The 57,671-nt window shown below is 29.3% G+C and carries 44 protein-coding genes and 1 tRNA gene (2 of these 45 running past the window's edge); 7 read left to right on the forward strand and 38 right to left on the reverse strand.

All coding sequences use genetic code 11. The features are described 5' to 3' along the window. From QMG30_RS13745 to QMG30_RS13755, 3 genes are all read right to left on the reverse strand, one after another. Positions 1 to 1,139 carry the 5' portion of an ABC transporter substrate-binding protein gene (locus tag QMG30_RS13745; RefSeq protein WP_281816269.1) on the reverse strand. The gene continues 169 nt to the left of window position 1, outside the view, so 1,139 of the gene's 1,308 nt are visible here — the first part of the coding sequence; the start codon lies at positions 1,137 to 1,139; its stop codon lies beyond the left edge, outside the window. A gap of 103 nt (positions 1,140 to 1,242) precedes the next feature. Continuing rightward, complete coding sequence (locus tag QMG30_RS13750; protein WP_281816271.1) at positions 1,243 to 2,406, reverse strand: ROK family transcriptional regulator; 1,164 nt, start codon at positions 2,404 to 2,406, stop codon at positions 1,243 to 1,245. A 318-nt stretch (positions 2,407 to 2,724) separates the two neighbouring features. After that, positions 2,725 to 3,228 (reverse strand): DUF2726 domain-containing protein, encoded by a 504-nt coding sequence (locus QMG30_RS13755; RefSeq protein ID WP_281816274.1) that lies wholly within the window; start codon positions 3,226 to 3,228, stop codon positions 2,725 to 2,727. Between the two features lie 290 nt (positions 3,229 to 3,518). On the opposite strand from QMG30_RS13755, the gene QMG30_RS13760 reads away from it, so the two are divergent. Both QMG30_RS13760 and QMG30_RS13765 read left to right on the forward strand, forming a co-directional pair. After that, a complete protein-coding gene (locus QMG30_RS13760) occupies positions 3,519 to 4,916 on the forward strand; it encodes an RHS repeat-associated core domain-containing protein (RefSeq protein ID WP_281816275.1) in 1,398 nt (465 codons plus the stop codon). Positions 4,917 to 4,940: 24 nt separating this feature from the next. Then, the gene (locus tag QMG30_RS13765; RefSeq protein WP_281816277.1) at positions 4,941 to 5,222 is read left to right on the forward strand and encodes a hypothetical protein; all 282 of its coding nucleotides are present in this window, start codon (positions 4,941 to 4,943) and stop codon (positions 5,220 to 5,222) included. Positions 5,223 to 5,336: 114 nt separating this feature from the next. Here the strand turns inward: QMG30_RS13765 and QMG30_RS13770 are convergent, their stop codons facing one another. The 21 genes from QMG30_RS13770 to QMG30_RS13870 all read right to left on the reverse strand — a co-directional run bounded on the left by QMG30_RS13770 (position 5,337) and on the right by QMG30_RS13870 (position 28,083). Continuing rightward, the gene (locus tag QMG30_RS13770; RefSeq protein WP_281816278.1) at positions 5,337 to 5,951 is read right to left on the reverse strand and encodes a TM7S3/TM198-like domain-containing protein; all 615 of its coding nucleotides are present in this window, start codon (positions 5,949 to 5,951) and stop codon (positions 5,337 to 5,339) included. Positions 5,952 to 5,953: 2 nt separating this feature from the next. Next, the gene (locus QMG30_RS13775) at positions 5,954 to 6,694 is read right to left on the reverse strand and encodes a Bax inhibitor-1/YccA family membrane protein (RefSeq protein ID WP_281816279.1); all 741 of its coding nucleotides are present in this window, start codon (positions 6,692 to 6,694) and stop codon (positions 5,954 to 5,956) included. A 127-nt stretch (positions 6,695 to 6,821) separates the two neighbouring features. After that, positions 6,822 to 7,760 carry an SGNH/GDSL hydrolase family protein gene (locus QMG30_RS13780; RefSeq protein ID WP_281816281.1) on the reverse strand — a complete coding sequence of 313 codons (939 nt, stop codon included), beginning with the start codon at positions 7,758 to 7,760 and terminating at the stop codon, positions 6,822 to 6,824. Next, on the reverse strand, positions 7,760 to 9,313 hold the full coding sequence (locus QMG30_RS13785; protein WP_281816283.1) for an MBOAT family O-acyltransferase: 1,554 nt from the start codon (positions 9,311 to 9,313) through the stop codon (positions 7,760 to 7,762). Before QMG30_RS13785 ends, QMG30_RS13780 begins: the two co-directional genes overlap by 1 nt. A gap of 5 nt (positions 9,314 to 9,318) precedes the next feature. Next, positions 9,319 to 9,546 carry an acyl carrier protein gene (locus tag QMG30_RS13790; RefSeq protein WP_281816286.1) on the reverse strand — a complete coding sequence of 76 codons (228 nt, stop codon included), beginning with the start codon at positions 9,544 to 9,546 and terminating at the stop codon, positions 9,319 to 9,321. Between the two features lie 14 nt (positions 9,547 to 9,560). Then, on the reverse strand, positions 9,561 to 11,072 hold the full coding sequence (locus tag QMG30_RS13795; RefSeq protein WP_281816289.1) for an amino acid adenylation domain-containing protein: 1,512 nt from the start codon (positions 11,070 to 11,072) through the stop codon (positions 9,561 to 9,563). Beyond that, positions 11,069 to 11,737 (reverse strand): 4'-phosphopantetheinyl transferase family protein, encoded by a 669-nt coding sequence (locus tag QMG30_RS13800; protein WP_281816292.1) that lies wholly within the window; start codon positions 11,735 to 11,737, stop codon positions 11,069 to 11,071. The genes QMG30_RS13795 and QMG30_RS13800 overlap by 4 nt, the downstream gene beginning before the upstream one ends. Positions 11,738 to 11,881: 144 nt before the next feature. Beyond that, on the reverse strand, positions 11,882 to 12,541 hold the full coding sequence (locus tag QMG30_RS13805; protein WP_281816293.1) for an alpha/beta fold hydrolase: 660 nt from the start codon (positions 12,539 to 12,541) through the stop codon (positions 11,882 to 11,884). A gap of 4 nt (positions 12,542 to 12,545) precedes the next feature. Continuing rightward, positions 12,546 to 14,150: a HAMP domain-containing sensor histidine kinase gene (locus tag QMG30_RS13810; protein ID WP_281816296.1), complete on the reverse strand. Its 1,605-nt coding sequence runs from the start codon at positions 14,148 to 14,150 to the stop codon at positions 12,546 to 12,548. Next, on the reverse strand, positions 14,137 to 14,826 hold the full coding sequence (locus tag QMG30_RS13815; protein WP_281816297.1) for a response regulator transcription factor: 690 nt from the start codon (positions 14,824 to 14,826) through the stop codon (positions 14,137 to 14,139). The genes QMG30_RS13810 and QMG30_RS13815 overlap by 14 nt, the downstream gene beginning before the upstream one ends. A gap of 131 nt (positions 14,827 to 14,957) precedes the next feature. Beyond that, on the reverse strand, positions 14,958 to 17,408 hold the full coding sequence (locus QMG30_RS13820; RefSeq protein ID WP_281816299.1) for a WG repeat-containing protein: 2,451 nt from the start codon (positions 17,406 to 17,408) through the stop codon (positions 14,958 to 14,960). A gap of 453 nt (positions 17,409 to 17,861) precedes the next feature. Beyond that, entirely contained in the window at positions 17,862 to 18,278 is a 417-nt protein-coding gene (locus QMG30_RS13825) for a PaaI family thioesterase (protein WP_281816301.1), read from the reverse strand. Between the two features lie 264 nt (positions 18,279 to 18,542). Next, positions 18,543 to 18,616 (reverse strand) — tRNA-Arg (locus QMG30_RS13830). 232 nt (positions 18,617 to 18,848) lie between these two features. Next, a complete protein-coding gene (locus tag QMG30_RS13835; RefSeq protein WP_281816302.1) occupies positions 18,849 to 19,391 on the reverse strand; it encodes a hypothetical protein in 543 nt (180 codons plus the stop codon). 62 nt (positions 19,392 to 19,453) lie between these two features. Continuing rightward, the gene (locus QMG30_RS13840) at positions 19,454 to 20,350 is read right to left on the reverse strand and encodes a hypothetical protein (protein ID WP_281816303.1); all 897 of its coding nucleotides are present in this window, start codon (positions 20,348 to 20,350) and stop codon (positions 19,454 to 19,456) included. Positions 20,351 to 20,823: 473 nt separating this feature from the next. After that, entirely contained in the window at positions 20,824 to 21,477 is a 654-nt protein-coding gene (gene pgmB, locus QMG30_RS13845) for a beta-phosphoglucomutase (RefSeq protein ID WP_281816304.1), read from the reverse strand. A gap of 84 nt (positions 21,478 to 21,561) precedes the next feature. Beyond that, the gene (locus QMG30_RS13850; protein WP_281816305.1) at positions 21,562 to 22,395 is read right to left on the reverse strand and encodes a carbohydrate ABC transporter permease; all 834 of its coding nucleotides are present in this window, start codon (positions 22,393 to 22,395) and stop codon (positions 21,562 to 21,564) included. A gap of 12 nt (positions 22,396 to 22,407) precedes the next feature. After that, positions 22,408 to 23,301: a carbohydrate ABC transporter permease gene (locus QMG30_RS13855; protein WP_281816306.1), complete on the reverse strand. Its 894-nt coding sequence runs from the start codon at positions 23,299 to 23,301 to the stop codon at positions 22,408 to 22,410. A gap of 32 nt (positions 23,302 to 23,333) precedes the next feature. Beyond that, positions 23,334 to 24,602 (reverse strand): extracellular solute-binding protein, encoded by a 1,269-nt coding sequence (locus QMG30_RS13860; protein WP_281816307.1) that lies wholly within the window; start codon positions 24,600 to 24,602, stop codon positions 23,334 to 23,336. A 12-nt stretch (positions 24,603 to 24,614) separates the two neighbouring features. Beyond that, entirely contained in the window at positions 24,615 to 26,948 is a 2,334-nt protein-coding gene (locus QMG30_RS13865) for a glycoside hydrolase family 65 protein (RefSeq protein WP_281816309.1), read from the reverse strand. A gap of 124 nt (positions 26,949 to 27,072) precedes the next feature. Next, on the reverse strand, positions 27,073 to 28,083 hold the full coding sequence (locus QMG30_RS13870; protein WP_281816311.1) for a LacI family DNA-binding transcriptional regulator: 1,011 nt from the start codon (positions 28,081 to 28,083) through the stop codon (positions 27,073 to 27,075). A gap of 568 nt (positions 28,084 to 28,651) precedes the next feature. Here QMG30_RS13870 and QMG30_RS13875 point away from each other — a divergent pair. Beyond that, positions 28,652 to 31,168, forward strand: coding sequence for a M28 family metallopeptidase (locus tag QMG30_RS13875; RefSeq protein WP_281816313.1), 2,517 nt, complete (start codon positions 28,652 to 28,654; stop codon positions 31,166 to 31,168). A gap of 257 nt (positions 31,169 to 31,425) precedes the next feature. Further along, positions 31,426 to 34,650 (forward strand): DEAD/DEAH box helicase, encoded by a 3,225-nt coding sequence (locus QMG30_RS13880; protein WP_281816314.1) that lies wholly within the window; start codon positions 31,426 to 31,428, stop codon positions 34,648 to 34,650. 279 nt (positions 34,651 to 34,929) lie between these two features. Here the strand turns inward: QMG30_RS13880 and splB are convergent, their stop codons facing one another. From splB to QMG30_RS13905, 5 genes are all read right to left on the reverse strand, one after another. Next, positions 34,930 to 35,940, reverse strand: coding sequence for a spore photoproduct lyase (gene splB / locus QMG30_RS13885; protein ID WP_330680748.1), 1,011 nt, complete (start codon positions 35,938 to 35,940; stop codon positions 34,930 to 34,932). Between the two features lie 10 nt (positions 35,941 to 35,950). Continuing rightward, a complete protein-coding gene (gene uvsE, locus QMG30_RS13890) occupies positions 35,951 to 36,916 on the reverse strand; it encodes a UV DNA damage repair endonuclease UvsE (RefSeq protein WP_281816317.1) in 966 nt (321 codons plus the stop codon). Between the two features lie 267 nt (positions 36,917 to 37,183). Continuing rightward, entirely contained in the window at positions 37,184 to 38,056 is an 873-nt protein-coding gene (locus QMG30_RS13895; RefSeq protein WP_281816318.1) for a DUF3881 family protein, read from the reverse strand. Between the two features lie 102 nt (positions 38,057 to 38,158). Further along, complete coding sequence (locus QMG30_RS13900) at positions 38,159 to 39,436, reverse strand: O-acetylhomoserine aminocarboxypropyltransferase/cysteine synthase family protein (protein ID WP_281816320.1); 1,278 nt, start codon at positions 39,434 to 39,436, stop codon at positions 38,159 to 38,161. A gap of 264 nt (positions 39,437 to 39,700) precedes the next feature. Further along, positions 39,701 to 40,612 (reverse strand): PhzF family isomerase, encoded by a 912-nt coding sequence (locus QMG30_RS13905; protein WP_281816323.1) that lies wholly within the window; start codon positions 40,610 to 40,612, stop codon positions 39,701 to 39,703. Positions 40,613 to 40,760: 148 nt separating this feature from the next. Between QMG30_RS13905 and QMG30_RS13910 the strand changes: the two genes are divergently transcribed. After that, complete coding sequence (locus QMG30_RS13910; RefSeq protein WP_281816326.1) at positions 40,761 to 41,114, forward strand: winged helix-turn-helix transcriptional regulator; 354 nt, start codon at positions 40,761 to 40,763, stop codon at positions 41,112 to 41,114. A gap of 179 nt (positions 41,115 to 41,293) precedes the next feature. Here the strand turns inward: QMG30_RS13910 and QMG30_RS13915 are convergent, their stop codons facing one another. From QMG30_RS13915 to QMG30_RS13945, 7 genes are all read right to left on the reverse strand, one after another. Then, complete coding sequence (locus QMG30_RS13915; protein WP_281816328.1) at positions 41,294 to 42,487, reverse strand: sugar ABC transporter permease; 1,194 nt, start codon at positions 42,485 to 42,487, stop codon at positions 41,294 to 41,296. Positions 42,488 to 42,489: 2 nt separating this feature from the next. Next, positions 42,490 to 44,010, reverse strand: coding sequence for a xylose ABC transporter ATP-binding protein (locus tag QMG30_RS13920; RefSeq protein WP_281816332.1), 1,521 nt, complete (start codon positions 44,008 to 44,010; stop codon positions 42,490 to 42,492). Between the two features lie 113 nt (positions 44,011 to 44,123). Then, positions 44,124 to 45,149: a sugar ABC transporter substrate-binding protein gene (locus QMG30_RS13925; protein WP_281816333.1), complete on the reverse strand. Its 1,026-nt coding sequence runs from the start codon at positions 45,147 to 45,149 to the stop codon at positions 44,124 to 44,126. A 188-nt stretch (positions 45,150 to 45,337) separates the two neighbouring features. Next, complete coding sequence (locus tag QMG30_RS13930) at positions 45,338 to 46,408, reverse strand: D-xylose ABC transporter substrate-binding protein (RefSeq protein ID WP_281816334.1); 1,071 nt, start codon at positions 46,406 to 46,408, stop codon at positions 45,338 to 45,340. Positions 46,409 to 46,430: 22 nt separating this feature from the next. After that, a complete protein-coding gene (locus QMG30_RS13935; RefSeq protein WP_281816335.1) occupies positions 46,431 to 48,014 on the reverse strand; it encodes a response regulator in 1,584 nt (527 codons plus the stop codon). 1 nt (position 48,015) lies between these two features. Further along, on the reverse strand, positions 48,016 to 49,551 hold the full coding sequence (locus tag QMG30_RS13940) for a sensor histidine kinase (RefSeq protein ID WP_281816337.1): 1,536 nt from the start codon (positions 49,549 to 49,551) through the stop codon (positions 48,016 to 48,018). Beyond that, a complete protein-coding gene (locus QMG30_RS13945) occupies positions 49,548 to 50,576 on the reverse strand; it encodes a substrate-binding domain-containing protein (RefSeq protein WP_281816339.1) in 1,029 nt (342 codons plus the stop codon). Before QMG30_RS13945 ends, QMG30_RS13940 begins: the two co-directional genes overlap by 4 nt. A gap of 539 nt (positions 50,577 to 51,115) precedes the next feature. Between QMG30_RS13945 and QMG30_RS13950 the strand changes: the two genes are divergently transcribed. Next, positions 51,116 to 51,394, forward strand: a complete 279-nt coding sequence (locus QMG30_RS13950) for an ArsR/SmtB family transcription factor (protein ID WP_281816341.1) — start codon at positions 51,116 to 51,118, stop codon at positions 51,392 to 51,394. A gap of 123 nt (positions 51,395 to 51,517) precedes the next feature. On the opposite strand, the gene serS is transcribed toward QMG30_RS13950, so the two are convergent. Beyond that, the gene (gene serS / locus QMG30_RS13955) at positions 51,518 to 52,789 is read right to left on the reverse strand and encodes a serine--tRNA ligase (protein ID WP_281816342.1); all 1,272 of its coding nucleotides are present in this window, start codon (positions 52,787 to 52,789) and stop codon (positions 51,518 to 51,520) included. Between the two features lie 350 nt (positions 52,790 to 53,139). After that, positions 53,140 to 54,201: an HD-GYP domain-containing protein gene (locus QMG30_RS13960; RefSeq protein ID WP_281816344.1), complete on the reverse strand. Its 1,062-nt coding sequence runs from the start codon at positions 54,199 to 54,201 to the stop codon at positions 53,140 to 53,142. 975 nt (positions 54,202 to 55,176) lie between these two features. On the opposite strand from QMG30_RS13960, the gene adhE reads away from it, so the two are divergent. Further along, positions 55,177 to 57,671: the 5' portion of a bifunctional acetaldehyde-CoA/alcohol dehydrogenase gene (adhE, locus tag QMG30_RS13965; RefSeq protein WP_281816347.1), read on the forward strand. It continues 121 nt past the right edge of the window; the window shows 2,495 of its 2,616 coding nt (coding positions 1-2,495); it begins with the start codon at positions 55,177 to 55,179; its stop codon lies off the right edge, out of view.

Raw genomic sequence — 57,671 nt, forward strand, 5'->3', positions numbered from 1 at the left:
TTTTTTGCTATTTCAACAAAAGGTTCAAGAGCTGGTGCCAATTCTAGGAATTTAGGATTATCCAATGCTGAGTATGTAGTTGGAATACTTCCTTTTCCAGCACAGAATTTCATATATGGTTCATCAGATACTAGATAATCTATGAATTTAAAAGCTGCTTCCTGTTTTTTACTGCCTTTTGGAACATACAACATTCCCCCTTGTAGCTGTCCTCCATTAGCTAACTCTGGTCTACCATCTGGATAAGGCATTGGAGCAATACCATAATTGATATCAGGAGCATATTTATCAATAAATGTTGTGAACCATTGACCCTCTACATCCAAAGCTAACTGATTTTGGAAGAAAGGATTATTAGGAGACATATATTTACCAAATCCACTCTTGAATTTTCTTACTTTTTCTGCTTCATAAGGTTCTTGATAACTTCTTAGCTTGAAATTAAGAGCATCAATATTACTCTGACTATCACAAGTTAATTTATCATTTTCACTATCATAAAAATCTGCACCATATACAAAAGCCCAATTCAATATATCTATCCAAGGTATATCAGAAATAAAACCTAGTTGCGTATATTCACCATTCTTATCTAACTTAGTTAATTTCTCAGCATATTCAAATAACTCGCTTGTAGTTTTTGGTGGCTCAGTAAGTCCCACTTCTTCTAATAGGTCTTTGTTATAATAAAGCATATATGAATCCATAGTATAAGGAATACCATATTGTTTTCCCCCATAATTTCCTAAGTTCCATAATTCGGGTACACAATTAGCAGAATCCATTTTGTTTTCTTCTATCATTGAATCTAACTCTGTTAATGCTCCTATACTAGCCAACTTAGATATTCTGTAATCAACCAAGTAACCTACATCTGGAGGATTACCGCCAGTTATTGCTGTTAATTGCTTCTCTGTAGTTGCATTTTCAAGAACTTCTACTTTTATTTCAGATTGTGAATTATTGAAATCATCTACTATTTCTTGTAACATTTCACCTTCACTTCCATTCCAGACATGCCAGAATGATATTGTTGTTACATTACCTGATGACGTTTTTGATGTACTTTTACATCCCCCAATAGAAAATATCATACTGATAACTAATAAAACCCCAATACATTTTTTTAAATTTCTCATTTAAATCCTCCTTCTTCTTTTGAACAGATTTTAGATAAAAAATAAAATTTACTTTTATAATAGATTCTCCACATCTTTTATTAGATAGTGGGAAATTTACTATTTAGTCAAAATCACAAAATGTGTTTAGTGCTAAAGTTGCACCTCCAACAATATGAGCTTTACTACCTAATTGTGATTGTAAGATTTGAAAACTGCCTTTTAACTGATCCCATGTAAGATTTTCTAACTTTTCTTCAACTAATCTAGGCATATCAGGAAATGCTTTTATTAGGCTTCCTTTGATAACGACTGTATCAGGATTATACATACATATAACTGTGTTGATAGTTATACACATATATGTAAGACACCTGTCAATTATACTTACAGCCCATTGTTCACCATTATGTGCATATTCAAAAACTTCTAATAAACTATTAGTTTTCTTTACTTTATTCGCTTCAGCTATTATGTTATCCTCAATAATAAACGTTTGTAAGCAACCTCTTCTACCGCAAGGACAAAGGGCTCCATTAGGGTCAATTGTCGTATGTCCTATTTCACCAGCTATATTTGTTGTTCCTCTAAATATATTTCCACCTACTATAAGTGCCGAGCCTACACCTCTCCCGAAAGAAATAAGGGCTAACTTTTCTATATTCTTTCCAACTCCATAAATACTTTCCGCTAACGCTTCCACTTTAACATCATTATCAACTATGGTCTTTATTCCAAGTTTTTCCTCAACACATCTGCCTAGTTGTATATCTTTCCATTTAAGCTGAGTTGACATAAGAACATTTCCAGTACTATAATCAATAATTCCTGGTAGACTTATTCCCAGTCCTACAATCTTTGATTCATCCACACCAGAATTATTAATAACTTTTTTAATAAGTTCACAAACAATATTAATTATTTTATCGTAAGAAAGTTTATCTATTTCGGATTCTATCTTTTCTTCATAAAGAATTCCTCCTCCAAAATCAACTATTCCTGCTTTTACTATATGTTTGTTTATATACGCTCCTACTGTAAGAATTGATTTCAAGTTAATCTCCAGCAAAATTGCTTTCCGTCCAACACCTTTAGAATATGTTTCTGTTTCTCTAACTAGACCTAAATCAATTAAGTTCCCGACGATTCTACTGACAGACGTAGGACTCATATTAGTCATCTTAACAATATCCGCTCTTGAAATAGACTTATTAGTTTTAATGAGTTTTAGTACCAAGTGTAAATTTTTTTTCTTAATATAACCTTGATCTAGCTTATTATTTTCCATATCACATTCTCCATATTTCATTATGATAATTATTTTTGTAATATTTCAACAATATTACTTAATAATATTTACTTTTTTATACATATATTATATTAATTTCTCCACTGGTGTTATTAATATAATAATATAACGTATTTATCTCAATGTCAATAAAAATATCTATTATCAAATGTTTTTATATATTACTATTTACTAAATATTAAATTAATATATCCTGCAATTAGATACTTATAAGCTATTTCTTAGAAAATTTTACGGCAAACGCAAAGAATCCCCTAATAATTTAGGAGATATCTTATTAATGCTTACTTATTAATTTTAGTGATTATTTAATGCTTCCTCTAATTTTGATTCGATCGCTTCTTTATCATATTTATATTTACATGGTATATGTATCACTCCATAACCTATGCTTGTCAATACTTCATTAATGAATTTATCTCTTTCTATCCTATCTTTTCTGTTATGTGAACTATCGTCTAATTCTAAGCATATTATTGGTTTTAATGTTCTGTTATCACATATAACGAAATCAATATGTTTAGAGCAGATCTTATTAAAATATGACATGTAATCATCTTTACTTTTGACTTTCACTATATCTGCTACTCTAACTTTAGTAAAAAGAGTAACATCAAGGTCAATACACACATCGTATAATGTATTATAGAATTTCAATTCTGCTTTAGTTAATATGCTGTCAACGTCTTTGTAAACTGTTGAATAATCATTTTTTTTGTTTTGCGAAACTTTACTTGTAAATATTTTTATTAATATAGCTGCGATAACTATTACTATTAGTGCGTATATTATTGTATCCATTTTGTCTTCCTTATGTTGATTTACTAGATTTTCTTAATTATTTCATGTAGATAAAATCTTATTTAGTATTAATGTTTTATCTTTTGATTATACCATATTTATTAGTCTTAATCTATTAGTACTATAAATTAACCATTATAGAATATTCTAAAATAGGATTTCAAGATACACATAGTGAATAATATATACTAAAAAATGCATTTTATCCTATATATCATGTCGTTCGTCAGGATTTATTGAAAATTAATTAATAAAGATATAAAATTAAAAGAGGAAGGGAGTAGATTACAATGTATAAATATGACTTAACTAATTTATCTGATAAAGAAAATGATATAATAGAAATAGCCAAAAGAATAGACTGTATATTTAATAGTTTTAAAACAATTAAGAATTCTATTGACACCCATATTACAAGAAGAGATAATATAAACGAACAACTCAATACTATACTAAGTGATTTCCAAAATACTATTGAACATACTTATAACACAAGCAAATTTATTAATGAAGCAATAACTGAATATAGTAATAGCCAACATCAAATAGATAATCTTCTTAATGGTGTATCAGCTACAACCATTAATTCAATAAGTATGGATACGGATAAAACAAAATCTAATATAAAAAATATTAACACTAACAGTATTATCAAACAATATTTTGGGGAATTTTTTGATAAATTTCCTAGTAAAATACCACATTTAAAGAATTTCATCGATAACAATGAAATTCATATAAATAATAAAAATTACTCGGAAACATCTGGGAAAAAGACTCAATATTACGATGATAGAATTAAGCAACTACAAAGGTTTACTCGTATGATTGGAAGAAATGAATTAAAAGATAATATGTTTATTCAAGAAGCTAGTTACAGAAGTGATGACCCCATTTATACATACGTAAAAAATAACCCTGTAAATTATATAGACCCTAGTGAACAATGTAAAAAAGATGCTGACTTACAGGATACAGATATATTATCTTCTTCAGACTTGAATAATGTTATTGGATTAAAAGGAGTTTATGCTTATTATACAACACAAGAGAATAAAGAAGATGAAATGCTTGCTGTTTTAAGAACTATAGATATTATACGACAAAAAGACGAATATACTGGATTGTATTATTCACAAGATGAAGATGGAAAATATGTTAGTCAATATGATTATGAAAGCAGTAAAATAAAGACTAAAATATCAATAACACAAAAAGATTTACATAAATCAAGAACTGGTACTAATGTATTGTTTACAGTAACAGGATTTTTGCCTCCACCATACAATGTTTTAGCAGCCTTAGGTAATATAGCACCAGAAAGTGGTAAAAGTATATTGAATAATGACAATACAGGTTTACCTGATATTTTAAATACTGGAATAACAGCAGCTAGTTTCATAGAAAAGCCACAAAAAATAGGAGCATTTTTTAATATTCTAGGTGGATATAAAACCCAAAAAGAGTTAAAAGAAATTAAAGGATTTAGTGAAACATCAGTATCAATTGACAATAATGGGTATATAGAAAATTTCGAATTTAAAATCAATAGTAATAATACTCTAGTTGATGCTCGAAAAGAAGACCCTATAAAAAAATCAATACCAGCACAATGGAGATATTGGAATGAAAATCATCCATCACCAGATATACGGATTACAAATGATAATATAAGAATTTGGTTTTAAAAAATAATATAGGAGTGAAATAATATGAAAAAAGATATTTGCCCCTACTGTGGTAAAGAACTATCTTTTAAGATAAAAATTTCAATAGACCCTAGATACTCAAAAAAATGTCCTTTCTGTGATAAAAAAGTAGGAATGCCCTATTGGACTAATTTTCCATATTTAATTATAGTAATCATTATGTTTTTATCATTTAAATCATGGTTTTATGAACATGAGATTATAGGAATAATACTATTAGCTATAGTTACGATTATAAATGGAATATTAACAACTCTATTTATACCAATTGTTGAAAGAGATTAATATATTAATATGACAAACAAAATAACATATGGATGAACGGATAAGTACTACTATAACTATTCCATAAATCATACAAACCATTCATCCATATGTATCAATATCTCATAACATTCCTTATTTTTTCTCTTTACTATTCTGTGCAATAAATCCCATTATAAAAACAATTACTGTTACTATGCTAATCACTATAGAATTATCTTTACTGAAACTACCCATCAGATATTCATTTAAATGTGTGGCAGTAGCTATAAAACCATCTGCATATACATAATTAGATAAATTGTTGTAATTCTGGAATAAGAACACTCCAATTGTTCCAAGCAAAGATGCTCCAGTACACGATGTACTTATAATAATAAACAGATCACTTTTTACAACAAACAGAATTGCAAAAACAAGTCCAACTGATATACATATAATATAATTTAAAGGTTCTTCTATCGTCACATAATGGTTAACAACCATAAATGAAATCAAAAATCCTAATACAGCACCTGATAATGCAAGAGAAGTCTTATACAAGAATTTAGTTAACAAAGCGAATATAATCCCAAGTACTACACCACTAATTACAGCTCCTAAAGTAGTATCAAATAGAGAAAAGCCAATAGCTATTCCGCCAAAGAAGCATCCTATATTCAATAATGGATAGAATAATTTTCTTCCCATAAAACAAAATAATAAACCTAAACAAGCCAAATATATTAAAGTTACAATTACTGATAACATGTTTAATCATTTCCTTTACTCATAATTTTTGATAACAATCTAAGCACACGGATAAAAATCAAGATAATAGTCATCACAAGACCAAAGGCTAATGACCATTCATATCTATTGGAATATTTGTTTTTAACACATTGTGCTATATTATCATAATCAACAACAAGATTAAGAGCAGCAAGTAATAGAGCACCTGCTGAAATAGCAATACCAAATCCACTGTTTCCCCATACAAGAGAAGTTATTGCATTTGTGAAAAAAGAACTTACAAATACAAGACCATAAAGTATGAATGAAGTTAAAAATAATGTACTTACGACTGCTCTAAAGCGCTGTCCCACTTTAATGATCCTAGTCGCATATAGAAAAAGCATTACTAAAATTACAACAAATGTTACTCCAATTGCTATAGGAACTACTCCATAATAGAAAACAGAATACACTTGGCATAACCAACCAACTAAAAAACCTTCTGCTATGCAGAATAAAGAACCAAAAATGGGTGTACCTTTTGGATTAAAAAAATTGATTAACGATGTTATCATTGTTATAACACCTGCACCTATCAATGCATAATTTATATATTCTTCTGGAACAACATTAAAAACATAGGCACATACCCCTGCTCCAGTAAGTAATAAGAAAAATAAAACCTTTATTGCAATACTACCATAACTCGCTGGTTTTCCACTAATATTATGTTCATCCGATATCTTTTTAAAATATGGATTCAATAATTTTGTTCTCATGATGTCTGTCTCCTTTTTATATTATTTGTAGCATAACTACTTTAATTTCTTGTATTATATCAAGGAGAGTTTAATTTAACTTAAATTCAATCTTAAATTTTCTTAACACGGCACCATGAAAACAATATTAGCTTTTATTTTTAATATAATTATCAACAACATCCTTCCAATATGCATAATCACTATGATTACGTTTATCAGTCAAAAACATATTATAATTTTTACTTAGATATTCTCCAATAAGCAATGTAGCTTTTTCAGCACCATTAACATTTAGATGATCTCCATTATCACGAAAATCCCTTGAATAATTAATATTAAAATTGCTATCTTTTACATTCATATCTATAAATGGAATATCTCTATCCCTTGAATACTTCTCAATAAAATTATGTTTTGCAAAATTCCATGAAGTTGCACTTGGTAATTCTATTAATATAATCTCTATGTCGTTGTTTTTGCAAGTATCAATAAAATATTCAAGTTGTTTTAAATTACGTCTAGGTACAGGTAATGGTCTTGCATTTTCATTTCCCATGTAATTTATATTCTCGAATTTATAAACTTTATCTGAATACACATAACCTTTGGATATATCATACTTTTTTGTTCTATCTGGCATGGTATAAAAATCACGAGAATTTATTTCCTTCCACCTTGCATGGAAAGTAAATGGAGCTAATAATAAATTAGTATTATCAACAAACTTCAATTTCTCATATAGACAGTCTACATCAAGAACAACAACTTTCGGTGTCTGAGTTTTTATAGTTCGCTTAAGTAAATGATTTATCACACCTATTGTTTGCAATGCTGTCCCAGAAGTATAGGATGTATATCCATACTCATCAAACAATTTTGCAGGGGAAAAACCTGAATATACATCGGAGTTTCCATACACCATAACATCAATTGAATTTTTTGGTTCTGCAAGAAAACCCATTCCTCTATAATAACTAGTACCACCAGAATCTTCAATTGACTTTGGTGAAACAACAACACATATATATATATACAGAACGACTGTAATCATAAAACAACAAATTATACCAATAAATTTTTTCATCAGAAACCTCCGTATATAGGGTCAGGTGGAACATAACCTAATCCATAAGCACCAAAAATTAATACTAAACAAAGAGCAGTAAAACAAATCCAATATTTTTTATAAGTAGAAACTCTTTCAAATCTACTTTCAATATTAATATCTTTTAATTTAATAATTACAGAAATTAATATTATGATAAATGAAATAACTAAAGCAATAAAATCTTTAGGTTCTATAATACTATAAAATTGAAATTCTGAACCTCTCCTAAAAACAGATCTAAATATTTGAGAAAATATAGTTAAATTCTCTGCTCTAAACATAAGCATACCTATTCCTACCAGTACAAGTGTTTTAATAATTCTAAACAGATTAATGACCTTATTATCAGTGTTTACATTATATTTAGTTAATATTTTTTCAAATACAGGAGAAAGCAGATTAAATATTATCATAAGTACAAAATAATAGAGCCCATAAGCAATATATTTTGAACTTGCGCCATGCCATAATCCTGTCAAAAACCAAACACAGAAAAGTGGGATGATTAATATCACTGTATTCGCTAAAGAAGGTTTCATATTCTTAATAAGTTTAGTCAATAATTTGGAAGTTGATACAGGATAAAATATATAATCACGAAACCAGCTGCCAAGCGAAATATGCCATCTTCTCCAGAAATCACCTACATTCCTTGCTAAGAAAGGCATATCGAAATTTTTAGCTAATTTAATACCAAATATATTAGCTATACCAGTCGCAATATCTATATATCCTGAGAACTCCGCATAAAGCTGTATTGTATAAGCAATTATACCAATAATAATAGTGAAACCACCGTAATTAGTATAATTCTTAAATACTTCGTCTGAAATAATCGCAGCACGATTTGCAACCATAAATATTTTAAACAGTCCCCAAATCATACGTCCAATCCCATTAAAAAGATTATCGGCATTTATCTGTTTCCCACTTGTCAATTGAGGCATTAGATCATCATATCTACCGAATGGTCCTTCATGCAACTGTGGAAAAAAACTTATGAACAAAGCTGTCTTGAGGATATTTTTTTCTGCTACATACTTACCTCTTAATACATCAACTACATAACTTATTGCATTTAATGAGTAATAGGATATCCCAAGAGGAAGAGCAATATTTATTACTGGAGTTGATACTGTTATACCTAATAATTTTAGAAATACTGCACTTGACGATGCAAAGAAATTAAAATACTTTAATGTCAATAAAATCCCGATATTAACAATCACATATATAATTAAAACTAATCTTTTTTCCTTTTTGATTTTAGCCTTTAACGCTTTCCTTTCTTTTTTGGGAAGCCCTGCAAGACTATATTTGTCAGAAATCTTATTTATCTTTATTGCTGCCAAATAAGATGCAACAACAGTTGTTATAAGAAATATTGTTCCAAATCCGCAATAAAATCCATAAAAAGCAAGACTTGATATAAGCAGTGCGATGTAACGCTGTTTGCTTGGACAAACAGCGTAAACAACAGTAGTAACAATTGTAAAAACCCCAAGGAAAATAAGTATTTGATATGGCATACCTATTATTCTCCATCAAGTGATACTACTAATTTATAGATACTCTCTACTGAATTGAAATTATCTGGAATAAGATGGATAGGTGTAATTTCAATATCAAATTCATCATTTAGCATCGCTACAAGTCTTGCAATATTTAGTGAAGTTAATATCTTCCCGTCTACGAGATTTGTTGCATTTTTATAATCTTTTCCTGGAATTATCTTAGATAATATTTCATATATTTTTTCCATTTTTTTAAACTCCTTTATTCTAAAATTATATTTTTTATTAGTTTTCTATCAATTTTCCCATTAGCATTTTTTGGAAAAATATCGAAGGCTTTATACTCATGGGGACGCATGTATTCTGGTAGTGACTTCTCTGCCGTAACTCTAAGAATCTTTACAAGCTGTTCATTACCTTCGTAAGCTAAAATGATTTTGTCATTTTCTAAGTCATAGATACAAACAACAAGGTCTATTTCTGCAACTGCTCCAAAAGCTGACTCTATCTCTCCCATTTCAATACGATATCCCATATGTTTTATCTGGAAATCTTTACGACCTAAATATTCAAACTCACCGTATATGTTTTGTCTGACTAAGTCACCTGTTTTGTAAACTATTTCGGGGTACTCATTGTGTAAAGGATTTTGTACGAATGCTTCTTTAGTTTTTTCTCTATTTCCATAATATCCCCTCGCGATAAATGGTCCTGACACATAGAGTTCCCCCTCTGCTACACCTGATACTTGGTTTCCTTTTTCATCAACAACAAACAAATTGCAGTTACTGCAAGCATTACCAATTGGCAATGTCTCGGTTTCTTTAAACTCACGATTAACAATAAAGTATGCACATATATCTGTAGTTTCTGTAGGTCCAAAGAGGTTAGCATACATTAGATTCGGAAAATATTTTTTCCAATAATTAAGATACTTTATAGGCATGACTTCCCCTGCAAACAACACTTTTTTTAGATAATCAGGTTTACAGTATTTAAATAAATCCAATTTTGCTATAATACCTAAAGCTGTTGGAACCCAGTAGATTACATTGATCTTACGATTATTCATATATTCTATAAGCTTTACAGGAAATGCAAAATATTCTTTTGGAATCATTTGATACGCACTTCCTGTAAATAAAGAAGCAAACATATCAGTTACTGACATACTGAAATATAGCGGTGTTTGAGAACCAAATATTGTTTGCTCATCTATATTAAAACAGGTTATAAACCAATCAATATAGCTTATTACATTAAGATGTGTCAGTAATGCACCTTTCGGATTACCTGTTGAACCCGATGTAAATATGGAATAAGCTGGATCAGTGGATAGCATTTGTGAACGTATATTTGTTAGTAATCCATTATTAATTTGCATATTTATAGAATCTTCAAAATTTATCTTAACAACTTTATCATCAAAATTACTAACGACTCCATTGAATTGTTTTTCATATATTATTGCTACTGGTGAAAGAACATCTATTATTTTTTCAATTCTTTCAAAGGGTGAATCTGAATCTAAAACTACATAGAAATTGCCACTATACAAAACCCCTAGCATTGCCATAGGAACATTTCTGTTACGCTCCATCAATATTGCTACTGGCTTTCTCAAAAAACCATTATTTGCAATTGAAGTAGCTATTCCTTGTGCTTTTTCTTGTAGAGTTTTATAGGTAATTTCTGCATCTTTATCACCAACAGCAGTATTTTGTGGATAAGAGCTTACCGTCTTTTCAAAAAAATCAATTATTGTTTTATTCATATCATTACTCCCTCATATGATTTTATTGTAGGAAAAGCATCATCGCACTCACTACAGACTGATATAACAAGATCTTCAACTATATAACTATTAATATAACAACTATCTATTTCATCATTATCTATGAAAACAGGTCTAATATTGTTTATTTTACCTGTATTTTTTGTTGGTGTTACATCTATGGTGTTGATAGGATAGTCAATTCCTCTTCCAATACATTTTATATAACTTTCTTTTCTCGTCCATAACAAAGCAAATGCAGTATTCATGGACTCTGATGATTCAATATACTTTCTTTCATTCTGTGTAAAAAAATATTTAATCATATTTTTATCAAAGTCTTTTATTTTTTCACAGTCAACTCCAATATTGTAATCCTGTTCAGCAACAACAACTAAGTTATCACCTGCATATGAACGGCTTACTGAAATACTAGGATATTCCTTAAGATATGGTTTTTCTCCTACTCTTCCACTAAAATGAGTAACCGGAATATCAAAGTTCATGGCGGTAAATTTGGAAGCTAAATCTTCTGCTATAAGAAACCTTTTTTGACTTTCCTTATCAGTAAAAAGTTTTGCTCTTTCTAATCTTTCCTTAGGAAACATATTTGATTCCTTGGCATAATTCAATGTAAAATTTTTTATTACTGCTAATGCTTTCATTAAATTACCTCCATACTTTGAAACCTAGTTTAACATCTCTAAATTAATTTACCTTAAATTTTACATTAAAATTTCTTAATATTAGAATTAATGTATTATGAGTAACCAAAAAAAGACCTCAATTTAATGGGTCTTATAATATATTTATTTATTGCATACCTCAATAATATATTTTCCTATGATTTCACTGTTGACGATATAACTGCTATGGGTATGGTATTTAAAAATTTTTAATACACTATTTCTTATGCTACTTTGAATTAATTTAAGATGTTTTCTTGAAATAACATCAATGCTACCTCCTGTTATATTAGTGGGTATATCTATTTTTGAAAGATTAAAAAGGGGTATATCCGGTTCCTTTAACATCATTTCTACCTTTTGAGACTTTGTTAATGCATATTTTAATTTCATAAAATTTTTTGCATATGCTCTTAATCCTTTTGGATTAATGTTAGGACCACTTACAATAAGTCTTGAGAATAAATCTGTGTATTGTGACGCAAGAATAAGTCCTACAATACCCCCATCGCTGAATCCATAATAAACAGGTTTTTTGATATTAAACTTATTAATGAATTCATATATATCTGCAGCATGGTCATCGTAATGCAATTCACTTACTTTTGAACTATTTCCATGGTCCCTAAAATCAATTGCATACACTGTAAAATATTTATTCAGCAGTGAAATAGACCTATTGAAGATTTCATGTGTTTCACCATTTCCATGAAGCATAATTAACGGCTTACCATGACCGCTTTTTTTATAAAATATAGTAATTCCATTTATTTTTATAAACATGATTCTATTCCTCTTCTATAAGTGGCAATGTGATTTCATATACAACGTTGAGCCCGTGGACAGGATTCTCTAAAAGCTTAATTGTTCCTTTGTGTACAATAATTATTTTCTCTACTATAGCCATTCCTAGTCCTGAGCTTTTACCTTCACTACGTGATGAATCACCCATGGAAAATGGGTTGAAAATACTCTTCTTCAAATCATCAGGTATACCGACTCCATTATCCCCAATATGAATAATACAGTTACCCTCCGTTTTCTTAAGGGTAAAAGCTATCAATTTTCCTTTTTCGTTATATTTAACTGTATTTGAGATAATATTTTCAAATACACGCTTCATTTCGAATACATCCACCATACAATAAATACTTTCATCTGATATTTGTATATCAAGTTCAAATCCAAGAAATTCAAGTTCATTGTATTTATCAATAAAATAATTTCTTGCAAATTCACAAATGTTTGTTTTTGTAGGCTTTATTTTGAAATCCGGTCTTTCGAGTTTACTGTATTCACTAAAAGTATTTATAAGCTCTGCAAGGGAATTTGACTTTTTGTATATGGTATTAAGATACTCACTAAGTTCTTTTTCATTAACTTTTTTATCAGTAATTGCTTTTGCATAGCCTTTGATTACCGTTATAGGTGTTTTTAAGTCATGAGAAATGTCTGCTAGCATCTTTTGCTTTTGTTCCTCCGCCGCAACACGCTTTTTGTCTGTTTCATTTAATTTGATTGCCATATCATTAAAACTATGACAAATCTCTTCAAATTCTCTTGGACCTGTATATTTTATCAGTTGATCGGTTTTATTCTCTGCCAAACCATCTATTGCATCATTTAAAAGTATAAGAGGTTCTTTTACTTTTTTATAGAGACTTCTAACAAAAAATAATACAGCAAAGATAAAAAATATTATATATCCATATACAATATATCTAATGATTTGCCTTGAAGATTTAAAATCATCATTAACTTCTTTACATAAAACCACACAGTAATCATTACCATCATTACCTGTATAACTCAACTTGGAAATACTTAACTTATCTTGATACTGACCAATTAATAGATTAAATTCAGATTCAGTATAGTGATTCTTTATATTTGGATTATCTGAAAACATAATATTAAAATTACTATCAGCTATTATTTTTGATGATGATGTTATTAAATTGTTGTCATTATCTACTGTTTCGTTCGAATATAAAACACTGATATACTTTTTATTATCCTTGCCTATATATTCAGTTCGAGAAATCTCAACTTCATCTTCTGCATCTGGTATCAATATTACTTGATCTTTACTCAAATTAAAATCTTTTGCACTCTTGCTTTTATATATTACATCGTAATATTCATCATACACAACAAAGTAACCCTTTTCCCCTAGTATTCTTTCTATGGGAAAAGTATCATAATCACCTTCTACAAAGTATTTTTTATTGTTGTCAATAGGAACATTATAATTATTAGAGAGATCAAAAAATATTACTAGAATACCTAGGAAACATGCAAATAGAAGAACCGCTAACACAGCTATTGCGAACACTATAAAATTACGGACAATTATTCCAAAAAAACCTAGTCTTTTTTTATTTGTCTTCAATTTTATATCCCAACCCTTTCACAGTTTTAATATACTGATTTCCCTTTTTGTTATTTCCTATTTTTTCACGTAAGTGAGATATATGAACAGTCACAGAATTATCATCTGTTTCAAAATATTCTCCTTTTATATGTTCAGTTATTTGTACTTTAGAGAAAATCCTTTCAGGTACATTCATCAAAAGTGCAAGAATCTTGAATTCTGTAGCAGTTAACAATACTTCTTCTTCATTTTTCATTAACCTACAATTATTCGTATCAAGAGTCAATTCACCTAAACGTAAAATACCTCTATCTTCATTTTTACTTAATTTATAATGTCGTCTCAGTAAAGCATTTACTCTTGCAACTATCTCAAGAGGATTGAATGGTTTGGTAATATAATCATCAGCACCCATATTAAGCCCTAGAATCTTATCAATATCCTCATTTTTAGCAGATAATATTAGAATTGGTATGTTACTGATTTTTCGTATTTCTCGTGTAAGCTCATAACCATCCATTTTTGGCATCATAATATCAAGAATTGCTAAGTCAACATGATTTTCTTCTATACATTTTAGCCCATCAACACCATTATCAGCAACTAATACCTTATATCCCTCCACCTCAAGATATAGCTTTATCAATTTTGATATTTCATAATTGTCCTCCGCAACAAGAATACTGTTATTCATCTTTTTTCCTTCTTCCTGTACAAGAATAAATATTTTATTAATTATAGCATAAACAAACACTACTTAGAATATTAATTATTTTAAGATTTTTCAAGTGTATCCTAATTTTGATTTTATCCCTTACTTATTAATCATAATTTTATTATTCCTTTTTCTCTAAGAATATCATACAATGTTTTTTCGGTATTTTTAATTTTAGTAAAAAGAGTATTATATGATGCTTTCACAATTTCAGCTCTTTTAAACTCTTTTTGATAAAAATCGTAATCTTCATTCGAAATTATATCAATATATACAGCGTATTCTATAGAGTTGTTCCATTTAAAGTCTCCATCTTTATCACTATAATTCAATGCTCGTAGTAAAAAAGTAAAATAACTCTTAGCATCAATAATTGAATTACTTCCAAAAGTTGTTTCACTGACCCCATTGGTATATCCTTTTGAATAAGCATAAGCCACATACCTGTCAGCCCATTTTGGAACATCTGTAAATGGATGTTCTTCTAGAGATTCTAATGCTTCTTTTTCTTCTCCAATTAATCTTAGAAACATAACAAGTCCCTCAACCCTTGTTCCACTTTTATCCAACTCATAACCTTTTGCAGTCCCATTAAACAAACCAAAATTATTAAGTAAGTCTGCATACATATTATAAGGGACTTTATTATAAAATGGTTTTTCATCTGTAGGTAAAATATTATGTATGATTTCGTAATTACTAGTAACACTTTTACTTTCCTTCATACCTTTTTTAACAGCATAAGCAGTAATATTAGCCTTTTGATTAAGAACAATAGGACCAAGATATGGCCTATATTTCCACCCATATACATCATCAAAAGATATATAATTCTTATTGTATTTTATAGAATAATAAATCTGCGCTCCTTCTGTATCACATGATAAAGTTATAGTCTTGGTACCATCATATTTACCTTCTTTTAGACTCATATGAACATCTTTAACCTGTTCTGATGGATTATCAACATAACCAAATTTTGAACCATCAGTAGATACTCTAGCATAACCTTCTTTATAAGGACGTAATATTGCAAAATCTTCTGGGAAAATTTCATTCCCATTAATATCTATTATTTCACCTCGTCCATCATACACAACCATAGCTAAACCACCTTGAAAATCACGTGCTTGACTATATATACATGGAATAACTTCGTCCCCATTTATATCTACAAATCCATATTTACCATCCTTGAGAACCTTTCCATAACCTTCATGAAAATCATAAACCTCATCATAAATTAATTCTGTAATCTTGTTTCCTTTCTCATCAACATATCCCCATCTACCTCCTTTATAACTATAAACACTACCATATCCTCCTATTGAAACAGGAACTGTACCTTTTATTTTTCCCTTGTATAAATAAGAAGAAAATTCACCTACATGATCATATATCAGTGGTACAACCTCTTTTCCAGATAAGTCTATAAATCCAAACTTACCACAACAATAATTAGTTTTTCCGCTACCACCATTTCCACCTATAGCAACTTTTGCAAATCCATTATAAAATAATTCAGCATAATCATACGTAATAGGTGTGACATTTTTTCCTTCAGTATTAATAAATCCAAATTTCTTGTTACTAGTATTAATCCTATCATTTAAATAAGGATCGTCAATAAAATAAGACTCTTGTCCTCCTTTTCCAACTAATACAATATTTTCATATGAACCTCCTAAATAATCTAGAGAGTCATACTCACAAGGTATCACTTCATTACCTTTTTTATCTATTAATCCATACTTCTTATTTTTTTTAACATAGGTAAAACCATCATTAAATAGCCACATATAATCATAAATAAAAGGAACAATTATTTCACCTTTAGAATTAATAAATCCTCGTTTCCCATTTTTCTTTGCCGAAGCTAATCCTTCATAAAAGGTACCAATACTGCTATATTCGCCAAAGGGTATAACAACATTCCCTTCTGTATCTATAACTGCATACTGATTGTCTTTTGTCACACTTGTTAGTCCTTCGTTATAATCGTTTATGTAATCATAGAGCCCTTCAGGCACTATTATATTACCATGCTTATCATAAACAGTATATTGAGTATTTTCATCTTCATCTGTATCATATGCTACTACTAATCCATCATGAAAGCTTTGAAAATCTTCATATATAGATGGTATTATTTTCTTTCCGTATTTATCCATCAAACCTTTTTTATTATCTCTATCAAAACCAAAATAAGCATCTTCTAAACCATAAATAAATCCAGATAAAATTTGATAACATGTATCAATATCAGAAGGAGTATACTCCACCCCATTTTTATCAATAATAATACGTTTTCCATCTTTTACTACTAGAGCTCTTCCTTTTCTAAAGGGGGTTGTTATATCATAACAAAAGGGTATTTTTAAATTACCTTCTGTATCAATATATCCCCATTTTGAATTGTTTGATACTTCAGCCAAACCTTCAGAAAAACTACCAGTACCACTATAATCTGCATCAATAGCTAGATATGAACTACTTGCATTAACATTAATACTTGTACTTACCAACAATACTGTAAAAAGTAAAATTTTTAATCTTCTCATTTTTAATACCTCTCTTGTCACTTTATTATTTACAATATAATAAAACAATTAGTTGCTTTTAAAAATCAATACTTCTATAAAAGTGTACCATAATTTCCCTAAAAAACAACCTATTATATTGTCTTTACTTGGAACTTGAATTATTTTATTTAATGCTTACAAAATAAGCACCTATAGGTACTTGACTAATCGTAACAAATAATATTTTATGATTTTAAGGTATTTTTTTAATGAAATTTAGTTTTTAATAATCCTAATTTTAAGAACTTCAACACTACCTTTGATTCTTATTGAATCGTTAGTGTTTTTTTGTTGTGTAAGATTTGATTTTGAAAAGCATATTCTCTCTCAAGCAGGAGTTAAAGATTAAAACCGTACCGATTCATCTCCCTCCTACTAACTAAAACAATCAAAAATAAATAATTTAGAATCTCTAAATTTATCCTTATTTTTTTACATCATTTTCTTTAATTTTTTACCTAAATTGAAATATGAAAAACTTCCTTTTGCCAATACTTCATTTGCATCATTCATTATCTCAACATCATAAACACATATTTTCTTACCCTGTTTGACTTCTCTTGCTTCAGCAATTAACTTGCTAGTTTTCAATGCAGGTGATAGATAATTGATCGAACCAGTTATAGTCGTCATATAATCTCCATGAGATGAAGCTGCCGCTCCAGCAACAGTATCTGCAAGCGTAAAAATACAGCCACCATGTACTGATCCTATATAGTTTCTATGTTTATCAACTAATTCGATCTCCGCTTTCGCATAACCTTCAGATATTTCAGTTGTATAAATACCATTTTCTTTCGCAAAATTATTTTCTTCATTTCTAACATTAATTAATTCTTCATAATTCATATGTCAATCTCCTTGTCTACAAAGCACGCTATCATTTTATAGGTTGATACTATCTAAATCATTAGGAATGTAAAGATTACCTTCTTAATACAAATTCCCCTTTCTCGTCTTAATTGAGAATAGCCAAATGTCACTTTATTTATTCATACAAAAAACAAGCCCTTGAGAAACTAGAGTTCTAATTCTTCATATACTTATACACCATCTTGTGCATATTATAAATTATAACTCATTTTACTATTTCTCAAACCCTTGTATATTCAGCGTTCCCGGCGGGATTCGAACCCACGGCCTACCGCTTAGGAGGCGGTCGCTCTATCCTACTGAGCTACGGAAACATTTAAGATAATATTATAACCTATTAAACATTATCTTATGTACATAATAGTCTGCAACATATATTTTATCATGTTTTAACTGTAAGTCAAGAAAAATTCTTATATTTATATTATATTAAATCAAAATATATAAAGATCACCTTATGGTAATAAATACCACTTAGTTTACATAGCTAAATTAGATTTCACACAATTTATGTTAATTACAGGAAATAAAGGGTATGAAATAAATTCAAAATTTTTTAACGTAATTATGCAGATAAACATATTTGTAATCAACATAAAACCCTTCTTCTATATCTTTATAATTTTCTGGCTTAATATCAAATGCAAAATTCGAATTACCAATACCATACGATACATCTATTTTCTTTTTATTTTTATTAGTAAGTATGAGCATAGGAGATGTGACAGTTGCATTGTTATCTTCATGTAAAATTGCACTATAAATAAACTGTCCTCCATTATAATTCATATTCTGCTTAATTTTAAATTCAAAAAATAATTTATTACTTTTAGTAACATTTAATACTATTGTTGATTCGTATAATTCTAATAATACCTTACCTTTTATTTCTTCATCAGAATTGAGTGGAATCCACTCAGGTTTAATGAATAATTCAATAGGTATTTCTTGTACTTGTGTTATTTTATATCTTTTTCCTTTTTTGACATTGTTAAGAATACCATCATTAGAATAATTATTGCATATATACCCATATAAAATAATTATAAATAATAAAAACAAAACCACTAATAATATTTTTTTTTTCAATAAAATCACCTTGTTTAGAAAAAATTCCAACTTCATCTAGTTGGAATTTTTTAAATTTATTTTTAATTATGTGCTCTTGTTTGAGAAAATTCTTTTATGCAATGATCCTCATCGGATATATTAAAATTAACACCAAAATTTTTTCCACTAACTCCAAAAGAAATACCATTTATTTTAGAACTTTTGAATGTATGTGCATAAAATCCTTTTATATTACATGAAATATTCCCAAATTCCTTTGAATATTCTGCTTGCATTGCCCATCTATAACCAATACAACTATCTCTATAATCGTCATATGCGTCTTGAAAAGCTATTGCTATACCACCTAAATCATCACTTGACACTATATTGTTTATCTTATTATCATGGCTTAGTCCATCTTGATCTCCTCTAATCAAATAGGAATCTTGGATATATACACCTGTTGTATCTCCTTTTACATTTGATAATGCTATTCCTGCAACGTCTAAATTACCAATTTCATACTTATATCTACCTGAAGAAATACTCCACGTTCTATCTTTTTTAAAAGCATATTCACTATTCCAATATCCTCCTGCATTCACATACCATATATCATCATATGAGTTGTAACTAATCATTGGTTTACTTACTTCTATATCATTAAGAGTACTATTTAATATAAGCTTTTCAGGCTTTTCATCAACAAGTACATAGATTCCATATTCCTTAACTTTACTAGCTATATATTCCTGACTATATCCTCTCATATAAAGTTCAGTTAATAGCTTTTTACCTTCATCTAATAGATCGTGAGACATATTTAAGTTTTTAGTTTCTTGTTTAGCGAATTTAATCAATTCTTGTTTAGCTATTATTTCATCTTTACCCCTTAATTCAGTATTTTCATTTGTTTTAGCAAAAACTCCCGTTGATGTAACTCCAATCATTAGTATTAGAGCTAGTACTATAAATTTAGTGAATACTTTTTTCATAAAAATCCCTCCAAAGTAATATTTAATGTTGTACAACATTAAATATTATAACTCTTTAAAACATAAAATGCAACTATGTATTATATTTTTGTTATTCTTTTTCTATCTTTATATATTTTTTTAACATTACCTCTCAATTTCTATCACATGTTATATTTAATCTCAATATTAAATTATATTTTTTTTAGTTACAATAAGTTCTTTATTTTCAACAAAATTAACATTATATATTATAGATTTCTATCAATTTTTGCTATTTAATGATAGAAAGGTTTTAAATATAGATAACGTTCAACTAGTACTTACCTACAGATACCAAAAATATTTAGATATATGAGCTCTAAAGTAAAAAGATTATTTAAAAAATAAGAAATATCTCCAACCACTTTATAAAATGGCTGGAGATATGTAGGATTTTTATTGTACTATCTTAAAAAAGTAATACAATAATAGAGTATACTTAATTAAGATTATTAATTCATAAGTTCTTCTAAATCAATATCTTTTGTATGCTTATAAACAATATCCGCTTGATTAAGAACGGTACTATCACCTATCCCAACAGCAAACATCCCTGCTGACTTAATTGCTTCAATCCCTGCTTCAGCATCTTCAATACCAACACATTCTGATATATCAACACCTAATTTTTCAGCGGCATTGAGGAAAATATCTGGTGCTGGTTTTCCTCTCTTAACTTCAGCTGGATTGACTATATAATCTATATAATCTTTAATGCCTAATAAATCTACTAAAGTAGGTGCATTTTTAGAAGCACTACCTATAGCGATTTTAATATCTCTTTTCTTAAGCTCTATAAATAGATCTTTAACTCCTTCGAACAAATCATCTTCAGTACACTTAAGAATCATCTCTCTATAGTTATCATTTTTTCTAGTTGCGAATTCTAGTTTTTCCTCATCTGTAAAATCATTCTCTCTATGAGCATTTTTAAGTATTCTTTCAAGAGATTCCATTCTTGAAACACCTTTTAGTTTTTCGTTGAATTTTCTATCTATCTCTATATTTATTTCTTTAGCAAGCTTTTTCCATGCTTGATAATGTTGTTCACTTGTTTCAGTTATTACACCATCCATGTCAAATATAAACAATTTGTATTTATTCATTGTACCGACCACCTTTACGTAAATTATCTAATGTATAAAAAGTATACACTATATATTATTAACATTCAATATTTAATATATATATTATTTTTCTCCATCCATTCTTATACCTTGCATAAAATACTTATTCAGAAAAATGTATATTATAAGAATCGGTAATAAGGAAATAAGGCTTGCAGCCATAACTTCATCCCATTGTGTTATTCCTGAATATCTACTCATCATTGATTGTATCCCTACCGTTAGAGTATACTTTGATGGATCTGATAAATATAATTTAGGCTTAAGGAATTCATTCCAGAATCCCAAATAAATAAATACGGCCTGTGTTGCAATAGCAGGCTTAGCAAGAGGCATGGACACCCTTAAGAATGTGCCCAATCTGCCTAAGCCATCAATATTTGCTGCTTCCTCTATATCCTTTGGGAAATTGATATAGAACTGTCTCATCATTATTATGTATGTAGCATTAACCGCTGCTGGTAATATAATAGCATTATACGAATTAAGAAGTCCTAATGACTTTACTATAAGATAATTAGGTATAAGGAGAACCTGTCCAGGAACCATAATTGATATTAATACTCCATAATATATAACATTTTTCCCTTTAAAGTCCAACCTTGCCAAGGAATATCCTGCCATAGAATTTAAAAATACATTAATAAATGTTCCTAATGTACATATGTAAAATGAATTAAATATCCAACGTAAAAAATTAGGATCAATCATAAAAAGTTTCTTGAAAGCATGTACTGTCGGTTGTTTTGGTATAAGGTTAAGTCCACCACCTGTTATTTCTTTATAAGATTTAAAGGATGCTGAGACAGTCCATGAAAATGGAAACAGTGTAACTAATCCATAAATAATTAAAATTGCATACAGCAACCATTTTAATTTCTTGCTTTTCTTGTTCATATTTCTCAGCTCCTAATATAAGCTATCTGACTTATTTAATTTTTGTGCTATGAATGAAACTATAAATACTACTATTGATAACATAATCGACATAGCAGTAGCAAATCCCATTGTATTATTCTGTCCGAATGCATTCCTATAAATTAGTAATGCAACTGTTAATGTTGAATTCTCTGGCCCTCCTGAACCTCCTGAGAATATGTAAGCTTGGTCAAACATCTGAAAAGTACCTATGATACCCATAAGGAGTACAAAAGTAGTTATAGGCTTAAGCTGGGGCACTGTAACATGAATGAATTTCTGAAATCCATTAGCTCCATCAACACTTGAAGCCTCATATATACTTTTTGGTACTTCCTGTAAACCAGCTAAATAGATTGTCATATAAAACGGTACTGTTGACCATATATTCATAGACATAATTACTTTTAATGCAAATTTAGGATTATTTAAAAAATTAATAGATTCACTTAACAAATTCATGTTAACAGCTAATTTGTTAACTGGACCGTCCAAGCTAAATAAAAACATGAATATCATAGTAAGTGCAGCACTTGATGTAAGGGTTGGTAAAAAATAAATTGTCCTAAAACCAATTTTACCCCTTATATTAGTATTTAATACAGCTGCCATTATAAGAGCAATAATTGTCTGAATAGGAACAACAACTACTACAAATGATAAAATATTTATGAAAGCTATCCTTGTCTTAGTATCAGTAAAAATTCTTTTATAATTATCAAGCCCAATAAATTCATAATATCCTGTAAAAAGATTAACTTTATGAAATGAAATATATAATGCAAATATAATAGATGACATTATAAATATACCAATAACAATAATTGCAGGTGATAAAAATGCTATCCCTTGAATAGCTTCATGTTTCTTTCTTTTATTTTTCATATAATCACCCATCCTTTACATCGTTTTATTATCTAATTTGCTTCTATTGTTCTATTGGCTTCTTCTTCTGATTTTTTTAGAGCATCTTCTAATGTACGTTCACCACTTACAACAGAAGGTATATAATTCTTGTATTCGTTATTGATTGTATCCATAGTTGTTCCTTTTTGCCATACAGTAGCATAAACAGCTCCTTTTATATGAGGCATTTTAAGTAGATCTTCAGCCACTTTCGTAGATTCAGTCACATCTGTACGAGATGGTAATACTCCTGCACCAGCGCTCCAAGTTGCCATTCCTTCTACACCAGTTGCATAATGAATAAATTCTTTTGCTGCATCTACTTGTTTTGTTGACACATTAATAGCATAACCTACTGTAAATGTCATAGTTCCTCTATTCCCTTTGAAAGTAGGAATTTCAATTACTCCAAAATCAACATCTGGGAAATTCTGTTGTAAATGACCTAAAACCCAATTCCCTTCAATCATTATTGCTGTCTTTTCATTACCGAAAGCGTCTCCATTCCATCCTTGTCCTATATCAGCTGGAGTTTTAATCTTACCTTCTTTGGCAGATGTATAAAGGGGTTCCAAATTCTCTACTACCTTGCTATCACCTAAATTAGAATAAATGTCATCTTTTATCACAGATGCTCCATCTGTTTCAGCATAAAATAAATTTCTAGCGAGATCTTGATTATAAGTCATAGCTATAACATCTTCTGGTAATTTATCATTTAAATTTGTTAAGAAATCGCCATTCCATAACTCTTCCAATGTATCTGGTATATCATCTTCATTGACCCATTTTTTATTATAATATAAAGCAAGTGTTGAATAATCTTTACTGATAGCATAATATTTACCATCACTCAAAAACGCATTCTTTAATGGTTCATAAAATTTGTCTAATTCAAATTCTTGCTCATCAAGTGGCATTAAAACGCCCTGAGAAATATAGAATGGTGCCATATATGCATCTATGTAAACTACATCAGGTGCTGTTTTACCAATAAGTTCAGCCTGAAACTCAGTATTATAGTCTGTATAGATTCTTTCTTCCACTTCTATACCTGTTTTTTCAGTAAAATCTTTTACAACTTGATTGAAAGCAGCAGTTTCAGCATCATTACCGCCCCATCTTCCAACTACAATTTTTTTACCCTTCATATCTTCCTTAGAATTTTCTTTTGTAGTACTATCCTCAGTTACTGAATTATCCTTAGAATCTCCTTTACATCCAGCTAATAGACCAAATGATAGTAGAACTGTTAATAATATAGATAAAAACTTCTTCATTATGTATCCTCCTTAGTTTATATTTAAACATATTTTATTTTTTAAAATATGCTCCTTACCTTTATTGATAAACACTATTTGTTTATTATCTTTTGAAAGATTCTCAATTTCCAATTTATATTTTGTCACTGTTATCATTAATCTATCTTGATGCCAGTATATTGGGAATTTTACTTCTGACCAATTATCTGGTAGATTAGGTTCAATTCTTAGATTACCACCTAACATTCTTACTCCACCAAAACCATTAACTACACATTGCCATATTCCTCCGATAGATGCAGCATGTATACCATGATCACTTGTTGTCATATTTTCTCCTAAATCAATTCTACTTGCACAGCTAAAAAGATTATAAGCTTTATGATTATCACCTAAATCATTAGCAAGGACACAATGTGTAGACAGACTAAGAGAAGAGTCATGTAGTGTTTTTGGTTCATAGTAATTATAATTAGCTGTTTTTATTTCTTTACCAAAGAGATCTTCCAGCAAATAGAATAATGCCATGATATCAGCTTGCTTAGAAACCTGTATTTGATTAACCTGTTCTAGATTATAATCTCTAAAAATTTCACCAACATTTTTTTGATTTTTGTATTTAGTTAAATCTATAATCTTTTTTTTCAAATATTCATCATCTTGAGGAATGATCAAATCCTTATTAGGTTTTGGCAGATATATTTTATCCACTTTGTTTTTCCACAATCTATAGACTTTATCTAATTTCAATTTCTCATTAAGTCTATTATATATAGATGGACTATCTTCCTTTAACTTATCATAATAATAAATTGCAGTCTTAATATTCCAATAAGCCATATAATTAGTAAAAGCATTATTATTTACATGTTCTTTATATTCATCAGGACCTATGACATCCTTGATATTATATTCTTTTGTTTGTTCATTATACTCTAGTCTGCTACTCCAAAATTTAGCAGTATCCATAAATAACTCATACCCATATCTATTCATAAAATCATCGTCGTCCGTTATTTGATAATATTGCCAAGTTGCAAAAGCAACATCTGCACTTATATGCTGTTCAATAAATCCAGACCATATTTTAGTGGATTTCCCTGTAATTATATCTGCTCCTCCCCAGACAGGTGTAACTTCACCATCTTCAAGCCAAGCTGATTCCCAAGGAAACATTGCACCTTCATAACCATTTGCCTTTGCTTTCTTATGAGCTCCTGGTAGAGTGTTATATCTATATTCTAATAACGATCTTGCTATTTTAGGATTTGAATATATAAAATAAGGTAAAATGAATACTTCTGTATCCCAGAAAGTATGACCTTTATAACCTTCACCTGTAAGACCTTTTGCTGCAATACTCATTCTATTATCATGTGCAGGTGTCATTATCACAAGATGGTATATAGCAAATCTTATTGCCAGCTGGTCAAAATCGTCTTGACTTTTAATGATAATATCATTCTTATCCCATATAGCTTTCCATCCATTCATACTTGTTTCTATTAAACTATCATATCCTTTAGTATAAGATTCTTTTATTTTTTCATAAGAAACTTTCTTTAATCCATCTATATCTAAGCCTTCGTTTTCTTTATCCCTTGAAGTATAGATATTAGATATTTTTTCAATACATAGCTTATCATCTTTTTTTACACTTAGATTATAATCTTTTCCTATCTTTCTCCTATCCATATAAACATGTGATACTGGTTCATACTCCTTGCCGCTTATACTAAATTTGTGAACTGTATTTACAGCAAAATCAATTTTTGATTGGGTAGTGGTTTCCATCATTTGTAAAAACTTATTATCATATAACCTTTTCTCACCTTCTGCAAAATGTTGTACACCGAAATTAGTTACTTGACCATTAATACCTGATTGTATATTAATTTCAACATCCTTTATTTCGGGTATTATAGTAATCTTTTGACCAATAACATGCTTATCTATTATAGAGACAAACCTGTTGAAAACCATTTGTATTCTATTACCATTAATACACTCATATGTAAATTTTCTTGTCAATTCACCTGTTCTCAAATTAAGAGTTCTCTCATAATCAATTATTTTGCTCTCAGTGAGATTAAGCTTTTCATTATCAATATAAATAATCATTCCTGTTACATCTGCAACATTAGGAAGTTCTGTTACTTCATTATCATGAAATTTATTAAAAGTACCAGAAACAAATGTATCCCTTACTTCGCCAACATATCTCTCCTCCATTGAAGATCTGATACCCATATACCCATTTCCTAGAGCCATGATTGTTTCACATTTTCCTAAGTATCTAGCATCAAATTTATCCTCTGCTACTATGAAATTCTTAAAATCATTATATCCTTTATTATATATCAACTATATAGTCCTCCTCTAAATAACATCTTAACATCTATCCGAAACGTTTTGGATAGATATTAAAAAAAATATATTGTACATATTAAACAAATAATAGTTTATCCGAAACGTTTTGGTAAGGATATTATAACATACTTACACTCTCTCTTTCAAGTAATTTATGTTGTAAAATATAATTTTTTTCATAAGCTTCCTTTTTTATCATTTTTAATAACTGCTTAGCAGCTTTTTCCCCCATTACATAAAAATCTTGATCTACAGTGGTAAGTGGTGGCGTCATATATTCTGATAAAGGTATATTATCGAATCCTATAATTGAAATGTCTTCTGGTATACGAAGATTTAATTTATTAATAGCTTTTATTGTTCCTAATGCCATCATATCACTAGCACAGAATAGAGCTGTAATTTCAGGATGGTTACTTAATAATTTTATTGTCTCTTCATAAGCTTTATCTTCCATATAATCTGCATATACAATATACTCACTTTTTAATTCAATATTACTTTTTGTCATAGCTTCTACATATCCCTTATATCTTTCAATGGAAACTTGTGCTTCTCTACGTCCATTAATCATAGCTATATTTTTATGATTATGTTTTAATAAACATTCTGTTGCTTCTATAGCAGCTTCATAGTTATTTATAGAAATACTACTGACATTCTTACCTTGAGCCAATATATCTATTAGTACACATGGAAAATCACTTTGTAATAATTCTTTGAAATAGGGATCATCTATTTTTATTCCATTCAATACAGCCCCCCCTATATTATGTTCTTTACAGAATTGAACATATGTCTTGTCTCTTTGATGAGCTGAATCTGTAGTATATAATACTACTTCATAATTGACTGACTCTGCATAACTATACATACCACTTAGTAATCTATAGATGATATTATCTTTTCCACCTTTTTTTTCTAGACCAGATAGAATAATAGCTAATGTATTATTTTTTTGCTTAACTAAGTTTTGTGCTGACCTGTTAGGTACATATCCTATTTCGTTAGCAATATCTATAATTTTCTTCTTAGTAGCTTCACTCACATCATAATAATTATTTAATGCTCTAGAAACAGTTGTTATGGAAACTTCTGCTTTTTTTGCAATATCTTTAATTGTTACCAATTTATATCAACTCCAAGTTTTAATATTATAATTTATTAAATTCTATCATAAATATATATGATTGTACTAGCTAAAAATCTAACAATATTTATTCCATTTTAATTTAGAATATTAATTACAGGTTACATATTAATATTATGAAGAAAAATTTCTTTTATATTGTTTGATAATTTTCTAATGTTTTAATTATACTTATTATAATTATAGTATTACAAATTTTAATTAAAGTTTTTATAAAAATATATATTATTTTGTAGATTTTTATGATATAATAGTATTTACAACAAATTAATAAATTTATACTATCAAAAACTTGCAGTAATTCATTAAAAATATAGGGTGGTATACCCTATATTTTTTCTACATAAAATATATCTTAAAGCATTTTAATTACCCTACTTAAGCTTAAAATTATACTTATAACCTTATTATAGTTAACTTAGTTATACTGATGAATTAACTGGCTATAAACATACTTACACACTTTTATAGCTTGACTCATACTTATCATTCAACTAGTTTTTCTACACTTTATAAAATAATTTTAAAAAAAGTAGGAGGAAATTCAATGAAGAAAAATTTAAGAATCCCATCAAAAATTATGATTATTGTTTTATTGGCTTATTTTATAATACCTACATTGCAACCATTAGCAGCTGATTCACATGGATATGGTAAAAATACCATAAGAGAAACTATAGAAACTATCGCTTCTGAAGATTACATGGGTAGACTTGTTGGTACTGAAGGTAATGAAAAGACTATTGAATATATAACCGATTTCTACGAAAATATAGGTCTAGAAAAATATGATGATGATTATTACTATGAAAATACAATAACAATTCATCCTCCTAAAGATCAGATACATCATTTAGAAATTTTTTTCAAAGATGGAACAAGTAAAATATATAAATATGGTAAAGACTATATAGATTCTCCAATGCCAGATGAAACTAATATAAGCGCTGAAATAACTTTTGACATTAATGATAAAGATGTTAAAAATAAAATTCTTGTTTTAGACAAAAGAGTGAAAAGACCTGAAAATAAAGCTTGCTTTATAAAAGTTGATACATTAAGTATGACATTAGCCTGTTTCCCAACACCATCACCCAATATCAAGATAACTGACAACCTCTATACAGATCTTAAAACCAAAGAAATTGATTATGTAAAACTTCATACTTTATATGTCCCTACCGAATCAAAAGTAAAAAGTGTTATAGGCAAAATTTCTGGAACTGATTCATCAAAAGCATTAGTATTATCTGCGCATCTAGACCATGTAGGATGGGCTGGTGATACTATATTCTGCGGGGCTGTGGATAATGCTTCAGGTATATCATCAATCCTCGAATTAGCGAGGAAACTAAAATATCGCTCAGAACATAAACCTTTTGATATGGATATAATCATAGCTGCTTTTAATGCAGAAGAATATGGCCTCAAATGCAGTAGTTCCTTCGCTCCTGTTATAGCAGAGCAATATGATGACATATATAACATTAACATTGATACTATTGGAAAAATTGATGGTGGTGAACTTACTTTAAACAGTTTGGATACTGAACAATATGTCAATAAAAATTTAAACTCATCCTTATTAGACTGTTTCCATAATCACGGTATACCATTACTTACTGAATTCTATGGCGGAAGTGATCATGTTGATTTTTTACTTAATAAAATACCAGCCGTAACTCTTGGACAAGTAGACGTTCTAGGGGAAAATAACACTACCCCTATCCACACCAAATATGATACTATCGAATATATAGATTTTGATGAAATAAAGGATATAACTAATACTCTATTTGACTTCATAATCAACAATGATGGCGTTACGTTTAAACCTGAAACCACTTTCAAGACTACTATGGAAACTATTGCTTCACCTGAATTTATGGGAAGAATGGCTGGGACTGAAGGTAATGATAAGACAGTCGAATACATTAATAACTTCTACAAAAATATAGGTTTAGATACATATGATGAAGATTATTATCATGAAACTACCCAAACAATATTTGACCCCAATGAACAAACAACTAATCTAAAAGTAACATTTAAAGATGGTACCTGTAAAACATATAAATATGGTGAAGATTATATAGATTCCCCATCTATTGTACCTACCAACATCAATTCATCAATTACTTTTGATAAAAATGATTCTGACATTGATAATAAAATACTAGTTTTAAATGAAAATGATACCTATGATACAACAGATTGTACCTCAAAAGCAATTTTTAAAGAAGTTGCTACCATGTTTAGGATTACGAACTTATCTACGAAACCAAAAAATAATATCCAAATATCCAGAACTCTATACGAAGACCTACATACAAAAGATGTGGCTAATGTTAAATTACAATTAGCTTATGTACCTAAAGAAACCACATTAAAAAGTGTAGTTGGTAAAATAAAAGGTATCGATTCAAGCAAAGCTGTAGTAATATCCGCACATTTAGATCATGTTGGCTGGGCAGGAGATACTATATTCTGTGGAGCCGCTGATAATGCTTCAGGAATATCAACTATCTTAGAATTATCAAAAAGGCTCAAAGAACGTTCCATAGATCAACCATTTGAAACTGATATTATTATAACCGCATTCAATGGCGAAGAAGCCTTTTTATCCTGTAGTGAAGAATTTGTATTAGATATGGAGAAAAAATACGAAGAATTCTATGACATCAACATTGATACTATAGGTAAAAGTGATGGTGGTATAATCTGTATAAATGGATTAATAGGAGATTCAAATAATATAAACGCAACACTAAGAGAAGCTTTATTAGATTGCTTCAGCTTTAATCGTGTAGATGTATTAGATGAAACTTACGGATTAAGCGATCATATGTTTTTCAATAAATATAATTTCTCTGGAATTACTCTAGGGCAAAAAGATGTATTTGGCGAAAATGGTACCACTAAAATTCATACTAAAGAAGATACTATAGATATAATAGATTATCTCCAAATAGAACAAGTAACTGATATCCTATATGATTTCATAATAACCAATGATGGCATTATATACAAATCTTCTTTAAAAGATATGAGAGAATCCGCTTAATACTATAATAACAAAGTATTCTTTATATGATTGAATCAAATTAAAAAAAGGAAATAGATTCTATAAAGTAATCTATCTCCTTTCTTTTTATGTGTGTATAGAAATATTTATTGTTTACTGTATATAAAAAACTACCAATTTTTATAAGATTAAGAAATACAGCCTAAAATACTTTTAACAATAGCCTATTTTTGTTATAATAATAGATAACGTAAAATTAATTTATATTAGACAGTCTATTTAAAGTAGGTGAAATAGTGATACAATTTTCTCTTGATGATATAAGAAGATTATGTAATGAAAGAACCTTCATGAAAGGTGTTAAATATTATAATAAAGGTCATGTTCAAGACATTAACTTTTATACAGATTTTTTTGACATAAAAGTCAAGGGTTCTGATTTATATAAAGTCTTATTAGAATTTGACCATAACACTGGAAAAATCAATTATATGGAATGCGATTGCAAAGCTTTCCAAAAATATTATGGTGCCTGTAAACATATTGTAGCTTCATTATTGACTATTTTATATAGACAAGATGAATTCAACAAAAATTATATTACCAATTCATATGATAATGTAATTGAAAATTTTTCCAAAGCCATCATAGGACAGACTACTAAAAAAATCAAAAAAATACCCGTTAATATAGAAATCACTTTTTTCCCAGTTAATATATATAATAACTATTATTCATCATCTTATAATCTCAGAATAGGAGAAAAACGCTTATATACATTGAGAAACTTCTTAGAATTTTATAAGAAATATAAATCTGGCGGCAGTTTAACTTTTGGTAAAGAATTCATTTTTAATACTGACCACCATTATTTCAATAATGCTGACAAAGAATTTATAGACATACTTGGAGATTATTTTGAAACTGAAAAATTCATAAGTAGAGATACCGTCTACAAAAATGATTATACCGGTTATAAAAACAATATAGCTCTACCTGAAACTTACATTAATAAAACACTGTCTATCCTTGAAAATAAGAACTTCAATATTAATTATAACGATATTATCTATAGGAATTGTAACATTATCGATAATGATATCAATATGGAATTCCAAGTAAAAAAATCAAATAATGTATTTACAATAACTGTTAAAAACAATGGTAAATTCTTCAGATTAACTAGAGATTGCAAATATGTATTTTACAATAATAATATTTATAAGTTATCTCCTGAAAAACAAGAGCTATTTCATGTTATTGATAAAACATTCAATAACAAAACTAAATCAATAGAACTCAGTTTTAACTATAAACACAAATTCGTATCAACAATACTTCCTGTCCTAAAAGAATTAGGAACAGTTACTATGGATAAAGAAATATCCGAGAAACTATATACAGGAGAATTCTCTTGTGAAATTTATCTTGATAAATACTATGATACTGTAAAAGGAACCATTGATTTTATTTATGGGGATTACAAAATTGGTATTATACCCAAGAATAAACCTGATTTACCAAAAGATATAATTTTAGTACAAGATATTAAAAGAGAAGCTCGTATTCTTAATCTTCTAAGAGAATCTTCATGTATTAAACTAGATGAAAATGATTTTTTTACTATTGAAGATGAAACTTCCTTATATGATTTCATTTATTACTATCTTCCTAGATTGCAACAATTAGCTACTGTATACTACTCAGAAAGCTTTAAGAATATCCATATCAAAGAAGATTTTAATATGCAGGGTGGCATTAGGTTAAGCCAAGATTCTAATATGTTAGAAATATCTTTTAATATTGATGGTATAGACGAAGAAGAATTGGTTTCAATAATTAAATCACTAAAAGAGAAAAAACGCTACTATAAATTAAAAAATGGTGGATTCCTACCTCTTGATAATCAAGAAACCAAAAACATATCCAATATAATAAATGAACTTAATTTATCATCAAAAGACTTTAAAAACAAAGTTATAGAAATTCCTAAATATAGAGCATTCTATCTTGATACTTTGTTAAAAGAAAAGAAAGTGAATGTATTAAGACGACATGAAGGCTTCAATAAATTAGTTAATGATATCATAAATCCTGTAGATAAAGAATTCTCTCCACCTAAAGAGCTAGAGAATATATTAAGAGATTACCAAAAATATGGTTTCATATGGTTAAAATCTTTATCTTATTATGGATTTGGAGGAATACTTGCTGATGACATGGGACTTGGTAAAACTTTACAATCAATCGCTCTAATCAAATCTACAGAAACTAAAAATCCTTCATTGGTTATTGCCCCTACTTCCCTTGTATACAACTGGGCTGATGAAATCAATAAATTCGCTCCTGATTTAAAAGTCTTGATATTAACTGGAAACAAAAAGGAAAGAGAAAAGCTTTTTGTAGATATTGATGAGAATGATGTTGTTATAACGTCGTATGGTCTATTAAAAAGAGATATAGAAGACTATTCCAACTACTTGTTCGAATACTGTTTTATTGATGAAGCACAACATATTAAAAATCCTAATTCGCTGAATGCAAAATCTGTAAAACTCATTCCTTCAAAAGTAAGGTTTGCTTTAACAGGTACACCTATAGAGAATTCTTTAATTGAATTATGGTCCATATTTGACTTTATATTACCAGGTTATTTATTAAGTAATAGGAAATTCACATCAAATTATGAACGTCCCATTATTAAAAATAATGATCAGGAAGCTCTTAAAAAGCTCAATAACCAAATAAATCCATTTATACTTAGAAGGCTTAAAACAGATGTATTGACCGAATTGCCTCCTAAAATAGAAACTAAGATATCAACTGATTTGACTGATAATCAAAAAAAGATTTATTTAGCATATTTACAAAAAACGAAGAAAGAGATTGTTGAAGAAATCACTCTCAATGGTTTTAATAAAAGTAAAATGAAAATATTAGCTGCACTTACAAGGCTTAGACAAATATGCTGTCATCCTGGAACTTTTATTGAAGATTATAAAGGTGATAGCGGCAAATTACAATTGTTGTTGGAATTAGTTACAGATGCAGTTGAAAGTGGACATAGGATGCTTATATTCTCAAGTTTCACAAGTATGCTTGCCATAATTAAAAACTTACTTGATGCTAATGGAATAACTAATTATTATTTAGATGGCTCTACTAAATCGGAAAACCGTAGAGATCTAGTAAAAGATTTTAATGATGGTGATACTAGCGCTTTTCTTATATCTTTGAAAGCTGGTGGAACAGGACTTAATTTGACTGGTGCTGATATGGTTATTCATTATGATCCATGGTGGAATCCAGCTGTAGAGGAACAAGCGACTGACAGAGCCTATAGAATAGGTCAGGATAAGTCTGTTCAGGTTTTCAAGTTAATTACTGCTGGTACTATAGAAGAAAGGATATATCAGTTGCAACAGAAGAAGAAATCTATGATTGATTCTATTATTAAGCCAGGGGAGACTATGTTGACTAAATTGAGTGAGGATGAGATTAAAGGATTGTTTGATATTTAAAAATAAACTTGTTTTAAGTTAAGTTTTATCTTAGCTCACAGAAAGATACGTTAATTATAGATATAGTGATTGATTAGTTTATATAGTTCACGGAAATATACGTTAGGGATAAATAGTTAGTTTTACTTCGCCTTACTCCTGAAGGATCGGACTTCGTAAAACTAACTATTTATCCTTTTTTGTTCTGTTTTTTGTTTTCATTTACTGTTTATTAGTTAGATAAAAGTAAATCATCTTATTTATTTTCATTTAGGTTTTAATAATTAGAGATTGGTTATATTAGATAATATATTTTATTTCGCTATCAGAGAAATATGTTGATAGTTCGTTGGTGAAGAAGGTTTTCATTTCAGATAGTTGGTCTTTGTTGTAAACATATTTACCGTAACCGAACTGACCGTATTTGAATGTTCTTTCTTCATCGGTCATGGGAAGTTTGGTTTCTGGGAATATGTCATTGATTCTATTTTTGGCTTTGGTGGTATATCTATGGGATATTATTTCGAAAGTTATATTTTTATGATTATCCACAGGTAGACTATTATTTAGATCTTTTATTAACATACTATATTCTGTTTCCCAATTGTCATAAAGGAATACGGGAGCTATTATAAAGCCTATTGGATAGCCTGCATTTAGGACTTTGGCAGCTGCTTGGATTCTATTTTTGGCGTTAGGGGTTCTGTGTTCATAGGTGTTAATAACTTTGTCTGTATTTAAACTGAATCTTACTGTAGTATGTCCATTATGCTTAGCATTGACTATATCTTCTATATTAGTGAATTTAGTTACGAAGCGAAATCTTCCTAGTTCTTCTTTTGCAAAGAATTCAATAGTTTTTTTGAGTGCATGGGTATATGGTTCTACAGGTAGAGGATCTGACGTTGCCGCTCCTTCGAATATTGTAACTTCTCCCTCTCTTTCATTTATATATTTCTTAGCTCTGTCTAGTATTTCATCTATGTTCACATATATTCTTGTATATGGTTTATCTCCTAGCTGGGTGTTAAGGTAGCAATACTCACATTGACCTATACATCCTGTTACAAGGGGTAATTGATAATGGGCAGAAGGTTTGCATGTCTGGAAAGTTAAACTTTTTTTGACACCTATTACTAGAGTATTTTTACCCTGCTTATATTTTTCCATTTTAGTAGATCCAGGAATACCTTTTGTTCTGGTAGTTTCCAGCATTATAAGTTCTATATCTTTATTTTTGAAATTGTTATATAGCTCTTCTCCCAAGGGATACTTTAGAGCATCTTTTTCTATCAAAACTCTTTTGGGCATAAACATTTTTTCACCTCACTATTTCAAATGTTGTTTTATCTATATAATTCCAATTTTCTTTTAACCTCTTTAGGTCATCCATTAGCTTAAATAAAGCTTTTTCTTTTTTCTTTGACTCAAGCATGATATCAAAATCTCTATCTATTTCATTTTTTACAAGTTCAATGAAGTCTACAAATTCATTCGCAAATATATAATCTGAATGTTTTCTATCTAATTTATCATCTCTTCCACTTGAGTAATGAATTTTGGGTAACCATACATCATTATTCCAGGTATTGAATATATCCTCAATATAGTCTTCTAATTTTTCTCCTTCATTATTACATTTATAATGGTGTGCATCTAATACCATAGGAACTTTTAATTTATTACATAGATTTAGAACGTCAATAATGTTAAAAGTCTTATCATCATTCTCAATAATAATTTTGTCGGTAATAATTTTAGGGAAAAGCCTGAAATTAGTAATAAACCTATTTAGTGCTTCTTTTTTACCACCACTCGAACCGCCTACATGAATAATAATTTTAGAATTACTAAGATTTATATCTTCTAATATCATTGCTAAAAAATAGAGATTAGTTATTGTTTTTTCTACTATTTGTTTATTGGTACTATTTATTACATTAAACTGGTCTGCATGTAGATCTATCCTCATATCATACTTTTTTATGATATTACCTATATATTTGAAATCAATGTTAAAATATTTTCTATAATCCCAGTCTTTTACATCTGGGTGAGTAGCTAAAGGGATTAAATTAGATGTTAATCTATAGAAATGAATATCATTCTCCATATTATAGGTTAAAATTTTCTCTAAATCTTGTAAGTTGGATAATGTAACTTTCTTTAACTTGTTTATTTTTTGTTCTGAGGTAAGTCCTTTATAATATCTATAGGTAACAACACTCGATGATGTGATTTTTTCTAAATTCAAAGCTAGAGAAACATATCCTAGTCGACACTTCATTTCTATTTATCCTCCTTGTCTTTACACTATTATTATTCTATTTAAATATTTTTTTATACCTGAAAATATTTTAAGAATAATATAAACTATTTATAATTTTGAATGTATGATTTTTTTATATTGTGTAATATTATGAGATTTGTTAACCTATATATATCAAGTTCAACAGAATTAAGACTAAGAAATTAATATTTCTTAAGATTACCGAATAAGTTTCGTAGAAAAAAAGTGTACATCACTGTACACTTTATAAAGTAACTTTTATTTTCAACTAAATTCCAAATAACCCTCAACATAACATATACCTTTGAATCTCATACCTTTTGAGGGAACACCGACTAAATCTTTTTTGTTAACACAAACTTGCAATTTAAAATTCAAGCATATCAAATCTAATATATATACCTTTTCTTTGGTTAAAGAATTGGTTTTTATTTTAAAATCCTCTATTGTTCCCAATATGGAATACTCAGCATCATTTAGCCCGTATGGGATAAAAAATCCTTCTAATATGGTTAATAGATCTTCATGTTTTGTCCTTACTTTGAATAATTCCGCTGACTGTTCAGCATCAATTTCCAATAATTGAAGTGCTTCTTCGTCACCATCCCTAGCAAGTTCTAGTAGATTAGCTCTCCACTCTTCTTCTTCTTGTTCCAGATTCTTATCTACTTGGTCTTTATTTATAGGTAATATTACTGTACCTTCCGTGGATAATGCAACTAATCTTATGTTCTCCACATAAGCTTCTTCATCTTCGTCTATATCTAAATAATCAACTACATTCTGAAGATAAAAAGTAATGGGATTACCAGTTTTTATATCTTCAAAATATACATAATAATCATCTTTATTATCAGAATATATCACATCAACTTCATCAATATCCATAGGTAATTTACCTTTTTTGTATGGTATAACAGAAAAAATTTTCATTTCTTCATTTTCATCTAATTCTCCTCTGACTATTATACCAAATGTGTCACCGTATTCTTTAAGAAGTTCTACCTTAATTTTATCTTTACCATAATTAGAAATATATTTCTCCGTAGGATTATTTATAATTTTTTGCACAATATCTTTTATTTTCTTATTCTCTACATAATCTTTAAAACCAACTGCACTCAAATATTGCTCCATTATCTTCACCACTCTTCTACATACTTAACTACTATTATAAAATTATATGTAGAATTATAGTAACATTACATATAGTAAATGTCTAGCCATATATTAAATAAATTATAATTGCTCTAAAGCATTTTCTAGATCATTAATGATATCTTCAATATTTTCTATACCAACTGAAAATCTAATTAGGTCCGGCTTAACACCTGAAGCAATCTGTTCTTCTTCAGTTAATTGTCTGTGAGTTGTACTGGCTGGATGCAAAATACAAGATCTAGTATCAGCTACATGAACAACCAACTTAATTAAATCAAGATTATCTATAAGCTTTTCTCCTGCTTCTCTTCCACCTTTAACACCAAATGTTAAAACTCCGCTGCATCCATTTGACAAATACTTCTTGGCAAGTTCATGAGTTGGATGACTTTCTAAGCCTGGATAAGTAACCCAAGCTATTTTATCATTTTTTTCAAGCCACTTAGCAGCTGCTAATGCATTATCACTATGACGTTCCATTCTAAGTGGTAGTGTCTCCAATCCGATATGCATCAAAAAGGCATTAAATGGGCTCATTGTCGCTCCAATATCTCTTAGTAATTGAACACGTACTTTGGTAATATATGCAGCCTCTTTAAAATCTCTAACATACACTACTCCATGATAGCTTTCATCTGGAGTTGTCATTTCTGGGAACTTTCCGTTATCCCAATTGAACTTACCACTATCAATTATCATACCACCTACACTTGTTGCATGGCCATCAGTATATTTGGTACAAGAATGAACTACAATATCTGCTCCATGTTCAAAAGGTCTACATAGATATGGTGTTGCAAAAGTATTATCCACTATTAGTGGAACATTATTATCATGTGCTAATGTTGAGAATTTATCAAAATCAAGAACATTAAGACTAGGGTTACCTATAGTCTCTGCAAAAACACCTTTTGTATTAGGTTTTACATAAGTCTTAAGTTCTTCAAGGCTGAGTTCAGGATCAACGAAAGTAACTTCGATACCATATTTACTTAATGTAGATTTAAGTAAAGTAAATGATCCACCATATAGAGTATTAGCTGCTAATAAGTGTTCTCCTGCTGTACATATAGTCATAATAGATAACAATGTAGCTGCCTGTCCAGATGAAGTAGCCATAGCTCCAACACCGCCTTCAAGCATAGCCATTTTTTTCTCTAGAGCCTCTACTGTCGGATTACTTATTCTTGAATACATATGACCTGCTGCCTGTAAATCAAATAATTTCGCTACTTCTTCACAAGTATCGTACTTATAAGTTGTACTCTGATATATCGGTAACACTCTCGGTTCTGAATTACCTGGTTCATATCCGCCTTGTACAGCTTTAGTTTCTATTTTCCATTTTTTGTCCATTATAGTACCCTCCTGTCTAAATATTGTTTATATTATAGAGTATATATTATAAAAATTCAATATAATAATTTACCAAAGTACCTGTAAAGAGCTATTTCAGCTATAGTAATAAATGGTACATTTATTTTTATTCATTAAATTTATATAAAATTGCATAATTTCCAACTTAATTCTATACGCACAATATGCAGTTTATAATGGTAGATTGAATTAGGCATATTGTGCTATAGAAATCAGTAGAAGGGAATTATTCAATTATCTTAATTAAATATTTATATATACACTGGTTTTAAAAACTATCATAGCATCCCCTATAATTTTTACTTCTATAGGTTCTTTATTATAAGTCTTAACGTGAACTTCCATTGTACCAGTTCTATTCATTGCTTCACCTTGCTTAGCTTTGAATTTAAATGTTTCATCAGTATAATCAACTACTTTATGATGAACCAGATAAGCTCCTAATGGACCATTAGCATTACCAGTCACAGGATCTTCCACTATTCCAATTGCAGGAGCAAACATTCTTCCTTTTACAAGAATATCTTTCTCATCAGAATCTAAAGTAAAAACATAATAACCATTACAGTCAATCAACTCACTTAGATTAGCAAGTTTAATTAAGTCAGGTTCAAGGTTGTTAAGTAATTCTAGGTTATTAATAGCTATCATAACTTTCGAATGACCTGTTGATACTATCTGTATAGGACAATTCTCAGCTAAATCATCTTCTGTTATGTTTAGTGCTGATAATAATATTTCTCTATTTTCGCCTAATATATAATTACCCAATTCTACTTTGCCTTGAGTCATTATTATTTTATAATCGTCATTTTCTTTTACTATATCCACAGGTAATATACCTGCACCTGTTTTTTGAATAACTCTCATGCTGTTTAATTGCTTTTCATATGCCCTTACATAATGTGCTGCTATAGTAGCATGCCCGCATATGGGGACTTCTTTAGTAGGAGTAAAATAGCGAAGATAAACATCATATTTATCACTATCTGAAGAAAATACAAATGCAGTTTCAGAGTTATTAAGTTCTCTTGCTATAGCCTGCATCATATGAGAAGTTAAACCATCTGCGTTAATTACAACACTTGCAGGATTTCCTTTGAATAATTCTTTTGTAAAAGAATCGACTTGATATAGATTGTATTTTTTCTTCACGTAATTGCACCTCACTAAATTAATTAAATCTATGTAAAATATCTTTACATAGGATATTATATACATTATTATAGAATAATTATAATATAATGCAAGTACGCACATTTTAATCAGTAACTAACCATTATGAAAGTAGAGGTGATATGTAATGAATGATAAAGCTTTAGAAGTTTTTCCCAACCTTAAAAACAGACAAAAAGATTTTATATGTTCTATTGGTTTTACAATGACAGTAATAGGAAGTAAATGGCGGGCAATAATGTTATGGCATATAATTAAAAATCAGCCTATACGATATGGAGAATTGAAAAAGATTATACCTAAGATCAGTCATAAAGTCTTATCTTCGGAATTAAAGCTTCTTGAAGAAGATGGGCTAATATATAGGAAAGCATATCCTACTATTCCCCCAAAAGTTGAATATATACCCACAGAAAGAGGGTTATCACTTGAAAATATTCTTGCTGAATTATGCAAATGGGGTAAGGAATATATGTCTTGATAGTATTAATATCAGATAAGATTACATAATATATTTTATGTAAATCCCATTGAAAATTTTTTAATAATTTTATTAAATAAGCTCAACTTTTTCACATAAGAACAACTATAGGCAAGCTTCTTAAAGAATATTATAAAGTGAAAAAGTTGAGTTATTAACTATTATCCAATTATTCCTATTTAGTTTTTCTTCTTGGTTGATATATCTACCCAAACCGCTAATAGAAGTATAAGTCCTTTTACGATATACTGCCAAGTCGGACCTACATTCATTAAACTCATACCATTGTTGAGAGTTGCCATAACTAATGCACCAATTATTGCACCTACTATAGTTCCTTCTCCACCCATGGTACTAGTTCCACCGATAATTGCTGATGCTATAACTTCAAGTTCAAGTCCTGCTCCAGCAGAAGCACTTGCAGCATTTAATCTTGCTGTAAAAATGATAGCTCCTAATGCAGATAATACTCCCATGGATGCAAATATTAATAGATTCCTTTGTTTGATATTGATACCTGATAATCTTGAAGCTTCTTTATTACCTCCAATAGCATATACATGTCTACCGAAAGTGGTATTCTTAGTAAGGAATGTATATAAAATACCCACTATCAAAACTAATACGATAGAATAAGGTACACCTTTATAAGATGCCATTATACCAAAGAAAATTGCTATAGCTATAGATATAGTAAGCATTTTTAAAATTTGTAAGTTATTTGGTATTATATCGAATTTATATTTTTTTCTTTCCCTTCTTTTCTTGATTTCTAAAATATTATAGATAATAATAGCAATTATACCTATAATAACTGTTGTCATATTAATAGAGGCAGAACCTATATTTATAGAGCCGATATTTGGAATATATCCTTGACCAAGAGCTTTAAAACTATCATCTAGGGGAGCAATGGTTGCCCCATTAGTTACACCTAGAAGAGCTCCTTTGAAAATCATCATACCCGCAAGAGTTACAATAAATGCAGGTACATTTCTGTAAGCAACCCAATAACCTTGCCATAATCCAATAAGTAGACCTGCAAATAAAGTCAATACTATAGTAAGTAGAGTTCCATAATGCAAATTGACTTGCAAAGTTGCAGCTACTGCTCCTAGAAATCCTACTACTGAACCAATTGATAGATCAATGTGACCGGCAACAATGACTAATACAACACCACAGGCTAGAATCGCTATATAGGATGTCTGAATGAATAGGTTGGATAAGTTCCTTGGCATTATGAATGTACCGCCAGTAAGTATTGTAAATATGATCATCAATCCGATTAATGCTATGAACATAGTATATTGTTTTATATTTTTCCTTAGTGATACTCTAATAAGATTTATAATTCCATTTTCTTTAGACATTTTTACATCCCTCCCGTTGCATATTGCATAACTACCTCTTGTGATGCTTCTTTATAATCAAGTTCACCTGTCAATTTACCTTCGTGCATAATAAGAATTCTATCACTCATCCCTAGAATCTCAGGAAGTTCAGATGAAATCATAATAATGGAAACACCTTTTTCTACCAACTCATTCATAATATTATATATCTCATATTTAGCTCCTACATCTATTCCTCTAGTTGGTTCATCTAGTATAAGAACCTTTGGATCAGCCATTAACCATTTGGCTAAAACAACTTTTTGTTGGTTACCTCCACTTAGATTACTGACTTTCTGTTCTATTGATGGCGTTTTAGTTTTTAGAGCTTTTACGTATTGATTAGTGATCTTAATCTCTTCATTGTCATTTATTACACCATTTCTAGATATTTTGTGCAGATTAGCTAATGTTGTATTTTCTTTTATATCCATTCCCAGAACAAGTCCATTTACTTTTCTATCTTCTGATAGATAACATAATCCTTTTCTGATAGCTGTTCTAGGATTATTGATGACTTCTTCTTTTCCTTCAATCTTAACCGTTCCAGATTTATTGACTCCATAAGAACCAAATAGACTCATAGCAAGTTCTGTTCTTCCTGCTCCCATAAGCCCTGCAATACCTAATATTTCTCCTTTTCTAGCAGTGAAAGAAATATTATCTAGCATTTTTTTATCAGGCATTTCTGGATTATATACAGTTAGATTGTCTACTTCAAGTACAGGCTCTAACGGTTTATGCTCTTTTCGTGGAAATCTCTGAGTTAATTCTCTACCTACCATTAAGGATATTATTTTATCCTCTGTCATACTATCATCATTTACCATTGTTGATATAGTCTGACCATCTCTAAGGATAGTTATATTGTCTGCTATATCTTTTACTTCATTTAATTTATGGGAAATATAAATGCATGTAACACCTTTACTCTTTAGTCCTCTAATAATATTAAGAAGGTTTTCACTTTCTGTCTCATTTAATGCTGCTGTAGGTTCATCTAATATTAGGATATTGACATTCTTAGATATAGCTTTCGCAATCTCAATTAATTGTTGTTTTCCTATTCCAAGTTTTATTATCTTAGTTAACGGATTATCGTCTAATCCGACTTCTTTCAATAATTTTGAAGTATTGGCTATTGTTTTGTTCCAATCTATCATACCCATTTTCTTGATTTCATTACCGAGATAAATATTTTCTGCTATATTCATCTCTTTAACTAGTGCAAGTTCCTGATATATGATAGCTATACCTGCATTTTCCGATTCTTTTATACCATTATATCTTTGTTCTTTTCCATCAAGCATTATTCTTCCTGTGTAACTACCATATGGATGAACCCCACTTAGTACTTTCATCAAAGTAGATTTTCCTGCACCATTTTCTCCTACTAAAGCATGAATTTCTCCTCTTTTTACTTGAAAATTAACATTATCAAGAGCTTTTACACCAGGGAAAATTTTAGTTATATCTTGCATCTCAAGTATATAGTCATTCATGCTAAGCACCGCCTTTCATCACTAAAATTTTGAAGGAGAAGAAATAATCCATCTCTTCTCCGAATTTATACTGTTATACCATCAAAAACTCTTATATCATCAACTATAATATATTAATCTCTATATACATCTTCTTTTTCCAAGTAACCGCTATCTATTAGTAATTCATCTATATTATCTTTATCAACTGCATATGGAGTTAATAAAATAGATGGAACGTCAACTGATGCATTATTAACAGTTTGATTAGCTTTTTCTAATTCTTCACCTTTAACTAATGCTACTGCTGCTTTTACAGCTTCTTCTCCTAATAATCTTGTATCTTTAAATATAGTCATTGTTTGTGTACCTTCAACAATTCTAATTGCTCCTGCAAGTTCAGCATCTTGTCCTGTAATAGGTACTTCTCCAGCAAGTCCTTGTGCCGCTAAAGCTTGAACTGCTCCACCAGCAGTACCATCGTTAGGAGCTAATATAGCATCTACTTTATTATTATTAGCTGTAAGAGCATTCTCAACAATCTTTAAAGCATTTTCTGGCTTCCAGTCATCAACAGGCTGGTCTACTAAAACTTTGATTTTTCCACTATCCACAAGTGGCTGAATGTATTTCATAGCACCTTCTTTGAATAATGTTGCATTGTTGTCTGTTGGTGCACCTGCCATTAGGAAATAATTTCCTTCTGGAACTAAATCTGTAATATATTTACCTTGTAATTCTCCAACTTTAACATTGTCGAATGATATATATACATCTATGTTTTCTGTATTCATTATTAATCGGTCGTAAGAAATTACTTTGATACCTTCTTTGCTTGCTTCATCAACAATTGAAGCTGCTGCTGATGCATCTTGAGGAGCAACTATTAGAGCATCTACTCCTTGAGCTATAAGGTTCTTTGCTTGTGAATCTTGTTGTGATAAATCATTATTAGCCACTTGGACTTTTAATTCTACCCCTAATTCTTTTGCTACTGCTTCCATTTTCTCTTTATCTCTTACCCATCTTTCTTCCTGTTGTGTTGGAAGTGATAGACCTATAACGATTTTGTCATCCTTCTTAGCTGAACAACCTGCAAATAATGAAGTTAACATTGTAAGCCCTATAATAAGTGACATCATCTTTAATTTTTTTCTCATAATATCCCTCCGTTTAATTTTATAATTACTTTATAAGGTGCTTTCCTTATCTACATACATTGTAATAAAAAAGAGCCCTAAAGGCTCTAGAATAAATTATTAATAACTTACTTATTTTAACTTGTTATTTTTAATGAGTTTAACATATAGTACAATTTTAATATTAAATTATTCCATCATATATTAAATTAATCTTTCCACTCGCTATCCGGTATATTTCTATATATATCTTCTTTTATATGAAAACCATCTCTTATGATAGTTTCTTCAATATTATCCTTAGTTACAGGTATAACATCATATTTGATGTACTTGACATAATATGTTCCATCATCTATAAGTGTATCGTTTTCAATTATTTTTCCTTGTGCTATTTTAAAAGCTATTTCAGCTGCTGCTTCAGCTAGAATTTTAATAGGTTTATATACTGTCATAAGTTGAGTTCCTTCAACAATTCTCTGACATGCGGATAAATCTGCATCATGTCCCACCACCGCAACATCTCCTGCAATTCTATTTTCCGCTAATGCTTCAATTGCCCCTTCTGCTAAACGGTCATTAGCAGCGATAATACCATCAATTTGTTTTCCTTCTGACAAAGTTTCTTCAATACATGAATATGCTACCTCTTCTCTCCAATCTTCAGCCCATACTTCTTTTATTATATCAATATCACCTTTTTCCACATAAGGTTTCAATGTATCTATAGTTCCCTTATTGAACATTTTACTATTATTATCTTTACTTGAACCATTGATAATAACATAGTTTCCCTTTGGAACTGCCTGTAACACACTTTCGGCCATATATTGTCCTACTTTTTCATTATCAAAGGATACATAATAATCTACATCTGCATTTACTATCAATCTATCATAAGATATTACTTTTATCCCTTTCTTCCTAGCAGACTTAATAACTTCAGTTATACCATTTTTATCATATGGAATGATAACTAGAACATCTACATCTTGGTCAATCAAGTACCTAATTTGTTTTATCTGAGTATCATTATCTTCATTAGCATTGAGAACCAATACTTCAGCACCTAATTCTTTAGCTTTAGCCACGAATATATTTCTATCTCTCTGCCATCTTTCAATAACGAGTGAATCTATAGATAATCCTATTTTAATAGTATCATCTTCAACTTTTTTGTCTTCTTTGGAGTTAATATTAAGAACTATTATTGTACCTACAATAATAATCAATAAACTAACAATTACTATTATGACCTTTAATTTCTTGTTTACTGACATAAAGTATTACCCCCTATACTTTTTATAAGTCTTTCTGATATTCTGTAGGCGATATACCAACAATTTTCTTAAATAACCTACTAAAGTAATTTGGATCATTATATCCTACTTCATAACAAATCTGTTTGATTGTTTTATTAGAATTCTTTATAAGAGACTTGGATTTTTTAATACGAATTTTCGTCAAGTATTCTATAAAATTATACCCTGTCTCTTCTTTAAATAACCTGCTGAAATATTGAGGACTTATACTTATAACTTTTGAAACCTCCTCTAAAGTGATTTCGTTACTATAATGTTTATCAATATAATCTTTTGCATCCATAATTAATTTGCTTACTTTATTTTGCTTATATTCTTCTACCATTTTTATAATATGCTTTGTTCTTTTTATAGCCCATCTTTGGATTTTTTCTTCTTCTAGATTAATTATTTCTTGAAGATATGAAGAATAATCAATATATATATCTGATGGGATATTCATGTTATAGGCCATCTGATATATAAGTACAATTAATTCTATCATCTTACTCTTTCTATTGATAGGTATTAATTTTGATATATTATCAAATATTTTGTTAAGCAATAATAGTGCTTCCTCTTTATTTGCGTTTTCAATGCTATTTAACAATCTATTGCATTGTTCATTATATTTATCAAGAGAATTGTCTTTTACCTCTTTTACATCCATTATATGAACCACATGTTCGCCGCTATTGTCTCTAAGAGCTTTCAAAGCTTCTTCATAAGAATTATGTAGGTATTCAATTTGACTATAGCCTCCGATACCTATAAAGAATTCTACATCTGTATTTTTCATAGACTTTTTTGCAATATCTTCAGCCATTCCGATGGCATCAAGTCTTTGCTTATATTCGTCTTCGTGTTCTTTTGTTGCTACAAAAACAATGATCCTATTGATAATTGTAGGACCTATAAGGCATTTACATCTATATTTCAACATATCTCTAATGCCTGGATAGAATTTCTGACTTTTTACACTAGAACCAATTTTATTAGTCAGAGATGCCGCTTTTTCACCTTCTCCGAATTCTATGATCATTATATAACCACCATTATCCCCTAGATCAAATAAATCTCTATATCTCTTTACTTCTTCCCCAAATTCTTTATCCATTAATATAGAGTATATGAATCCACTTTCAAGTATTGGTAGTATGTTTTGTAATTTTTCTATATTTTCTAACTCTCTTTTTCTCTTTTTTTCCTTCTCCGATAAATCATCAATAATATTGTTTAATGTATCTATAAGTTTATATCTATTTATTGGTTTTAGAATATATTCCTTGACTCCTAAGTTAACTGCTTCTTTTGCAAATTCAAATTGTTCATAGGCAGATAAAATAACAAACTGAACACTACTATTCCTTTCTTTTATCTCTTTAATTGCATCAATACCATTAATCCCTGGCATTCTTATATCCATAAAAACTATATCAGGATTAAGTTTACTAGCTTTTTCTATGGCCTCCCTACCATTTCTTGCACTATCAATCACTTGAACATTATCAAAATTCTTGTTAACAATAAATTTTACAGCATTTACAACTATCTGCTCATCATCAACCACTAATAGTTTATACATATCAACGAATCTCCTCACCCTCTGTTAGAATATCTTTGTTTTTGAAAGGTATGTTAATAATTATCTTAGTACCCATACCTTTTTCACTTATTATTTGTACAATGTCTTTTCTTCCAAAGTAGAGATGTAACCTGTGAATAACATTTCCAAGTCCTATACCTGTAGTATGCCCCTTTTTAGCTTTTTGTAGAACTTTAGATTGAGTAGTGACTTTCAACACCTTTTCTATATCCTGTCTACTCATGCCTACACCATTATCTTCTATAATTATTTGCCCATAACCTTCTTCCTTCCTAGTAACTATTCGCACTTTCCCACCATCTTCTAAATCACCAACTCCATGAATACATGCATTTTCGACTAAAGGCTGTAGAATCAATGGAGGCATAAATAAACCAGAAATATCATTGTCAATACTGAATTCAAAATCAATAAAATCCCCAAAACGCACTTTTAGTAATTCAGAATATGATTTTATATTTTCTATTTCTTCTTTCAATGTTACTGGATTGTCCAACTTTTTAATATTATACCTAAATAGAGCAGACATATTCTCTAAAAAATTACTAGTCGTATCAGCACCCTCCATCATTGCTAGTTGAACTCCTGCATTCAGAGTATTAAATAAGAAATGTGGATTTATTTGTGATTGAAGTGCTTGTAATTCAGCATTGTTCAAAAGATTTTTCATCTTTAGATTTTGAAGTTCCTGATCCATAAGTTTGGCTTCCATTTGTGCAGTATTCCTAAGTTGCTTAATATATTCTTTGATATTAGATTTCATTTTATTAAAAGCTACCGCCATTACTTTAATTTCATCATTAGTAGGTACGATTACTTCATCTATATCAAAATTTCCTTTAGCTATCTCTTCTGCATTATGTGATAATTTTATTATGGGTTCTGTCATCTTGTAAGTCGTAGAATAAATAATTAGAATAGTTAATATTATAACATCTAAAATCAATATAATATTTAGTTGCTGTAAAATCTTTAATTTCTCTTTTATATTTAGATAATCTTTAGTATTTCTATTGAATTCATTGAAATTAACTTTGTTGATATATTCATCGATGTACCTTTCTAGTTTAGTCGTAGTAGTATATACTGATAGATATTCGTCTATATTACGTCCTCTTTTTGCAGCTATTCCTTTATCTGCCTCGTCTAGATATGTTTCTATCATATATGCAATATCTTTTATTAATAATCTATTTTCGTCATAGGACAATCCTTTATTGATATCCTTTGATTTTTCTCTTAATTCATCACTATATCTAAGATAATTATTGAGGCTATCAGAATGCTTAGTCGATAGATAATTATTGAGATTGGTATTTACTTTAGTAACGGTTTCAGACAAATCTGTAAGGACAACTCCATAAACAAACATGGATTCCATCTTTTTCATAAATTTACTCGACATTATGAATGTAAAGATACTGACTATACTTATTAATAAAATGGTAACTAAAAAATAAACTATCATCTTCCTACGAATAGTATTCAAACTGAATAATCTATCTATTATTTTCAAATATCATCACCTTCTTTACTTTGTCTCTCTTGGGTATACTCATCAATATTATCTTTAGTAATAATATTAACACCAGTATCGTAAAAAGATGATGTTGTTCCATTTGTCATAACATCCAATATGGCCTCTATACTTTTATATCCTATATCATAAGGATTATCAACTATAGATGCATAAATGACATGCTTATCTATATATTTAAGTAATTCTTCGCTATCTCCATAACCGATTATAGAAATATCTCCTACTTTGTTAAGATCTACAATAACCTGAGCTACCCCTATGGTGTCTTTAATACTGCTACAAAAAATCGCGCTAATATCTGGATAGCTGTTTATTATTCTATTAATGATTTCTTCCGCTCCTAATAATCCCAACTTAGATTCTTCAACTTTCTTGATTTCCATATCATCATATTGATTAATAATATCTTTGAACCCAGATAGAATAAGATTCTTAGATGTTTCCAGATAATTATTTTCTTGAATATTGTCAAGAATGATAGCTATATCCCCTTTACTATTGATTGCATTACTAACCAATCTTCCTGCTTTTTTTCCGATCTCAAAAGAATTGGAACCTACATAACTCTGTCTTCTACTAGTGGGTACATCTTCAAAAACGGTTATAACAGGTATCCCCATATCAACAGCATGATTAATTGCTTCTTTTATCTTATCATTATCTGTAACTTGTAAGATAATTCCATCAACTTTTGATGCGATAGCTATATTAATATTATCCAATTGTTCATCTACATCTTCTTTTTTTACATTATTAACCTCTAATGCTACTTTCATCTTATGACTAGCATCATTAAGTCCATTCAGAAACGCCTCACCTGACATGCTATCCATTTCATTAGATATAACCATAAGATGATATTTTGGTACATCTTTCTCATTAGTTATTATGTTCTTACTATTGTAATCGAAGTCCTTCATATATAAGAATGAAAGAAATAGACTAAATATTAATACTAAACTCAATATACCCGTTACTATACTTAGAATAACTTTTCTCATTTTTGTCCATCCTTCTTGATAGTCTATTAAAATATGTTTACCTATCATAATTATAGCATATCCTTAACATTGCTTGTAAATAGCACTTTTTTGATTTATTTTCTAAATAATATTAAAATAATACTATTATATTAGTGCCAAATTGAAAATTAAACAATACTATTACCAATTACATAAAAAGAAAAACCATTATATCCAAGTTATACTCCTAGATAATACTTCTTATCATTAGCACATATTGATACTTCTATATTAATATACTTAAAATTAGAACTATCTTATGATATAATAAAGCGACTAGATATTGTAAAGATTGAGAGAAAATAAAAGAATAACTTTGCTATAATTAAATTATTACACTTAAAATTAATAGCTTACGCTAGATAATGAACTTTTTATACATGATTGATTATACTATTCTGTAGAAATTAATACATTTTTTAATCTATATATTTACATAAATAACTATATTTGCTAAAATGTATATATGATTGATTTAAAACGCTAAGGGCAAGGACTTAATAGGGGGATAATATTATATGGAAGATATAAATAAATATTATGAAGCAGCTGAGATTTTAAAAGTATTAGGTCATCCTACCAGACTATGTATTGTTAATGGTTTAATTAGGAATAAAGGATGCAATGTATCTTTTATGCAAAGTTGTTTAAAGATACCTCAATCAACAGTATCACAACATATTTCCAAATTAAAATCTGCAGGAATTATTGTTGGTGAGCGTAAAGGACTAGAAATCACTTACAAAGTAGTTAATCAGATGGCTATAGACCTCGTTACATCACTTTTCAATGATTAGATTACATATTCTACTGATACGCATTAAGCAGGGCTTAATTATAATATTTTATACATTAACATTTTAGTCTATTAGCAAATGAAAATGTATTATAATTAAGCCCTGTTTGTATATTATCTTCAACTATTTAATTATTTCTAAGTCACCCATATATCTTCTAAGCACTTCAGGAATAATAATACTTCCATCTTCTTGTTGACAATTTTCAAGGATAGCAGCTGTAGCCCTACCAGCAGCCACACCACTTCCGTTTAATGTATGAATGAATTTAGCTTTATCTTTAATATTATCTTTATATTTAATGTTAGCTCTTCTAGCTTGGAATGTTTCAAAATTACTACAGCTCGAAATTTCTACATATCTATTATAACTTGGCATCCACACTTCAATATCATATTTCATAGCCGCTGTAAATCCAAGATCTCCCATACATATCTTAACTACTCTATAAGGAATGTTTAATAGTTGTAATACTTCTTCTGCATCTCTTGTAAGACATTCAAGTTCCTTATATGATTCTTCTGGTTTCACGAATTTAACCAATTCAACTTTGTTAAATTGATGTTGTCTAATCAATCCTCTGGTATCACGTCCTGCTGAACCAGCTTCTGCTCTAAAACATGCTGTATAAGCACAATGTTTTATAGGTAATTTAGATCCATCAAGTATTTGTTCTCTATACATATTAGTTACTGGAACTTCAGCTGTTGGAACTAGGAAATAATCTGTACCTTCAACCTTAAAAGCATCCTCTTCAAATTTAGGTAACTGTCCTGTTCCGATCATACTTTTTCTATGAACCATAAAAGGTGGAAAAACTTCTGTATAACCATGTTTATCAACATGTAAATCTAGCATAAAGTTAATTATTGCTCTTTCTAATCTTGCTCCCAAACCTTTGTATATAGTGAATCTAGCACCTGTTACTTTACCAGCTGTTTCTGGGTCTAAGATATCAAGGTCACTACCGATATCCCAATGTGCTTTTGGTTCAAACCCAAAATCTCTTACCTCTCCCCATTTTCTTATTTCTACATTGTCTTCATCCGTATCACCTTGTGGTACTGTTTCATTAGGGATATTAGGGATAGTTAACATAAAATTATATAAATCAGAATCAACCTTCTTAACTTCTACATCTATTTCTTTAATCTTAGTAGAAAGCTCTTTCATCTCGATTAAGATTTCTTTTACATCTTTGCCTTCTTTTTTCATAGCTGGTATTTGCTTTGATACTACATTCTGCTTATTCTTTAATTGTTCAACTTCCTGCAATAATTCTCTTCTTTTGCTATCAAGCTCTTTAAATAAATCTAGATTGAACTCTTCTTTTCTGTTAGCCAATGCTTTTTTTACTTCGTCAAAATTATTTCTTAACATTTTAATATCTAACATTTTTTTCACTCCTTTTTGAAATAAACTTTAAAGAGGCGACGCCTCGTAAAACTTTACTATTAAATAAAAATACAAAAAAACCCTTCGCCCGTTAATGGGACGAAAGGATATCCGCGTTGCCACCCAAATTATTGCATGTTACTGCAATCTCTTTGTTAGTAATATAAAGGCTACCAACCTCTAACTCTTCGTTAGGTACTAAGGAAGTGGAGGGATTATTTCGTTCTGTCAGTTCTCACCAATCCTGACTCTCTGAAAAAACTACCTTAATCTTAGCTTCCATCATGGTACTAATCACTATTTAATTTATTATAATATATATTATGTCTCTTTTCAACTAAAAAATCAATCTATATTTCATAAGTATCTACAATAAAAACTTTTTTATTCTCAAGTAGATCAACTTCTACCCATTCGTCATATTTTCCATCTTCGTCTTCTAAAACTCTTATTACAGGTCTTGCTGGAAAACCATTATTTTGTCTTAAAACAATTCCCTTTTTACCTTCATTAGTTATAATACCCATTCCAGAAGGATACACAGCAATATATTTAATGAATTCATCTACCAAATGTTCATCAAATAATCTTCCTTTGTTAGCAACAAGATATTCAATGACCTCATATATTTTGTATGCCTCTCTATAAGGTTTTTCTGTCACCATAGAATCAAAAACATTACATATTGTAATAATTTTAGTTGCACTATTAATTTTATTTCCACTCCACCCAAAGGGATATCCAGAACCGTCAATATTTTCATGATGTGTCAGTATAATAACTTTTGATATAGAACTTATCCATGATGCTTCGCATATAGCTTCATATCCATAAATTACATGTTGCTTTACAATTTCAAATTCTTTTACATTAAGTTTACCTGGTTTATTTAGAATTTCTTCCGGTATAAGAACCTTACCTAGATCATGTAACAGAGCTCCTATGGCTATATCTCTTACTCTGTTTTTGTTAATGCCCAACTTGATTGACAATAATACCGCCAAAGCACAAACGTTAACTGAATGTGCATATGTATATTCGTCTTTCCGTCTGATATCTACTAAATTAACAATTATATTCCTTTGCGATAACACATCTTCAACTATATCTTGCGCGGCTGAAACAATATTCGTTAATTCTAAATGCCCTTGAGTACTATAGTTTTCTAGAACTTTTTTAACTTCCTTTTTACAGTTTTCTCGTGTCTTTTCTTCTATAAAATCTTTTAATTCGACACCTTCTGACAATTCATCTTCTATATATATATAATTTACTCCTAGCTCTTTTAATCGGATTATATAAGATTTCTTAATATGAATCCCTTTAGATAAAAGAAAGCTACCATTTAAAGAATAAACAGGCCGTGCTACTCTTTCGTTACCTTTTAAATTGTCTATCATCACTCTTCTCATTAAATCCCACCTATAAAACAGCTAAACTCTTTTATTATTTACCTATAAAAATCAATAAAATCATAATTTAAGTATAACAAATTCAATATTAATAAAATCGATCTTTACAGTTGATATAATCATATCATTTTTTTATAGTATCTTCAATTAAAATTGAAATAAATGAATAAAAAGACTTATTATGGAAATCATTATTAATGTACCATTTATTTACAATGTTTGATTTATGAGGATTTTGGTTTAGGAAATAAGCCTCAATAAATATGGTACATCATCTAATACCCCCCTCAACCTGCGTTTTATTCCCCCCCTGAAACGCAGGTTATTTTTATATTAGGAATTAATACCTATTTCGTTAATTATAGTTTACTTTTTGTATATAAAATAGTTCTTATTTCTTAAGCTTTTTACCTCTCTTTCCCACTTTTTGATTATATATGATAAACCTATAATATATAAAAACATGTCAAAAATAATATTCAATTATTACATTTTTTAATAATATTATGTCTTTTATTTTTATCTAATTTTTAAATCCATACTTAATAAAATTAATATTACTCTTTACAATAGTTTAGTTATCAAAGAGTTTTCTTAATAGCATATAATTGTTATAAATTTAACTATTTTTAAATATATTTTATAGTTTATGTAAATCAAAATGCATCTATATATTATAATGCAATAGCATTAATTTATATACATTACATAAATATAATTATTTTATATGTGCAAAATGCCTATGTGTATACTGTATTTATAGTTAAAATGTACACTATGTTTTGTTAAAATTTTTATTTGATATTGACAAAAGATTATCAAATTGTTATTATATCAGTGTAATATTTTTTTGAAATACATTGTTAATTATTTAACGTTTAAACATTGAAAATCAATTTAATAACGCGACTCAAATCGCATTATAATATCAAAATAGGGAAAACTAATATATGAATTTATTTAGGAGGTTAAAGTATGGCAAACACAAAAGTAACTAAAACTAGTGAAAAACCAAGTATTAATGTACCAAAAATGATTGATGAATTAGTAGAAAAGGCTACAGTAGCATTAGATGAATACTTAAAACTCGATCAAGAAACAGTAGATAACATTGTTAAAGAAATGTCACTTGCAGGATTAGATAAACACATGTATCTAGCAAAATTAGCTGTCGATGAAACTGGCAGAGGAGTATATGAAGACAAAATAACAAAAAATATTTTTGCTACAGAATATATTTACCATAGTATTAAATATGAAAAAACAGTAGGAATCATTAGTAATAATAAAGAAGAAGATTATATGGAAGTTGCTGAACCAGTTGGTGTTGTTGCTGGTGTAACACCTGTCACTAATCCAACTTCAACTACATTATTTAAAGCAATAATCTCAGCAAAAACAAGAAATCCTATTATTTTCGCTTTCCATCCATCAGCTCAAAAATGTTCTTCTGAGGCAGCAAGAATAGTTAGAGATGCAGCTATTAAAGCTGGTGCACCAGAAAACTGTATCCAATGGATAGAAACTCCATCATTAGAAGCAACTAATACATTAATGAATCATCCTGGAGTTGCTTTAGTTCTTGCTACAGGTGGATCTGGAATGGTTAAATCAGCTTATTCAACAGGTAAACCTGCTCTTGGTGTAGGACCTGGTAACGTACCTTGCTTCATAGAAAAAACTGCTGATGTTAAAAGAGCTTCTACAGATTTAATTCTATCTAAAGCTTTTGATAACGGTATGATTTGTGCATCTGAACAAGGAGCAATCATTGAAGAACCTGTATACAAACAAGTTACAGATTATATGAAACAACAAAATTGTTATTTCTCTACAAAAGAAGAAACTAAACGACTAGAAGGTGTTGTTATTAACCTTGAAAAAGGCGCTGTTAATCCAGCAATAGTTGGTAAATCACCTTACGAGATAGCAAAACTCGCTAATATAAATATACCAGAAGATACAAAAATCTTATGTTGTGAAATAGATGGAGTCGGACATGAATATCCATTATCAAAAGAAAAATTATCTCCTGTATTAGCTATTATAAAAGCCAAAAATGCAAAAGAAGGAATTGAGTTATGTGAAAAGATGGTAGAGATAGGTGGTCTTGGTCACTCATCAGTTATTCATTCAAATGATGACGAAGTAATTAAACAATTCTCTTCAAGATTGAAGACAGGACGTATTATCATTAACTCTCCTTCTACTCACGGAGCAATTGGTGATATATATAATACAAACATGCCATCACTTACATTAGGTTGTGGTTCTTACGGTAAAAACTCAACAACATCAAATGTTACAGCAGTTAATCTAATTAATAAGAAAAGAGTGGCGAATAGAAGAGTGAATATGCAATGGTTTAAAATTCCTGAAAAAATATACTTTGAACCAGGTGCAGTACAATATTTAAGTAAAATGCCTAATATAACAAAAGCTTTTATTGTAACTGACCCATATATGGTTAAATTCGGATATGTTGATAAAATACTTTATCATCTTAGAAATAGAAATGATAATATTCACTGTGAACTATTTACTGAGGTAGAACCTGATCCATCTATTGAAACAGTTAAAAAAGGTGCTGAAATGATGGAAAAATTCGATCCTGATGTAATTATTGCTTTAGGTGGTGGTTCAGCAATGGATGCTGCAAAAGGAATGTGGTTATTCTACGAACATCCAGAAGCTAATTTCAGTGATATGGCACTTAAATTCATGGATATTAGGAAACGTATTTACAAGTTCCCACCAATGGGTGTTAAATCTAAGTTTGTTGCAATACCTACAACATCCGGTACAGGTTCAGAAGTAACTTCATTCGCTGTTATTACTGATAAAGAAAAAGGTATTAAATACCCTCTTGCAGATTATGAATTAACACCAGATGTTGCAATAATAGATCCAGATTTCGTTATGTCAGTACCTGCTGGTGTAACTGCAAACACTGGTCTCGATGTATTGACACATGCATTAGAAGCTTATGTCTCTGTTCTAGCTTCTGATTACACTGATGCACTTGCATTAAAAGCCGCAGAATTAGTATTTGAATATTTACCAAGAGCTTACAAAAATGGTAATGATGCTGTAGCTAGAGAAAAGATGCATAACGCTTCATGTATGGCTGGTATGGCATTTACAAATGCATTCCTAGGTGTAAACCACTCATTAGCTCATAAATTAGGTGGAGAATTCCATATACCTCATGGTGCAGCTAACGCATTATTATTACCATTCATAATTGAATATAATGGAAGCACTACACCAAGTAAATTTGCTTCATTCCCTAAATATGAGAAATTTATAGCACCAGAAAAATATGCTGAAGTAGCTAAACATCTTGGTTTACCTTGTAAAACACCAGAAGAAGGAGTTAAATCATTAGCTAACGCAGTTAGAAAACTTATGAAAGAACTTAATGTAAAAACTACAATAAAAGACTTTGGAGTAGATGAAAAAGAATTCTT

This window comes from Vallitalea longa, assembly GCF_027923465.1.
GTDB lineage: Bacteria > Bacillota > Clostridia > Lachnospirales > Vallitaleaceae > Vallitalea > Vallitalea longa.

Bases quoted from the DNA above. Each gene is read 5' to 3' on its own strand.
- QMG30_RS13750 (WP_281816271.1), bottom strand. From the start codon at position 2,406: ATGGAAAATAATAAGCTAGATCAAGGTTATATTAAGAAAAAAAATTTA.
- QMG30_RS13755 (WP_281816274.1), bottom strand. From the start codon at position 3,228: ATGGATACAATAATATACGCACTAATAGTAATAGTTATCGCAGCTATA.
- QMG30_RS13760 (WP_281816275.1), top strand. From the start codon at position 3,519: ATGTATAAATATGACTTAACTAATTTATCTGATAAAGAAAATGATATA.
- QMG30_RS13765 (WP_281816277.1), top strand. From the start codon at position 4,941: ATGAAAAAAGATATTTGCCCCTACTGTGGTAAAGAACTATCTTTTAAG.
- QMG30_RS13770 (WP_281816278.1), bottom strand. From the start codon at position 5,951: ATGTTATCAGTAATTGTAACTTTAATATATTTGGCTTGTTTAGGTTTA.
- QMG30_RS13775 (WP_281816279.1), bottom strand. From the start codon at position 6,694: ATGAGAACAAAATTATTGAATCCATATTTTAAAAAGATATCGGATGAA.
- QMG30_RS13780 (WP_281816281.1), bottom strand. From the start codon at position 7,760: ATGAAAAAATTTATTGGTATAATTTGTTGTTTTATGATTACAGTCGTT.
- QMG30_RS13785 (WP_281816283.1), bottom strand. From the start codon at position 9,313: ATGCCATATCAAATACTTATTTTCCTTGGGGTTTTTACAATTGTTACT.
- QMG30_RS13790 (WP_281816286.1), bottom strand. From the start codon at position 9,546: ATGGAAAAAATATATGAAATATTATCTAAGATAATTCCAGGAAAAGAT.
- QMG30_RS13795 (WP_281816289.1), bottom strand. From the start codon at position 11,072: ATGAATAAAACAATAATTGATTTTTTTGAAAAGACGGTAAGCTCTTAT.
- QMG30_RS13800 (WP_281816292.1), bottom strand. From the start codon at position 11,737: ATGAAAGCATTAGCAGTAATAAAAAATTTTACATTGAATTATGCCAAG.
- QMG30_RS13805 (WP_281816293.1), bottom strand. From the start codon at position 12,541: ATGTTTATAAAAATAAATGGAATTACTATATTTTATAAAAAAAGCGGT.
- QMG30_RS13815 (WP_281816297.1), bottom strand. From the start codon at position 14,826: ATGAATAACAGTATTCTTGTTGCGGAGGACAATTATGAAATATCAAAA.
- QMG30_RS13820 (WP_281816299.1), bottom strand. From the start codon at position 17,408: ATGAGAAGATTAAAAATTTTACTTTTTACAGTATTGTTGGTAAGTACA.
- QMG30_RS13825 (WP_281816301.1), bottom strand. From the start codon at position 18,278: ATGAATTATGAAGAATTAATTAATGTTAGAAATGAAGAAAATAATTTT.
- QMG30_RS13840 (WP_281816303.1), bottom strand. From the start codon at position 20,350: ATGAAAAAAGTATTCACTAAATTTATAGTACTAGCTCTAATACTAATG.
- pgmB (WP_281816304.1), bottom strand. From the start codon at position 21,477: ATGAATAAATACAAATTGTTTATATTTGACATGGATGGTGTAATAACT.
- QMG30_RS13850 (WP_281816305.1), bottom strand. From the start codon at position 22,395: ATGAACAAGAAAAGCAAGAAATTAAAATGGTTGCTGTATGCAATTTTA.
- QMG30_RS13855 (WP_281816306.1), bottom strand. From the start codon at position 23,301: ATGAAAAATAAAAGAAAGAAACATGAAGCTATTCAAGGGATAGCATTT.
- QMG30_RS13860 (WP_281816307.1), bottom strand. From the start codon at position 24,602: ATGAAGAAGTTTTTATCTATATTATTAACAGTTCTACTATCATTTGGT.
- QMG30_RS13875 (WP_281816313.1), top strand. From the start codon at position 28,652: ATGAAGAAAAATTTAAGAATCCCATCAAAAATTATGATTATTGTTTTA.
- splB (WP_330680748.1), bottom strand. From the start codon at position 35,940: ATGCCCAAAAGAGTTTTGATAGAAAAAGATGCTCTAAAGTATCCCTTG.
- uvsE (WP_281816317.1), bottom strand. From the start codon at position 36,916: ATGAAGTGTCGACTAGGATATGTTTCTCTAGCTTTGAATTTAGAAAAA.
- QMG30_RS13895 (WP_281816318.1), bottom strand. From the start codon at position 38,056: ATGGAGCAATATTTGAGTGCAGTTGGTTTTAAAGATTATGTAGAGAAT.
- QMG30_RS13900 (WP_281816320.1), bottom strand. From the start codon at position 39,436: ATGGACAAAAAATGGAAAATAGAAACTAAAGCTGTACAAGGCGGATAT.
- QMG30_RS13910 (WP_281816326.1), top strand. From the start codon at position 40,761: ATGAATGATAAAGCTTTAGAAGTTTTTCCCAACCTTAAAAACAGACAA.
- QMG30_RS13915 (WP_281816328.1), bottom strand. From the start codon at position 42,487: ATGTCTAAAGAAAATGGAATTATAAATCTTATTAGAGTATCACTAAGG.
- QMG30_RS13920 (WP_281816332.1), bottom strand. From the start codon at position 44,010: ATGAATGACTATATACTTGAGATGCAAGATATAACTAAAATTTTCCCT.
- QMG30_RS13925 (WP_281816333.1), bottom strand. From the start codon at position 45,149: ATGAGAAAAAAATTAAAGATGATGTCACTTATTATAGGGCTTACAATG.
- QMG30_RS13930 (WP_281816334.1), bottom strand. From the start codon at position 46,408: ATGTCAGTAAACAAGAAATTAAAGGTCATAATAGTAATTGTTAGTTTA.
- QMG30_RS13935 (WP_281816335.1), bottom strand. From the start codon at position 48,014: ATGTATAAACTATTAGTGGTTGATGATGAGCAGATAGTTGTAAATGCT.
- QMG30_RS13945 (WP_281816339.1), bottom strand. From the start codon at position 50,576: ATGAGAAAAGTTATTCTAAGTATAGTAACGGGTATATTGAGTTTAGTA.
- QMG30_RS13950 (WP_281816341.1), top strand. From the start codon at position 51,116: ATGGAAGATATAAATAAATATTATGAAGCAGCTGAGATTTTAAAAGTA.
- serS (WP_281816342.1), bottom strand. From the start codon at position 52,789: ATGTTAGATATTAAAATGTTAAGAAATAATTTTGACGAAGTAAAAAAA.
- QMG30_RS13960 (WP_281816344.1), bottom strand. From the start codon at position 54,201: ATGAGAAGAGTGATGATAGACAATTTAAAAGGTAACGAAAGAGTAGCA.